This is a genomic window from Streptomyces sp. NPDC093094 (genome assembly GCF_044754345.1).
GTDB lineage: Bacteria > Actinomycetota > Actinomycetes > Streptomycetales > Streptomycetaceae > Streptomyces.
This window is the reverse complement of record NZ_JBIVOX010000004.1, coordinates 316,120-371,885: the sequence shown is the minus strand read 5'-3', so window position 1 is coordinate 371,885 and position 55,766 is coordinate 316,120. Positions and strand designations below refer to the sequence as shown.

At 72.2% G+C, this 55,766-nt stretch carries 48 protein-coding genes and 3 pseudogenes (2 of these 51 only partly in view); 33 read left to right on the top strand and 18 right to left on the bottom strand.

From position 1 onward, the window contains the following. From ACIQGV_RS10300 to ACIQGV_RS10285, 4 genes are all read left to right on the top strand, one after another. Positions 1-524, top strand: partial view of an SMI1/KNR4 family protein gene (locus tag ACIQGV_RS10300; RefSeq protein WP_402492946.1) — the 3' portion only. The gene continues 157 nt to the left of window position 1, outside the view; 524 of the gene's 681 nt are visible here — the last part of the coding sequence; its start codon lies off the left edge, out of view; its stop codon occupies positions 522-524. Between the two features lie 154 nt (positions 525-678). After that, positions 679-999: a hypothetical protein gene (locus ACIQGV_RS10295; RefSeq protein WP_402492944.1), complete on the top strand. Its 321-nt coding sequence runs from the start codon at positions 679-681 to the stop codon at positions 997-999. Between the two features lie 842 nt (positions 1,000-1,841). Further along, positions 1,842-3,050, top strand: coding sequence for an NAD(P)/FAD-dependent oxidoreductase (locus ACIQGV_RS10290; RefSeq protein ID WP_402492942.1), 1,209 nt, complete (start codon positions 1,842-1,844; stop codon positions 3,048-3,050). Positions 3,051-3,060: 10 nt separating this feature from the next. Continuing rightward, entirely contained in the window at positions 3,061-4,011 is a 951-nt protein-coding gene (locus ACIQGV_RS10285) for a sigma-70 family RNA polymerase sigma factor (protein ID WP_402492941.1), read from the top strand. A 61-nt stretch (positions 4,012-4,072) separates the two neighbouring features. On the opposite strand, the gene ACIQGV_RS10280 is transcribed toward ACIQGV_RS10285, so the two are convergent. Beyond that, positions 4,073-4,798 carry a flavodoxin family protein gene (locus tag ACIQGV_RS10280; RefSeq protein WP_402492939.1) on the bottom strand — a complete coding sequence of 242 codons (726 nt, stop codon included), beginning with the start codon at positions 4,796-4,798 and terminating at the stop codon, positions 4,073-4,075. 124 nt (positions 4,799-4,922) lie between these two features. Here ACIQGV_RS10280 and ACIQGV_RS10275 point away from each other — a divergent pair, with 124 nt between their 5' ends. Next, positions 4,923-5,924 (top strand): NAD-dependent epimerase/dehydratase family protein, encoded by a 1,002-nt coding sequence (locus tag ACIQGV_RS10275; RefSeq protein WP_402492937.1) that lies wholly within the window; start codon positions 4,923-4,925, stop codon positions 5,922-5,924. Positions 5,925-5,956: 32 nt separating this feature from the next. Here the strand turns inward: ACIQGV_RS10275 and ACIQGV_RS10270 are convergent, their stop codons facing one another. Together ACIQGV_RS10270 and ACIQGV_RS10265 are read right to left on the bottom strand one after the other, a co-directional pair. Then, positions 5,957-7,069 carry a sensor histidine kinase gene (locus ACIQGV_RS10270; protein WP_402492935.1) on the bottom strand — a complete coding sequence of 371 codons (1,113 nt, stop codon included), beginning with the start codon at positions 7,067-7,069 and terminating at the stop codon, positions 5,957-5,959. A gap of 2 nt (positions 7,070-7,071) precedes the next feature. Beyond that, positions 7,072-7,797 carry a response regulator transcription factor gene (locus ACIQGV_RS10265; RefSeq protein WP_402492933.1) on the bottom strand — a complete coding sequence of 242 codons (726 nt, stop codon included), beginning with the start codon at positions 7,795-7,797 and terminating at the stop codon, positions 7,072-7,074. Positions 7,798-7,911: 114 nt separating this feature from the next. Here ACIQGV_RS10265 and ACIQGV_RS10260 point away from each other — a divergent pair, with 114 nt between their 5' ends. The 3 genes from ACIQGV_RS10260 to ACIQGV_RS10250 are packed head-to-tail and all read left to right on the top strand — an operon-like array spanning position 7,912 to position 9,970. Further along, positions 7,912-8,616, top strand: a complete 705-nt coding sequence (locus ACIQGV_RS10260; protein WP_402492931.1) for a glycosyltransferase family 2 protein — start codon at positions 7,912-7,914, stop codon at positions 8,614-8,616. Beyond that, positions 8,613-9,233 carry a DUF2064 domain-containing protein gene (locus ACIQGV_RS10255; RefSeq protein ID WP_402492930.1) on the top strand — a complete coding sequence of 207 codons (621 nt, stop codon included), beginning with the start codon at positions 8,613-8,615 and terminating at the stop codon, positions 9,231-9,233. The genes ACIQGV_RS10260 and ACIQGV_RS10255 overlap by 4 nt, the downstream gene beginning before the upstream one ends. Further along, a complete protein-coding gene (locus tag ACIQGV_RS10250) occupies positions 9,230-9,970 on the top strand; it encodes a class I SAM-dependent methyltransferase (protein ID WP_402492929.1) in 741 nt (246 codons plus the stop codon). Before ACIQGV_RS10255 ends, ACIQGV_RS10250 begins: the two co-directional genes overlap by 4 nt. A gap of 316 nt (positions 9,971-10,286) precedes the next feature. On the opposite strand, the gene ACIQGV_RS10245 is transcribed toward ACIQGV_RS10250, so the two are convergent. Beyond that, complete coding sequence (locus ACIQGV_RS10245; RefSeq protein WP_402492927.1) at positions 10,287-11,516, bottom strand: molybdopterin-dependent oxidoreductase; 1,230 nt, start codon at positions 11,514-11,516, stop codon at positions 10,287-10,289. A gap of 125 nt (positions 11,517-11,641) precedes the next feature. On the opposite strand from ACIQGV_RS10245, the gene ACIQGV_RS10240 reads away from it, so the two are divergent. Both ACIQGV_RS10240 and ACIQGV_RS10235 read left to right on the top strand, forming a co-directional pair. After that, positions 11,642-13,012 carry a hypothetical protein gene (locus tag ACIQGV_RS10240; RefSeq protein ID WP_402493195.1) on the top strand — a complete coding sequence of 457 codons (1,371 nt, stop codon included), beginning with the start codon at positions 11,642-11,644 and terminating at the stop codon, positions 13,010-13,012. 145 nt (positions 13,013-13,157) lie between these two features. After that, the gene (locus ACIQGV_RS10235) at positions 13,158-13,718 is read left to right on the top strand and encodes a DM13 domain-containing protein (RefSeq protein ID WP_402492925.1); all 561 of its coding nucleotides are present in this window, start codon (positions 13,158-13,160) and stop codon (positions 13,716-13,718) included. 280 nt (positions 13,719-13,998) lie between these two features. On the opposite strand, the gene ACIQGV_RS10230 is transcribed toward ACIQGV_RS10235, so the two are convergent. Continuing rightward, positions 13,999-15,192, bottom strand: a complete 1,194-nt coding sequence (locus tag ACIQGV_RS10230; RefSeq protein WP_402492924.1) for a M20 family metallopeptidase — start codon at positions 15,190-15,192, stop codon at positions 13,999-14,001. Between the two features lie 98 nt (positions 15,193-15,290). Further along, complete coding sequence (locus ACIQGV_RS10225; RefSeq protein WP_402492922.1) at positions 15,291-15,887, bottom strand: TlpA family protein disulfide reductase; 597 nt, start codon at positions 15,885-15,887, stop codon at positions 15,291-15,293. A 374-nt stretch (positions 15,888-16,261) separates the two neighbouring features. Between ACIQGV_RS10225 and ACIQGV_RS10220 the strand changes: the two genes are divergently transcribed. Then, positions 16,262-17,311 (top strand): PI-PLC domain-containing protein, encoded by a 1,050-nt coding sequence (locus tag ACIQGV_RS10220; protein ID WP_402492920.1) that lies wholly within the window; start codon positions 16,262-16,264, stop codon positions 17,309-17,311. Positions 17,312-17,394: 83 nt separating this feature from the next. Here the strand turns inward: ACIQGV_RS10220 and ACIQGV_RS10215 are convergent, their stop codons facing one another. Beyond that, the gene (locus ACIQGV_RS10215; protein WP_402492918.1) at positions 17,395-18,531 is read right to left on the bottom strand and encodes a LuxR C-terminal-related transcriptional regulator; all 1,137 of its coding nucleotides are present in this window, start codon (positions 18,529-18,531) and stop codon (positions 17,395-17,397) included. A 161-nt stretch (positions 18,532-18,692) separates the two neighbouring features. Between ACIQGV_RS10215 and ACIQGV_RS10210 the strand changes: the two genes are divergently transcribed. From ACIQGV_RS10210 to ACIQGV_RS10200, 3 genes and pseudogenes are all read left to right on the top strand, one after another. Next, positions 18,693-20,174 carry an FAD/NAD(P)-binding protein gene (locus tag ACIQGV_RS10210; protein WP_402492916.1) on the top strand — a complete coding sequence of 494 codons (1,482 nt, stop codon included), beginning with the start codon at positions 18,693-18,695 and terminating at the stop codon, positions 20,172-20,174. Positions 20,175-20,645: 471 nt separating this feature from the next. Continuing rightward, positions 20,646-20,753 (top strand): annotated as a pseudogene (locus ACIQGV_RS10205) (oxidoreductase); the annotation flags it as partial. A gap of 518 nt (positions 20,754-21,271) precedes the next feature. Beyond that, positions 21,272-21,712, top strand: a complete 441-nt coding sequence (locus tag ACIQGV_RS10200; protein ID WP_402492914.1) for a VOC family protein — start codon at positions 21,272-21,274, stop codon at positions 21,710-21,712. Positions 21,713-21,903: 191 nt separating this feature from the next. Here the strand turns inward: ACIQGV_RS10200 and ACIQGV_RS10195 are convergent, their stop codons facing one another. Continuing rightward, the gene (locus ACIQGV_RS10195) at positions 21,904-22,833 is read right to left on the bottom strand and encodes an AraC family transcriptional regulator (RefSeq protein ID WP_402492913.1); all 930 of its coding nucleotides are present in this window, start codon (positions 22,831-22,833) and stop codon (positions 21,904-21,906) included. Positions 22,834-22,946: 113 nt separating this feature from the next. Here ACIQGV_RS10195 and ACIQGV_RS10190 point away from each other — a divergent pair, with 113 nt between their 5' ends. The 3 genes from ACIQGV_RS10190 (at position 22,947) to ACIQGV_RS10180 (ending at position 25,647) form a co-directional block, all read left to right on the top strand. Beyond that, positions 22,947-23,627: an NAD(P)H oxidoreductase gene (locus tag ACIQGV_RS10190; RefSeq protein ID WP_402492911.1), complete on the top strand. Its 681-nt coding sequence runs from the start codon at positions 22,947-22,949 to the stop codon at positions 23,625-23,627. Positions 23,628-23,854: 227 nt separating this feature from the next. Continuing rightward, on the top strand, positions 23,855-24,658 hold the full coding sequence (locus tag ACIQGV_RS10185) for a MerR family transcriptional regulator (RefSeq protein ID WP_402492910.1): 804 nt from the start codon (positions 23,855-23,857) through the stop codon (positions 24,656-24,658). Further along, positions 24,655-25,647 carry a BtrH N-terminal domain-containing protein gene (locus tag ACIQGV_RS10180; protein ID WP_402492908.1) on the top strand — a complete coding sequence of 331 codons (993 nt, stop codon included), beginning with the start codon at positions 24,655-24,657 and terminating at the stop codon, positions 25,645-25,647. Before ACIQGV_RS10185 ends, ACIQGV_RS10180 begins: the two co-directional genes overlap by 4 nt. Positions 25,648-25,803: 156 nt before the next feature. On the opposite strand, the gene ACIQGV_RS10175 is transcribed toward ACIQGV_RS10180, so the two are convergent. Then, positions 25,804-26,643 (bottom strand): glutamate ABC transporter substrate-binding protein, encoded by an 840-nt coding sequence (locus tag ACIQGV_RS10175; RefSeq protein ID WP_402492906.1) that lies wholly within the window; start codon positions 26,641-26,643, stop codon positions 25,804-25,806. Between the two features lie 752 nt (positions 26,644-27,395). On the opposite strand from ACIQGV_RS10175, the gene ACIQGV_RS10170 reads away from it, so the two are divergent. The 4 genes from ACIQGV_RS10170 to ACIQGV_RS10155 all read left to right on the top strand — a co-directional run bounded on the left by ACIQGV_RS10170 (position 27,396) and on the right by ACIQGV_RS10155 (position 32,135). Then, positions 27,396-29,696 carry a catalase gene (locus ACIQGV_RS10170; RefSeq protein ID WP_402492904.1) on the top strand — a complete coding sequence of 767 codons (2,301 nt, stop codon included), beginning with the start codon at positions 27,396-27,398 and terminating at the stop codon, positions 29,694-29,696. A 183-nt stretch (positions 29,697-29,879) separates the two neighbouring features. Beyond that, positions 29,880-30,308 (top strand): VOC family protein, encoded by a 429-nt coding sequence (locus tag ACIQGV_RS10165; protein ID WP_402492903.1) that lies wholly within the window; start codon positions 29,880-29,882, stop codon positions 30,306-30,308. Positions 30,309-30,581: 273 nt separating this feature from the next. Next, positions 30,582-31,538 carry an LLM class F420-dependent oxidoreductase gene (locus ACIQGV_RS10160; protein WP_402492901.1) on the top strand — a complete coding sequence of 319 codons (957 nt, stop codon included), beginning with the start codon at positions 30,582-30,584 and terminating at the stop codon, positions 31,536-31,538. 18 nt (positions 31,539-31,556) lie between these two features. After that, complete coding sequence (locus ACIQGV_RS10155; RefSeq protein ID WP_402492899.1) at positions 31,557-32,135, top strand: cysteine hydrolase family protein; 579 nt, start codon at positions 31,557-31,559, stop codon at positions 32,133-32,135. A gap of 325 nt (positions 32,136-32,460) precedes the next feature. Here ACIQGV_RS10155 and ACIQGV_RS10150 read toward each other — a convergent pair. The 3 genes and pseudogenes from ACIQGV_RS10150 to ACIQGV_RS10140 form a co-directional block, all read right to left on the bottom strand. After that, positions 32,461-32,805: pseudogene (locus ACIQGV_RS10150) on the bottom strand (molybdopterin-binding oxidoreductase); the annotation flags it as partial. A 364-nt stretch (positions 32,806-33,169) separates the two neighbouring features. Further along, positions 33,170-33,531: pseudogene (locus tag ACIQGV_RS10145) on the bottom strand (sigma factor); the annotation flags it as partial. Positions 33,532-34,449: 918 nt separating this feature from the next. Further along, entirely contained in the window at positions 34,450-35,007 is a 558-nt protein-coding gene (locus ACIQGV_RS10140) for a PP2C family protein-serine/threonine phosphatase (protein ID WP_402492897.1), read from the bottom strand. Positions 35,008-35,411: 404 nt separating this feature from the next. Here ACIQGV_RS10140 and ACIQGV_RS10135 point away from each other — a divergent pair, with 404 nt between their 5' ends. The 4 genes from ACIQGV_RS10135 (at position 35,412) to ACIQGV_RS10120 (ending at position 38,885) form a co-directional block, all read left to right on the top strand. Beyond that, entirely contained in the window at positions 35,412-35,912 is a 501-nt protein-coding gene (locus tag ACIQGV_RS10135) for a peptidylprolyl isomerase (protein WP_402492895.1), read from the top strand. A gap of 238 nt (positions 35,913-36,150) precedes the next feature. Continuing rightward, positions 36,151-36,666 carry a hypothetical protein gene (locus ACIQGV_RS10130; RefSeq protein WP_402492893.1) on the top strand — a complete coding sequence of 172 codons (516 nt, stop codon included), beginning with the start codon at positions 36,151-36,153 and terminating at the stop codon, positions 36,664-36,666. A 453-nt stretch (positions 36,667-37,119) separates the two neighbouring features. Next, complete coding sequence (locus ACIQGV_RS10125) at positions 37,120-37,794, top strand: TetR/AcrR family transcriptional regulator (protein WP_402492891.1); 675 nt, start codon at positions 37,120-37,122, stop codon at positions 37,792-37,794. 158 nt (positions 37,795-37,952) lie between these two features. Further along, positions 37,953-38,885, top strand: a complete 933-nt coding sequence (locus ACIQGV_RS10120) for an alpha/beta hydrolase family protein (RefSeq protein WP_402492889.1) — start codon at positions 37,953-37,955, stop codon at positions 38,883-38,885. A 554-nt stretch (positions 38,886-39,439) separates the two neighbouring features. Here ACIQGV_RS10120 and ACIQGV_RS10115 read toward each other — a convergent pair. Further along, positions 39,440-40,081: a response regulator gene (locus ACIQGV_RS10115; protein WP_402492888.1), complete on the bottom strand. Its 642-nt coding sequence runs from the start codon at positions 40,079-40,081 to the stop codon at positions 39,440-39,442. Continuing rightward, a complete protein-coding gene (locus tag ACIQGV_RS10110) occupies positions 40,075-41,160 on the bottom strand; it encodes a sensor histidine kinase (protein WP_402492886.1) in 1,086 nt (361 codons plus the stop codon). Before ACIQGV_RS10110 ends, ACIQGV_RS10115 begins: the two co-directional genes overlap by 7 nt. 208 nt (positions 41,161-41,368) lie before the next feature. Between ACIQGV_RS10110 and ACIQGV_RS10105 the strand changes: the two genes are divergently transcribed. After that, positions 41,369-42,646 carry a tannase/feruloyl esterase family alpha/beta hydrolase gene (locus tag ACIQGV_RS10105; RefSeq protein ID WP_402492885.1) on the top strand — a complete coding sequence of 426 codons (1,278 nt, stop codon included), beginning with the start codon at positions 41,369-41,371 and terminating at the stop codon, positions 42,644-42,646. A 145-nt stretch (positions 42,647-42,791) separates the two neighbouring features. Here ACIQGV_RS10105 and ACIQGV_RS10100 read toward each other — a convergent pair whose 3' ends face one another. After that, complete coding sequence (locus tag ACIQGV_RS10100) at positions 42,792-44,063, bottom strand: sulfite oxidase (protein ID WP_402492884.1); 1,272 nt, start codon at positions 44,061-44,063, stop codon at positions 42,792-42,794. A gap of 514 nt (positions 44,064-44,577) precedes the next feature. After that, the gene (locus tag ACIQGV_RS10095) at positions 44,578-45,531 is read right to left on the bottom strand and encodes an SCO2521 family protein (protein ID WP_402492882.1); all 954 of its coding nucleotides are present in this window, start codon (positions 45,529-45,531) and stop codon (positions 44,578-44,580) included. Between the two features lie 360 nt (positions 45,532-45,891). Here ACIQGV_RS10095 and ACIQGV_RS10090 point away from each other — a divergent pair, with 360 nt between their 5' ends. The 5 genes from ACIQGV_RS10090 to ACIQGV_RS10070 all read left to right on the top strand — a co-directional run bounded on the left by ACIQGV_RS10090 (position 45,892) and on the right by ACIQGV_RS10070 (position 51,906). Next, positions 45,892-46,500, top strand: coding sequence for a dihydrofolate reductase family protein (locus ACIQGV_RS10090; protein WP_402492880.1), 609 nt, complete (start codon positions 45,892-45,894; stop codon positions 46,498-46,500). A 900-nt stretch (positions 46,501-47,400) separates the two neighbouring features. Beyond that, positions 47,401-48,495, top strand: coding sequence for a glutamate--cysteine ligase (locus ACIQGV_RS10085; protein WP_402492878.1), 1,095 nt, complete (start codon positions 47,401-47,403; stop codon positions 48,493-48,495). Positions 48,496-48,785: 290 nt separating this feature from the next. Next, entirely contained in the window at positions 48,786-49,244 is a 459-nt protein-coding gene (locus tag ACIQGV_RS10080) for an SRPBCC family protein (RefSeq protein WP_402492876.1), read from the top strand. Positions 49,245-49,310: 66 nt separating this feature from the next. Further along, entirely contained in the window at positions 49,311-49,844 is a 534-nt protein-coding gene (locus ACIQGV_RS10075) for a GNAT family N-acetyltransferase (protein WP_402492874.1), read from the top strand. Between the two features lie 742 nt (positions 49,845-50,586). Further along, positions 50,587-51,906 (top strand): hypothetical protein, encoded by a 1,320-nt coding sequence (locus ACIQGV_RS10070; protein WP_402492872.1) that lies wholly within the window; start codon positions 50,587-50,589, stop codon positions 51,904-51,906. A 222-nt stretch (positions 51,907-52,128) separates the two neighbouring features. Here the strand turns inward: ACIQGV_RS10070 and ACIQGV_RS10065 are convergent, their stop codons facing one another. Then, complete coding sequence (locus tag ACIQGV_RS10065; RefSeq protein WP_402492870.1) at positions 52,129-53,736, bottom strand: ABC transporter permease; 1,608 nt, start codon at positions 53,734-53,736, stop codon at positions 52,129-52,131. Beyond that, entirely contained in the window at positions 53,733-54,635 is a 903-nt protein-coding gene (locus ACIQGV_RS10060; protein WP_402492868.1) for an ATP-binding cassette domain-containing protein, read from the bottom strand. The genes ACIQGV_RS10065 and ACIQGV_RS10060 overlap by 4 nt, the downstream gene beginning before the upstream one ends. A gap of 73 nt (positions 54,636-54,708) precedes the next feature. Between ACIQGV_RS10060 and ACIQGV_RS10055 the strand changes: the two genes are divergently transcribed. After that, entirely contained in the window at positions 54,709-55,197 is a 489-nt protein-coding gene (locus ACIQGV_RS10055) for a GbsR/MarR family transcriptional regulator (RefSeq protein ID WP_402492866.1), read from the top strand. A gap of 135 nt (positions 55,198-55,332) precedes the next feature. Then, positions 55,333-55,766, top strand: partial view of an alpha/beta fold hydrolase gene (locus ACIQGV_RS10050; RefSeq protein ID WP_402492865.1) — the start only. 940 nt of this gene lie beyond the right edge of the window; 434 of the gene's 1,374 nt are visible here — the first part of the coding sequence; the start codon lies at positions 55,333-55,335; its stop codon lies off the right edge, out of view.

The following is a 55,766-nucleotide window of genomic DNA, read 5'->3' as shown; positions in this document are numbered from 1 at the left end:
TGCGGCTGCCGGAGGAGTACCGGGCCTTCCTGCTCCACGTCGGCGCGGGTGGCGCCGGCCCTGCGTACGGCCTGTTCCCGGTTCGGCGCACGCAGGGTCGCTGGCGTTGGGAAGGCGACGGCGCGGACCTGGCCGACCTGTCGAGGCTTGCCACCCCGTTTCCCGGTCAGGGGCCGGACCCGAAGCTGCTCGACGACCTCCTTGCCCAGCGCCCCGAGGAAGAGGACTTCGACGACATCGAGGACTTCGACACCGCCTTCGAGGCGTGGGACGAGCGGTGGGAGGCCATGATGTTTGCCCCGGAGCGCACCGCTGGCGCCATCGCGATCTCCCATCTGGGCTGTGCCCTGAGAGAGTGGCTGATCATCAGCGGCAGCCACCGCGGCACGATCTGGTCCGACTGCCGGGTAGACGACGTCGACCTCGCACCGCTCCTCGACGACGACAATACGCCGGTGAGGTTCGCCCGCTGGTACACCGGCTGGCTGGAGGGAGCCGAGCGCACAGCCCGGTCGGCGCCGTAGACCCGTGGTGCCGTGCCGGGTCGCCCGGGGCCGCCGACGGCGTTCGCGACGACGTACGCGCCTACGGTCGGCAAGCCGCTGACGCTCCCGCACCTGTCAGTCCCACGTGAGAGGCTGCCGGTGACACCGGGACGTGGATCGGGGAGCTGGCCGGATGGGTTTCGAGGGTGAGGTCTGGCGGCTGATGCGGCAGGAGGAGCTGCTCGGCGAGATCGTGATCGACGAAGCCGACTTTCCCTGGCTGAACGGTCGCTTCGTTCCGGCGCCGGCGTTCGGAGAAGTGAAGCCGTGGTTCGACGAGTCGCTGGCCTGTCTGGAAGCGGAGGAGTACGAACGGTTCGAGGACTCTTACGACCGGATCGCAGACGCCCTGTCGCTGCTGGCTCCGTCAGGTCCGGTTGCGGAATTCCTCCTGCACATCGATGAGGGACGTGCTTGGTTCAGGTGGAGCGACGAACCGTTCGACGAAGTCTGAGACCACCGGGCCGGGGGAAATCTCCTGGCGACACCGGCGGGGAAGTGCGGCTCCTGTCGCGGGCCTTGTGATGCCGGTCAGCCGGATGGACAGAGTTGCCGCACAGGCCGGCAGGGGTGACGGTGAGCTCGACAGGGGCATGGGTGGTCGGCGTCGTCCCTGACGCGGAGGCCCGGGAACTCCTGAACCGTTACGTCCGTCTCACGGGGCCCGGCGACTCGGACAGGTCGCAAGGTTTCAGCCAGGCGCCGGCCTGGTGGTCGAACGGCGGTGAGGAAGAGCCCTTCTTCGAGCGTTCCATGGATTCCACCGGACCTCTGGTGCCCACGGCAGCCGCCCATCGATTCGCGGACTTCATCGAGGACGCCAACAGGAAGCCCCGCTCATGTCCGGCGCACAGCGAGGCACCGCACTTGCCCTCCTGCCCGACAACCGCCTGGACGGCGCCGTGCACGCCCTGGCCTTCCCCTGCTCCGCACCCGGCAAAGACAACCGCGCCGCCCTCGCAGACATGGTTCGCACGTCTACCAGGACTCATGAGCGGGAGCGTGGGCGAGGACGGACCCCGGCCGTGCCCGGGCCGTTCTTCCCTGCCTGCCGGGACAGCGGCAGCCACCACGTCGTCCGGGCCGACGGCTGCTTGCGGCGACCGGTGAGCAGACTGTCGGAGACCGCCGCAGGCACCTCACCCGCATCCCGGCCCGGTGGGCGGAGCGTCTGCGCCACGAGAGCCGTGAGACCGCATCTCACCCTGTGACCCACATCACAGATGGATCCTGTCAGCAATCGGGGCGCTGTCCCGCTCAAGCCACCAGAAGCAGGTGAACCGACAGGAGCATCACATGAAGCACCGCATCGTCGTTCTCGGCGCCGGCTATGCCGGGGCCTACGTGGCCGGGAACCTGGCCCGCAGGTTGTCCCCGGCGGACACCGAGATCACCGTGGTCAACGCGGAGCCGGATTTCGTCGAGCGGCTGCGACTGCACCAGCTCGCGGCCGGCCAGGAGATCGAGGTCCAGAAGCTCGCCGACGTCTTCGCCGGTACGGGGATCCGGCTGCGCCCGGCCCGTGCCACCGCCCTCGACCCCGAGCGCCGGGTCGTCGCCGTGGCCGACGCAGAGGGCGGCGACGAACTCGGCTACGACACGCTTGTCTACGCGCTCGGCAGCCATGCCGCCGACCACGGGGTTCCCGGCGTCGCCGAACACGCCTTCGACGTCACCGGCCGGCCGGCGGCGCTGCGCCTGCGCGAGCGCCTGGACGGCCTGGACAAGCGCGGCGAGGGCGGGAACGTGCTGGTCGTCGGCGACGGGCTGACCGGTGTCGAGACCGCCACCGAGATCGCCGAGTCCCGGCCCGGCCTCCTGGTGACCCTGATCGCCCGCGGCGAGCTGGGCGCCCGGCTGTCCGCCGGGGCCCGCGCCCATCTGCGCCGGGCCTGCGACCGGCTGGGCGTCACCGTCCGCGAGAACACATGCGTCGACGCGGTCGAGGCTGCGCGGGTGCTGTGCGCCGACGGTACCGTCCTGGCCTCCGACGCGACCGTGTGGACGGCCGGGTTCGCGGTCGGCCCCCTCGCGGCCGCCGGAGGGCTGGAGGTCACGGACGACGGCCGGATCGTCGTCGACCGCACCATGCAGTCCGTGTCGCACCCGGACGTCTACGCCGCCGGCGACGCCGCCCACGCCGTCGGCGACAACGGCCTGCCGCTGCCGATGTCCTGCGCCTCGGCCGGATACACCGGCATGCAGGCCACGGCGGCGATCGTGGGACGCCTGACCGGCCGAAAGATCGCGCACACCAAGATGGAGTACCTGGGCAACCACATCAGCCTCGGGCGCCACGACGCGATCCTGCAGCTGGTCGATCACGAAGGGCGGGCGAAGCCGAAGTACATGGGCGGGCGGAAGGCCGCGCGGATCAAGGCGGGCATCCTCTGGATGTCGCTGTGGGCCAACTCGCACCCGACCTTCGGCCTGCCCAGGCGCAAGCACCGGCTGGCCACCGCACCGGAAGCATCTCCCGAGACGGCGGGCCGTGTCGCCGCCTAAGGTGATCCGCATGGACAGCACCGCCGATCGCTTCGACACCGACCGGTTCGAGGCCGGCCGCAGCCGGCTGGCCTCGCTGGCGTACCGGCTGCTGGGCTCCGCCGTCGACGCCGAGGACACCGTGCAGGATGCGTTCCTGCACTGGCAGGCCGCCGACCGGGAGCGGATCAGGGTGCCGGAGGCGTGGCTGACCAAGGTCGTCACCAACCTGTGCCTGGACCGGCTCCGTTCGGCGCAGGCCCGCCGCGAACGCGCCGTCGGCGCCTGGCTGCCCGAACCGCTCCTCGACGGCGACCCGATGCTCGGCCCCGCCGACACCGCCGAGCAGCGCGAGTCGGTCTCCCTGGCCGTACTGACCCTCATGGAACGGCTGTCGCCCTTCGAGCGTGCCGTCTACGTCCTGCGTGAGGCGTTCTCCCACAGCCACGCCGAGATCGCCGAGATCCTCGACATCACCGAGTCCGCGAGCCAGCAGCACCTCCACCGGGCGAGGCGCCGCATCACCACCGCCCGCCGTCGCGACGGCGAGGTCGACCCGGCGTCCGCCCGCAGGATCGTCGAGGAGTTCCTCACCGCCGCCGCCTCCGGCCGCACCGAACGGCTGGTGGCACTGCTCACCGACGACGCGACCGCGATCTCCGACGGCGCCGGCCTGACCGAGAAGCTGCTGCGGTACGACACCGCGGAGCGCATCGCCGCCGTCGCACGTGCCGGTTTCAAGCCCACCCCCGCGAAACGCCGACTGGCCGGCGGCACACCCTCCATCCACTACGCGCTCGTCAACCGCGCACCCGCCATCCTCTTCGTGCTCGAAGGCCGGGTCGTCGGCGCCGTGACGTTCGACCTCACCGACACCAGGATCACCACCGTGCGCGGCATCGCCGCCCCCGGCCGCCTCGTGCACATCACCGAAACCTGGCAGCAGCGCGAACCGGACACACCGCTCGTCACCCGGTGGTGACCCGGCACCCACCAGAAAAAGGGACCACCGCCGGCAAGAACACAAGGGCCGACGCCGAGCCTCAGCGGTGCTCGGGGTTGTCGGCTCCCGGCCGGCAGCCCGCGTCCCATTCCGAGCGCTGGTTGCCGTGGGCGGGGACGCCTCCGGCGCGCTTGAGCAGGGCCGCGATGTGCATCAGGTTCCAGGTCATGAAGGAGGTGTTGCGGTTGGTGAAGTCGTTCTCCGGGCCGCCCGAGTCCGGGTCGAGATACGACGGCCCGGGGCCGGCCACGCCGATCCAGCCGGCGTCCGCCTGGGGCGGAATGGTGTAGCCGAGGTGCTGGAGGCTGTAGAGGAGGTTCATGGCGCAGTGCTTGACGCCGTCCTCGTTGCCGGTGATCAGGCAGCCGCCGACACGGCCGTAGTAGGCGTACTGGCCCTGGGGGTTGAGCAGCGCGGAGCAGGCGTAGAGGCGCTCGACGACCTTCTTCGTCACCGAGCTGTTGTCGCCCAGCCAGATCGGGCCGGCCAGCACCAGGATGTCGGCGGCCATCACCCGTTCGTAGAGGGACGGCCACTCGTCGGTGGCGAAGCCGTGCTCGGTCATGTCGGGGTAGACGCCGGTGGCGATGTCGTGGTCGGCCGCCCTGATCTCGTCCGTCGTCACCCCCTGCGCCTCCATGATCGCGCGGCTCTTGTCGATCAGTCCCTGGGTGTGGCTGAGCTGCGGGGACGGCTTGAGGGTGCAGTTGACGTAGAGGGCGGTGAGGTCGTCGAAGCGGTAGGAGGGGGAAGGAGATGCGTTCATGACCGGCAGCGTCCCGCGCAGAGGGCGACATGTCCCGTTCCGACGCGCCCGTGGCGTCTTACGGAGTGATGACGTGCGCGGCGGGTCACGCGCTCCGGCGGGCGGCCGGACCTAGCGTGAACGTATGCGAGTACTGGTCACCGGCGGTGCCGGGTTCATCGGGTCCCATGTCGTCGAAGCGCTGCTGGAGCGGGGACACGAGCCGGTCGTGTACGACGTCCGGGAGGATCCGGGCGCCGACGTGCGCGACCCCGCCGCCGTGGCCCGGGCCCTCGCCGGGGCGGACGCGGTGTGCCATCAGGCGGCGATGGTCGGGCTCGGCGTCGGCGTCGCCGACGCGGCGGAGTACGTCTCCCGCAACGACCTGGGCACGGCGGTCCTGCTCGCCGCCATGGCGGACGCGGGGGTACGGCGGCTCGTGCTGGCCGGGTCGATGGTGGTGTACGGGGAGGGGCGGTACGTCTGCCCGCGGCACGGGGCCGTACGGCCCGGCCCCCGTGCCGTCGGCGACCTCGAAGCGGGCAGGTTCGAGCCCGCGTGCCCGGCGTGCGGGGCGGACCTGGCCCCCGGCCTGGTGGGCGAGGACGCCCCGGCCGATCCCCGGAACGTGTACGCCACGACCAAGCTCGCGCAGGAGCATCTGGCCGCGGCCTGGGCCCGCTGCACGGGTGGGTCGGCGGTGTCTCTGCGCTACCACAACGTGTACGGGCCCGGCATGCCCCGCGACACCCCGTATGCGGGCGTGGCCTCCTTCTTCCGCTCGGCACTCGCCCGGGGCGAGGCGCCGCGTGTCTTCGAGGACGGGCGGCAGCGGAGGGACTTCGTACATGTACGGGATGTGGCCGCCGCCAACCTGGCCGCGCTGGAGGCCGACGTGCCGGACAGCGCGCTGACGGCGTACAACACGGGCAGCGGCGAGCCGCACACCGTCGGCGAGATGGCGCGGGCGCTGGCCGCCGCGTACGGCGGGCCGGAGCCCGTCGTCACCGGCGAGTTCCGGCTCGGGGACGTCCGTCACATCACCGCCGACTCCTCCCGGCTGCGGCAGGAGCTGGGCTGCAAGCCGGAGGTCGGGTTCGAGGAGGGCATGGCGGAGTTCGCGCGGGCCGGGATGCGGGGCGCGTAGGGCCGCCGGTGGACCGGTGGTGCTGCCCGCTTTCAGGAAGCGGCAGCGGGCAGCACCACCTCGAAGCGGCAGCCCCCGGGGATGTTGCGCACGGTGGCCCGGCCCTGGTGCGCCTCCACGATCCCGCGCACGATGGCGAGACCCAGTCCCGCGCCGGCGGGGGGCGTGCGGGCGTGGGTGCCGCGCCAGCCGGTGTCGAAGACCCGGGGCAGGTCCTCCTCAGGGATGCCGCCGCAGCCGTCGGTCACCGACACCACCACTCCCTCCGGCGAACGCTCGGCGGCGATGGCCACCGTACCGTCGGCGGGGGTGCGGCGGATCGCGTTGACCAGCAGGTTGCCCAGGACGCGGCTCATCTCCCTGCCGTCCACCTCCACAGGCAGCGGCTCCACCCGGTCGCCGACCAGCCGCACACCGTGCTCGCGGGCGAGCGGGTCCGCGCCCGCGAGGGCGTCGCCGACCAGGTCGTAGAGGGAGATACGGGAAGGGCTCAGCGGCAGTGTGCCGGCGTGGATGCGGGAGAGTTCGAACAGGTCGCCGACCATGCCGTTCAGGCGCTCCACCTCGGTGCGGATCTGGCGGAGATAGCGCTGGGGGTCGGCGGCGACACCGTCCTCCAGGGCCTCCGACATCGCGCGGAGACCGGCCAGCGGGGTGCGCAGGTCGTGCGAGATCCAGGCGACGAGTTCACGCCGGGAGGTCTCCAGGGCCCGCTCGCGTTCCCGGGACGCGGCGAGTCTGGCGCTGGTGGCGGCCAGCTCGCGGCTCAGGGCCTCCAGTTCGGCGGTGGCCGGGCCGCCGGGGGCGGCGTAGTCCCCGCCGTCGCCGAAGGAGCGTGCGGCGACGGCGAGTTCGCGGCTGCGGGCGACGACCCAGCGGCCCAGCAGGAGCGCGGTCGCCAGGGAGACCACGGCCGCCATGGCGACGACCGTCGTCACCACCGTCAGGTCGTGCGGGGAGAGGAACATCGCCCAGGCGACGGCGAGGGTGCCGGCGAGCATGGCGACGACCCCGGTCGCCGCGACCACGGCGAGCGAGGCGGTCAGCGAGCGGCGCCGGATCATCCGCAGCACGCCCGCCCCGGCGAGACCGGTGACGGCGGCGCCGGCGAAGGCGTACAGGGCGATGAGAAGGGTGTCCCGCACGGTCACTCACCTCCCGGTTCGAAGCGGTAGCCCACGCCCCAGACGGTCTGGATCAGGCGCGGCCGGGCCGGGTCGTCCTCCACCTTGCCACGCAGCCGCCGGACGTGGACGGTGACGGTGGACAGGTCGCCGAAGTCCCAGCCCCACACCTCGCGCATCAGATCCTCCCGGCTGAACGCCCGCCCGGGATGGGCAAGGAAGAAGGAGAGCAGGTCGAACTCCCTCATGGTCAGGGAGAGTTCGATGCCGTGACGGGTGGCTCTGCGGGCCGCGGGGTCGAGGGCGAGGCCGGCGGCCCGCAGCGCAGGCGTGCCGGTGTCGGGGCGGGAGCGGCGCAGCACGGACTCCACCCGCAGGACGAGTTCCCTGGGGCTGAAGGGCTTGGTGACGTAGTCGTCGGCGCCGACCTCCAGGCCGAGGATGCGGTCGTCCTCGTCGCCGCGGGCGGTGAGCATGATGACCGGCACGGGTCCCCGTTCGCGCAGTCGGCGGCAGACCTCCAGTCCGTCCATGCCGGGCAGCATGAGGTCCAGGACCACCAGGTCGGGCCGGTGTTCACCGGCCCGGGCCAGGGCGGCGGGCCCGTCGTCGGCCCGGTCCACGAGGTGGCCGGCGCGGTCGAGGTATCCGGCGACCACCTCGGAGACGGTCGGGTCGTCGTCGACGACCAGGACCCGCGCGCGAGGGGGCCCGGTTCGTGCCCTGGCGGGCTCGTACGGCTGCTGCATGCCTCCAGCCTGGCACCATGCCGACCGGCACACCGCACCCGGCCGCGCCCGGCCGCCCGACGTCCGCGTTTCGTAAGGAGCGGAAGCCCGATATGCACCCTTCGCGTTCGTAGGGTGAAAGCCGTGACCCACTCACCACACCCAGCCGTCGACGTCGTCCTTCCCTGTCTGAACGAGGCCGAGGCCCTGCCCTGGGTCCTCGCGCGGATCCCGGCCGGCTGGCGGGCGCTCGTCGTGGACAACGGCTCCACCGACCGGTCCGCGCAGATCGCGCACGATCTCGGCGCGCAGGTCGTGCACGAGCCCCGCAGGGGATTCGGCGCCGCCTGCCACGCGGGCCTGACGGCCGCCACCGCGGAGGTCGTCTGCTTCTGCGACTGCGACGCCTCCCTGGACCCGTCGCTGCTCGTGCCCTTCGTCGACGAGATCCGCTCGGGCGGCGCCGACCTGGTCCTCGGGCGGCGCCGCCCCCGTGCCAGGGGGGTCTGGCCCGCCCACGCCCGCGCCGGGAACCTGGTGCTCGCCCGCCTGCTGCACCGCCGCACCGGCCTGCGTCTGCACGACCTCGGGCCGCTGCGCGCCGTCCGCCGCGAGGCGCTGCTCGGGCTCGGCCTCACCGACCGGCGCAGCGGCTACCCGCTGCAGATGGTGGTGCGGGCCGCCGACGCGGGCTGGCGGATCGCCGAGCACGACGTGCCGTATCTCCCGCGCTCCGGCGCCTCGAAGGTGACCGGCACCTGGCGGGGCACCTGGCAGGCGGTGCGGGACATGAGCCGCGTCCTCCAGGAGTCTCCGCTCCATGAGGGGAGCACGCGGTGACCACACTGATCGTCATCGCCAAGGAACCGCTGCCGGGCCGGGTCAAGACCCGGCTCACCCCGCCGTTCACGCCTCAGGAGGCGGCGGAACTCGCGGAGGCGGCCCTCGCCGACAGTCTGCGCGCCGTGGCCGCCGCTCCGGCCTCGCGCAGGGTCCTCGTCCTCGACGGCTCCCCCGGCCCCTGGCTGCCACCCGGGTTCGACGTCGTACCCCAGTGCGCGGGCGGGCTGGACGAGCGGCTGGCGGCCGCCTTCGGGGACTGCGCCGGCCCCGCCCTGCTCATCGGGATGGACACCCCCCAGGTGACGCCCGAGCTGCTCACCGTGGACTTCTCCGACTGCGACGCCTGCTTCGGCCCGGCCGAGGACGGTGGTTTCTGGGCCCTGGGCCTGGTCCGGCCCGACCCCGCGCTGCTGCGGGGCGTGCCCATGTCGACACCGGTCACCGGAGCCGTGCAGCGGGAACGGCTCGTCGCCGCCGGGATGCGGGTGCGCGACCTGCCCCGGCTGCGGGACGTCGACACGGCCGCCGACGCCCACGCGGTCGCCGCGCTCGCCCCGTTCGGCCGGTTCGCCGCGTGCCTCGGCCGGTGCGGCGCGGCGGCGGGCGGGCGATGAGCACCACCGTGCCGCCGTGGGCGGCCGCCGATGCCTACGCCGCCGCCCTGCACACCGGACACGGGCCGCTGTTCCTGCGCCGCGCCGACGGCTGGCTGCTGCCGCTGGAGGTGGAACGGTGGTGCGCGCGTGCGGACACGGTCGATCTGGAGGTGCTGGACCGGTGCGCGGGCGCCGTACTGGACGTCGGCTGCGGACCGGGGCGTCTGGTCGCCGAGCTCGCCGCCCGGGGCCGGACCGCCCTCGGCATCGACGTGAGCGAGGCCGCCGTCGAACACACGGTGCTGCTCGGGGGCCAGGCGCTGCGGCGCTCGGTCTTCGACCCGCTGCCCGGCGAGGGCCGCTGGGACACCGTCCTGCTGATGGACGGCAACATCGGCATCGGGGGCGACCCGGCCGCGCTGCTGGAGCGGGCGGCGGTGCTGCTGCGGCCCGGCGGACTGCTGCTCGTCGAGACCGCCGTGGTCGACGTCGACGAGCGCGTCCATGTCCGCATCACCGACGCCCGCGACAGCGCAGGCGCCCCCTTCCCCTGGGCACGGCTCGGCACCCCGGCCCTCCTGCGGTACGCGCGGGGCTGGGGGCGGGCCGGTCAGTGGACGGCCGGCGGACGCCGCTTCGTCGCCCTGCGCAGCCGCAGCGCCAGGAGCAGCGCCGAGCCCGCGAAGAGGACCGCGGTGATCAGCAGCCAGCGGGCGAGGAAGCCCTCCGGGGACAGTCCCGTGCCCAGGCGGTAGCGCCGGTCCACCATCCCGCCGATCAGCGGGAACCACACGAGCAGCAGCAGGCCCGACAGAGCCGCCGGGACGCGGACGTACATCGTCCGGTCCCGGCGGCCGACCGCGCCGAGTCCGCCCGTGACCGCCCGGTCGGCGGCCGCGTACAGGGGCAGCAGCACCAGGTCGTGCAGCAGCGCGGCCCCGACCAGCCACAGACAGACGCCGAGCCAGTCGTCGGCCAGCAGGCGTACTCCCGCGTAGGCGGCGAGGGCGAACGACGCGGCGAGCACAAGCAGCTGGAAGGGGCTGCCGAGCGGGATCCGGGGCGGGCGCATCACAGGTCTCCGAAGGTCAGCCGGGCCACCCACTTGGTGTTCAGCACACCCGGTGCGGCGGGCACGATCACCCGGGCCGGGTGGCCGTGGTCGGGGGACAGGTCCTCACCGTTGACGTACAGGGCGAGCAGCGAGCGCGGGTCGGCGACCTGGTTGGCCCGCAGGGCCGCGCGGCGGAAGGCACCGTGCAGCTGGAGGGACTCCACGAACACGTCCGGCGGGTCGTCGTCGTAACCGACGAGCGCGGCGAGGTCCCGCAGACGTACGCCCCGCCACCACTGGTCGGAGGTGGACCAGCCCTCGACGCAGGCGATGGGCAGCGCCGAGCTGTGCAGGGGGAGTTCGGCGAGCTGGGCGCGGCTGAGGCGGACGGTGCCGGTGCGTCCGGTGACGACCAGCCGCCAGGCGTCCTCGCCCGTGTCCGCCGGGTCGATGCCGGCGTACGCGGCGGTCTTGTTGATCTGGAAGCCGTTCGGACCGCTGCCGGGGTCGGCCCAGCCGTGCGGCGTGAGCAGCGCGGTGCGGCGCAGGCCGTCGAAGTTCTGCCCCACCGTCGTGGCGAACAGCAGCAGCGAGCCGCCCCCGACGAACCACAGCGCGCCTCGCCGGGAGACGGTCGGCTCGGCGGGGAGCGGTGCCACCAGATCGTCCCGTTCCTCGCGCAGTCCGCGCAGGTTGCGCAGCGCCGTCGGTGTCTTCAGCAGCGCGTGGGCCACGAAGGCAGCGAAGAACACCCACGCGCCGTAGAAGTGCAGCGGATAGAAGGAGCCCGGGAAGACGTAGTCGAGCTGGACGTTCAGGACCCCGGTCACGAACTCGAACAGCCCTCCGCCGACCAGCAGCACCAGCGACACCCGCTCCAGCGCGTGCGCGAGAGAACGGACCGGAGGCAGCGCGAACAGCCTCGGCACCACCGACCAGAGCTTGGCCAGCAGGACGGGGATCAAAGTGATGCCGAGCGTGACGTGGACGCCCTGGGTGAGCCGGTACAGCCAGGGCGGGTCCGTCGGCCAGTCGAACAGGTAGAAGCCGAGAATTCCCTTGTCCGGGGTCTTGTCGTTCACCGGCGACAGGTCCGGGTTGTAGGCGGCGTAGGAGACCAGGCCGGTCACGAACAGCACGGTGACACCGGCGAGCAGGACGACGCCCAGCACGGAGGTGAACCAGGGACCGCGCAGCGGGCTGCGCCAGAAACGGGGGGAGGTCGGGAGCCGCGGATCATCTCGCATGGACCGACCGTAGGCCGCAACCCTCCCCGGAACGGCTCTCCGACCTGTGACGAAACGCTGACGTCCGGCCCGGACGGCGCTGCGGGGACGCCCGCCCGGCCTAGCGTTCCCGTGTGACCCACACAGTGCCCTCCGCCGAGCCGCGCACCCCGAGCCCGGACGGCCCCTCGCACGGCACCCGCCGTGACCTGTACGCCGCCGGGGCCGCCGTCGCCCTGGTGACGGCCGCCGTGCTGATCGGCCGCCACATCCAGGACACCTCCCACACGCTCCGCGTCGGCTGGCCCCCGCTGCTGGCGTCCTGGGAGCCGCACCTGGGCCCCGGCACCCCGGCGGCCCTGCTCGTCGCGGCCGCGGTCGTGGCGTACGGCCCGGCTCTCGCGGCCCGTCTCCCCTGGCGGGCCCTGCTCCCGGTGGCCTGGGCCACCGCACTGGCCTGGACCTTCTCCCTCGCCCTGGTCGACGGCTGGCGGCGCGGCATCGCCGTGCGCCTCACCACCCGCCACGAATACCTCCAGGTCATCGGCCGCTTCGACGACCTCCCGGCCGGTCTGCGGGACTTCACCCACCACATCCTGCTCCACTCCCCCGACAACTGGCCCGCCCACGTCGCCGGCCACCCCCCGGCGGCCACACTCACCTTCGTCCTGCTCGACCGGATCGGCCTGCGGGGCGGTGGCTGGGCCGGCGTCTGGTGCATCACCGTGGGGGCGACGGCCTGCGTGGCGGTCCTGGTGACCGTCCGCGCCCTGGCCGACGAGCACCTGGCCCGGCGCGCGGCCCCCTTCCTGGTGCTTGCCCCGGCCGCGGTGTGGATGGGCACCTCGGCGGACGCGTACTTCGCGGCGGTGGCGGCCTGGGCGGTGGCCCTGCTCGCGCTGGCCGTCACCAGGGGGTCCCCGGCCTCCGCCGGGACGGCGGGGCTGCTGTTCGGCCTGACCTGCTACCTCTCCTACGGCCTCACCCTCGTCGCGCTGATCGCTGCGGCGGTGCTGTGGCTCGGGCGGCGCGGTGTACGGGAGCGGCCGGTGCTGCTGGTGGCACTGCTCGCCGGAGCGGCCGTCGTGCCGGCGGTGTTCACCTTCGCCGGGTTCGACTGGTGGGAGGCGTACCGGCTGCTGGTCACCCGGTACCGGCAGGGCGCGGGCGGTGTACGCCCGTACGGCTACTGGGTGTGGGCCAACCTCGCCTGCACGGTGCTCGTCACGGGACTGGCGACGGTGGCGGGGCTGCGCCGCGCGGGAACGGTCCTGCTGCGGCGTGCGTCCCCGGCGCGCGGCACTTCCCGCCTCGCGCTCCTCGTCGCCGCCGCGCTGCTCGCCCTGCTCGTCGCCGATCTGTCCGGCATGAGCAAGGCGGAGACGGAACGCATCTGGCTTCCCTTCGCGATCTGGCTCCTGCCGTCCTGCGCCCTCCTCGCCCGTCCCCGCGCCTGGCTCGCCGCCCAGGCAGTGCTCGCGCTTCTCCTCAATCATCTGCTGCACACCGGGTGGTGAGCCCTGGCCCGGGAAAGGGAAGCTCTGAGCACCGCTCAGGGGGCTGCGGGCGTAAGGATTTCGTCATCCGCTGAAGGATGCGGGACGGTCCCCCGCTCCCGTTGAATGGGGCGGGACGGACAGGCTCCCGGAAGGCGAGGCGAGGATGAGGCGCGTGCGGAAGGCACTGACCAGGCCGCTGGTCATCACGGGACTGGTGGTCGCGGTCGCCGGTGCCGGCTTCGGACTGTACTGGTTCCAGCCGTGGAAACTGTGGCAGGACAAGACGGTCCAGGAAGCGCTGCCCCAGGTCGGAGAAACCTCCGCTCCCCCTGCGGCGGCACCCTCCCTGGCATCCACCGCGCCGGAGGGACCGCAGACACTGGCGAGCGGTGAGCTGATCAGCCACGAACACGCGACAACGGGCACGGTGAAGCTCGTACGGCTGGCCGACGGCTCCCACCTCGTCCGGCTGGAGAACCTCGACACCAGCAACGGCCCCGATCTGCGTGTGTGGCTCACCGACGCACCGGTGAAAGCAGGCAGGGCCGGCTGGCGCGTCTTCGACGACGGCCGACATGTCAGCCTCGGCAAGCTCAAAGGCAACAAGGGCAGCCAGAACTACGTCCTGCCCGAGGACATCGACCCCGTCCGGTACACCAGTGTCAGCATCTGGTGCGACCGTTTCGACGTCTCCTTCGGCGCCGCCGAGCTAGCCCGCGCCTGACTCCGGCCCAGGGCCGGCACCTGCGGCCGGCCTCACCATGTCCCGCAGGCCCCGGGCCCGTCCGCGGCGCAGTTGCCGACTGCTCTGCCGTCGCTGCCGCCGACTGTTTCGAGACCGGCCTCTGACAGGCCGGCACCCCAGGCGTGATCGGGCCGTCAGCAGAACGCCGCGCGCAAGCGGCACCGGAGTCGTCGCGGGGCGTCGCCCAGCCGGTGAGTCGTTTCCCGCCCCGCACTGGTGAGGTGGGACGGCCGACTGCCACAGGCACAGTTGCTGTGGTTCAGGCGAGGGCGGCGAGCCGGCTGGACAGGAATCCCGCCATCGACCGCACGCCGACCCCGATGGCGGTTTCGTCAGCAGCGAAGTCCGGGCTGTGCGGTATCCCGTTGAGCCCCGCTTCCGGGTCGGCGACGCCGAGGATGAACATCGCTCCGGGCAGACGCTGCAGGAACAGTGCGAAGTCCTCGCCGTTGAAGGGAAAGGCCGCATGCTGCACCATGACGGCGTGGGCGCCGAGAACGCCACGCAGGTGTGCGGCCGCCGCCTCGCTGAGCTCGGGAGAGCACACCATGGCGGGGAAAGGCGGCCCTTGGAAGGTGATCCGGGCGTCGGGCAGGGCGTCCACCGCGCTCCGCAGCTCGTCCCTGATCTCGGCGTACCGGCTGTCGGGCCAGGCCCGCAACCAGGCCCGTACCTCCGCGCGTTCGTCGGTCCAGGTCAGTTGGGATCGTGCGAAGACGAAGCGTTCCAACGGGCCGTCCGGCGTCCGCAGGTCTTCGAGCAGCTGCTGGAACTCTCCGGGTGACTGCGGATGGCGGATCGTCGAGAATCCGTCGATCAGGTCGGTCAGCCGCTTCCCGGCGTCTCCGGCCGCGGATCCCGACAGTTCGATCCGGAACCGGTCCTGCCCCGGGAGCCCCGTGCCCGGCATGACCGCGAGCGTGCCGACCGGCAGCGGACCGCAGTGCAGCGCGTAGATCTCCTGCGGTGCGGTCCGCTCGAGGACGCCGTCCTCAAGCATGGCGCGGGCCCCGGCGAGGGTCTCCTCGGCGGGCTGGAACAGCAGTACCACCTTGCCGTTCAGCCGCTCCCGCAGTTGCGCGAGGACTTCGGCGATTCCCACCCCGATCGCCGTGTGCAGATCGTGGCCGCACAGATGGGCCGCTCCGGGAACCTGTGACGCGAATTCGCCTGCGTACTGCTCGTCTTCGTCGACGGCGTCCATGTCGGCCCGGTAGGCGACGGTCGGCCCCGGGCCTGCACCGCTGAGCACGGCCACCACGCCGTGACCGCCCACGCCGGTCGTGACGGCCAGACCTGCGGCGCGAAGCCGCTCGGCGACGAGAGCCGCGGTACGCCGCTCGCCACCGGCGAGTTCGGGACAGCGGTGGAGCGCGCGGCGCAGCCCGACCAACTCGCCGTCGATCCGGGCCGCGACCTCGTCGATCGCTGACTGGTCCAGCTCGGAGGACATACGCCGGAGGCTACAGGAGCCTGTGTTCGACATGACCGTGACGGCGGAACAGGAGCTCGTCCGTCGCGCCGTCAAGCGGAAATGAAGGGCTGGACCGGTCAGCCTTCTTTGAGCACGGGGTCGATCATCATGTGCAACTTTTCTCTGTCGACCCCACCGAACACCCTGGCCGCCGTCTTCCCTTCCCGGTCCAGGACAACAGTGACCGGGAGCCCTTGAAGACTCACCGTCCCCTTGGGGAAGCCCGACATGAGTGTCTTCCCGATCGGGTCGTACAGACTCGGATAGGAAATACGGGCTTCGTCCTCGAATGCCTTGGCCTGAGTCTTCTCGCCGTCACGGGTGTTGATGCCGAAGAATTCGACACCCTTCGGCTTCGTCTCCTTGGCAACCTGGTTCAGGTACGGGGCTTCGGCCCGGCACGGCGGGCACCAGGAACCCCAGACATTGATGACAACGACCTTGCCCTTGAAACGGGTGACATCGAGGTGCCCGCCGTCGACGGTCTCGCCCTTGATCGAGCCGACGGGATTCCGTTCTCCTGCGGCAACCCTTGCGATGCCGTCCGCGCCCGTCACAAAGCCCGCCTGACCGTCACTTCCGGAAGTGCCGAGGCCGCAGCCGGGCAGAAGGAGCGAGGCGAGGGCGACGAACGTGGTCCGTGCAGCCGTACGGGCAATGGGACTTGAAGTCATGGGGTGAGTTTTCCACGACCCCTGTGACGAGAAGGAGTCACCCCTGGGCGTCCAGGAGTGGCCGACGTCCCACGCCGTCCGAGGACGGGGCGACATCACCATGGCCTCGCACCGGGCCCGGAACGCCGACGGCCGGAGCGAGGCCATCGGTGGTGGCGCCCAGCGCGGCGAAGCCGCCGTCACGGCCACGGTGGGCGAAGGGCATCGTGCAGCGCCTTCACCGGCTCGTCGGTGCGCGGGCCCGCGGCCCGGCGGACAGGAGGGACGGCGGGCAGGGGGGGGACGGCGGGCAGGGGGGACGGCGAAGCCATATGAATCCGGTCATACGCGCCCTCGGGAGAGCTTATTCGCGGGCCGCGCGCTAGCCTCCGCCCATGATGGACATGACCATGTCACAAAGAGCGCGTCGGCGCTCGCTCGCGCTCCTCCTGCTGCTCGCCCTGCTGGGCATCGCGAGCACCGCGGCCGCCGCGCCTTCGGCCCCGTCCACGCCCTCGGCGTCCGTCCGGGCCGGGTCCTCCCCCTCCGCGGCGGCCACCGCCCGCTGGGGGGACCGGCGTGTCGACGAGGTCTCCTTCCTCACCACCCACAACGCCTTCACCAACTACGAAGACGCCCGCTGGAGTTCGGTGAACCAGTCGGAGTCCGTACGCGCCCAGCTCGACAACGGCGTCCGAGGTCTGAGCCTGGACACACACTGGTACGAACGCAGTACCTGGCTGTGCGTCATCAGCTTCGGCAGCGACTGCTACCCCAGCGACGTGTATCTGTGCCACGGCGGCTGCAAGACGTTCGCCGGCGCCACGTACGCCCTGCCCCGGCAGTCGTTCCACTCGACGATGCAGACGGTCGTGGACTTCCTCGGCACCCACCCGCAGGAAGTCGTGACCGTCTTCCTCGAGGACTACGTCAGCGCCGACCAGTTGCGCCAGTCCCTCGGCCGGGTCAGGGGCCTGCAGGAGATGCTGTTCCGCCCCGACGACTGGGGCGTCAGGCAGAACGGCTGGCCGAAGGTGGCCGACCTCGTCACCTCCGGCAAGCGGCTGCTGGTCTTCTCCGACCGGCCCGACCGCGAGCATCTGGGTGTCATGTACGACAGGTCCTGGACGGTGAGCAACTTCTGGAGCCTCGGAGACCTGGGCAACGACCTGACCTGCGTCAGCCGCTGGCCCGACGTTCCCCTGGACCGCCAGGAGCCGGGATTCCGACGCCTGTTCCTGATGAGCCACCACCGCAACGTACCCACCGTCCTGACCGCGGCCCAGGACAACGGCACCAAGCTGAGAAACCGCATCGCCGACCAGTGCCGGACCGCCACCGGTGGCCGCGAACCGAACTACGTCTCCGTCGACTTCCACCGCCTGTCCGACGGGAGCGGCCACACACCCGCCTCGATCGTCACGCAGCTCGACGCGAGCCGCTGAGACGCGGCCCGGACGAGTGGACATGCCCCCGCCCAGCCCGTGCGCGAAGAACGCCTCCCGGCCTTCGGGCCGCCTTACGGATGTCAGAGGCGGGGGATCCGCGCCCGGGCGGCGGGGCGGCCGGAGCGCCGCAGGGGCGTGGGGGCCGGCAGGGCGGGCCAGTAGTGGTCGGTGAAGAGGCGGGCGACCAGTTCGCCTCGGCTGGAGACACCGGCTTTGGCGAAGACGGTCTTGAGGTGGTCGCGGACCGTGTGCGGTGAGATGACCAGCGTGGCGGCGATCTCGGCCGTGGTCATGCCGCGGGCGAGGAGCTGGGTGATCTGCAACTCGCGCGGCGTGAGGGCGTAGGCGTCGGCGATGAGGACCGCCAGGTCGGCGGGTGTCGCGGGCTCGATGACGAGGGCCACCGGGCCGGGCTTGCCGGCGGGGCCGGTGAGGCAGGAGGCGTGGCAGACCAGCCAGCGGCCTTCGGTGGTCCGTATGCGTACCCGGGCGCTGCCGTGGTCGCGGCCGTCGGCGATGGCTCGGGCCTGGAAGGCCACGCCGATCACCCAGATGGGCAGCTTCACTCCCAGAGGCGAAGGGAACGACGGGCCCTCGGGCAGCAGCGCCAGGTGATGCCGTGCCTCGTCGTTCATCGACGTGGCCTCGCCGGACTCGTCGAAGAAGACCAGCCCGGGCGCGGGTGCCTCGGTGCGCGGCGTGGACTCGGGCGGCCGGGCGAGGCCGCGCAGCCGCCCGGCCAGCGGGCGGGAGAGCTCGGCGAGCAGCGCGACCTCGTCCGGGCGGAACGCGTCGGTGGTACGGAACAGGCTCACCAGACCCCATGGCCGGCCGTCGATCCGCAGTACGGCGCGCAGTTCGTCGAACACGCCCTGGCCGAGCAGGAGCCGCCGGAAGCGGGTGCTGCGGGCGGGCAGGTCACCGGTGGCCGCGCGCAGCCCGGCGGCCGGTACGGTCGCCCGGGCCAGCTCGCGGAACGGCAGGACGTTCTCCTCCAGGAGCTCGCTCTCCCAGTACGCGGCGCAGTCCTCCTCGGAACCGATGTCCTCCACCAGCATCGGCGCCGTGATCAGGCCCGTCTCCGGGTCGGCCGCCGTCCACACCGCCGAGTGGAACGGCACCACCTGCCGCAGCCTCGCCGAGGCACGACTGAACAACTCCACCGCGTCGGCGGCCCGTTCGGCGGCGGACAGCACCGGGCGGCGTGGGTCGGTCATGGGTGTCCTCTCTCTCGTGATCAGCGTGTCCGTTCGTCCGTGCGGCGGCAACCCCTCGTTCGAGGGGGTTGTTCCGGGCCGAATGCCCGTGCGCGGGGGATGGGGCACTCCCGCGCTGTCGCCGAAGGTCGGTGACACACGACACGACGGAGAGGGAGCGCATGGACATCGCGATCATCGGTGGTGGTGCGGCGGCGGTCGGCCTGCTCGACGCACTGGCCGCCACGACCGGCAAGACCGCCGCGGGCGAGAGGGGCACCGTCACCGTCTTCGAGCCGTCGCCCCGGTTGTGGCGGGGACGGGCGTACGGTCCGGACCTGGACTCGGTGCTGGTGAACGCGCCGCCCGCCATCATGTCGATCCGCAGCGGCGACTTCGGCCACTACGCGGCCTGGCTGGGTGAGCGGGGTGCCGACCACACCGACGGGCTCCTCGGCCGGCCGCTGGTCCCGCGCGCACTGTACGGCGAGTATCTCGTGCACTCGGCCGAGAAGGCCGTGGCGGCCCTCGGCGAACAAGGCTGGCGGGTACGTGTCGTGGCGGGACGCGTCACGGCGGTCGTGCGTTCCGGGGCCCGTCTCGTACTGCGCACGTGCGACGTGCACGACGTCACGCGCCAGGACACTCACGAGTACGAGACCACCCACGTCGTGCTGTGCGTGGGGGGAGGAGCGCCCCCCGACCTGTACGCGCTCACCGGCCGTCCCGGCTTCACGGTCGACCCGTACCCGCTGGCCGACACGCTCGGGCGCGTTCCGGCCGAGGGTGACGTCGCGGTCGTCGGCAGTGGCCTGACGGCCGTGGACGTCGTCGTTTCGCTCGCCGCGCGCGGGCACGCGGGGAAGATCGCGCTCCTCTCGCGCAGCGGAGTGCTGCCGCATGTCTGGCAGCGCCCGGACGCCCGGCGCCCGCAGCAGGTCACCGTCGAACGCGTGGCGCGGCTGCACCGGGAACGAGGGACCGTCGCTCTCGACGACCTCGTCGACCTGCTGCGCGCGGAACTCATGCACGCGGGCGAGGACTTCGACGCGTTCGCGGCCGAACTGCTCTCCACCGAGGCCGACGACCCGGTCCAGAGGCTCCGGCGGCAGCTGGCCGCCGTCGCCGATCCCCGGATCGGCCGCCGTGTGCTGCAGGAGACGGCGCACACCGTCGGTCCGTACGCGTGGCGGCTGCTGGCCGAGCCCGACCGTGTGAGGCTGCGGCGTCACCTCCGCACGGCTGTCAGCGTGGCCTCGCCCATGATCCCGGGCAACGCGGCCGTGCTGATGCGCCTTCTGGAGTCCGGCCAGCTCTCTGTCGTTGCGGGCGTTCGCGCGATCGAACCGGTGGAGGGGCGGTTCCGGATACGGAGTGACGACGGCGATCGCACCGCGGAGATCGTCGTCAACGCGGTGAACCCGCCGCCGCAAGCGGTCCCCGGGGCGGCCCGCGACCTGGTCCGGTCCCTGACGGCCGCGGGTCTGGCCGCACCCCACCCGTCCGGCGGCCTGGTCCCCTCCGACCCGCGCGTGCACGTGGTCGGAGACCTGTCCGGCGGCGGCCCGTTCATCACCTCGAGCATCCCGGGCCTGGCCGCCCAGGCCGCCCGCACCGCCCAGGCACTCCTCGCACCGTCGCCGCAGACAGCACCCCTGCCGTAGTGGGGAACGGCGACGGACCGCAGACGACCGACACGTCAGTCGGCGTGTTTGTCGCGGGCGGGCCCGGTGTGCGATTCGGGGGTGCGCGAAGCGGCAGTCGCGGCGGGGGAGGGAAGGAGGGCGTGCAGGCGCCGTGGACGGGGTGCCGTCCACGGCGTCGCCCGGCCGCGGACAGGCGAGGAGCCCGTGGGACTTCGGCCGCCGGAGGAGTGGAGGCGGCTGAAGGTGCCGGCCTGCTTCTTGGACTCCACCGGGTCCTCGATCCCGGTCCTCGCGGGGACGACGTTCTGCGGGCCGGCCAGCCTGCGCCTGGAGGTCAGCACCGCCCTGCCCGCCCCGGTCCGGACGACGGACCCGACTTCACCGTCCTCCGGGAGCGGGTACGCGCAGCTCCGAAGAGGACTCCGCGCAAGGAGGTCGATCATCCGGCGCAGCAGGGCCGGGCGGGCGCCGTGCGAGGGCCGCGCCGCGCCCATGGACGACGGCGGCGTCCGCGCCTACGCCGTCGACCCCGACGCGGCCGCACGTCTGTGGGAACTGTCCGTCGCGGCGACCGGCGCCACCCCGGTCACGCGATGAAACCGTGCTCCGCACGCGCCCGGGGACGCCGAGGACAGCGGATCCGACGGCCGCCCGCGGTCCGGGAGAAAAAGGCCGTCGACGGGGACCACGGCTCCGGTGATGCGGCTGCCGACGGGACTCGTGAGGAGGACGGCGATGCCCGCCATGTCCGCGGGGCGTCCAACGAGCAGTTCCGGGAGAACGCGGAGGCCCAGGTGTCCGTGTCTGCGGACCGGCCGGAACGACAGCCCGGGAGCGGGAAGTGCCACCGTCTCGCCGCATCCACCGGAGCCTGTTCGGAGAGGCGCGGTGCTCGCTGTGAATCGTCGAGGAAGGATGGAGGGGCGGGGACGGCGTGCTGCGGCTGATCGTCTTCGTGGACACGGGCGCCCGGCTCGCGGGTCTGCCGCAGCGGCGCCGAGGCGCGGTCCGGATTCTTCGGAGCCGGCCTGCGGATGCAGAGAACGTGCCACCGGCTCCGTCCCAGGGACATCGGCGGCCGCCACCGGCCGCACGAGGAAGAAGGAGAAACCAGCATGGCGATTCAGCGGATGGACAACGTCGGCATCGTCGTCGAGGACATGGATGCCGCCATCGCGTTCTTCGTGGAGCTCGGCATGGAGCTGGAGGGCAGGGCGGAGGTCGAGGGCCGCTTCGCCGACCGGTGCACCGGACTCGACGGCGTCCGCTGCGACATCGCGATGGTCCGGACCCCGGACGGTCACAGCCGGCTCGAGCTGGCGAAGTACCGCAGCCCCGAGGCGATCAGCGCCGGGCCGCGCAACCGGCCGCACAACATCCTGGGCACGCACCGCGTCATGTTCGCCGTCGACGACCTCGAGGACACCGTTGCCCGCCTGCGCCCTCATGGCGCCGAACTCGTCGGCGAGATCGCCCGGTTCGAGGACAGTTATCTGCTCTGCTACCTCCGGGGCCCGGAGGGCATCATCGTCGGACTGGCCCAGCAACTGCGCTGAGGAGGAACCGTACCGTGCAGCCGCACGAGATCACCGGGGTCCTGAACCGCCCGACCAGCCGGAAACCACCGACCCGTGACGTGATCCGCCTGGCCTGCGTCGCCAAGGACGCGACCCCGCGATGACGTCTGACCGGAGCCCGCGATGACGCGGTGCAGCGACGCCGCGTCCTTGCCGCCGCACGCCGTGGGTCACGCCGCCGCAGCGCGGAACGTGCTGGGGCTCAGGCCCTTGTGGCGCTTGAAGGCGGCGCTGAAGCCGAAGGCGTCGGCGTAGCCGACGGTCTTCGCGATCCGGGCGATGCTGAGGTCGGTGTCGGCCAGGAGTGCCTCGGCGTCGTCCATGCGGCACTCGGTGACGTAGGCGAGGGGCGGACAGCCCATCAGCTCGGTGAAGCGTCTGGCGAACAGCGCCCGGGAGACGCCGGCCTGCGCGGCCAGCGACGCGACCGTCCAGGTGTCGGCGGGCCGCTCGTGGAAGGCATGCAGGGCGGGTGCGAGGACCGGGTCGGCGAGGCCGCGGTACCAGCTCGGAGCGTCGGCGCCCGCCTGCTCGAACCAGGCGCGCAGCGTGCACACCAGAGCCCAGTCGAGGAGCCGGTCCATCAGCGCCTGCGAGCCGGAGGAGAGCCGGGCGGCGTCGGCGGCGACGCTCTCCAGCCAGGCGCAGACTTCGGCGTCCTCGCTGACGACCAGGACGGGCGGCAGCGCGCGCAGGAGCCGTTCGTGGCGATGGCCCGAGGCCCGGTAGGCACCCACGACGAGTGCCGTGGCTCCGTCCGGGTCGGTGCCCCAGCGGATGCCGCCGAGTTCCTGGGCCGAGCACGGGGTCTGCGCGGTGAAGCAGTGGATCTCGTACTCCGCGTGGGGACGGTGGACGGCGCCGGGCTCGTCCGCGAGATGGAACGGCGCGGGGCCGCGCACGACGGCCGTGTCCCCCGCCGTGATCACCCGCTCGGTGCCGTCGGGCAGCAGCAGGGTGCCTCCCCCACGCAGCACGGTGACCATGGTGAGCGGTGCGCCGTCGGTGAAGCGGATGGTCCAGGGCGCGCTCAGGACGGCATGGCTGACGACCGAGCCCTCGGCCCGGATGCCGCTCAGCAGCGAACTCAGGGGATCCATGAGGGAATCGTAGACGATCTCCTATGCCTCGGAGACTTTCTCCCATGGATCATCTACACGGCCGCGGTTGTACTGGACTCACCCCATCACATCGAACCCAGTCGGGAGACACCGTGTCGCAGCACAGCAGTGACGCCGGAACGGCCCTCGTGGTCGTCGCACACCACCGCAGCGATTCCCTCACCGCACACACCGCCCGCCGTGCGGCCGCCCGGCTGGAGGCCGCCGGATACCGCATCGATCTGCTCGACCTGCACGCCGAGGGGTTCGACCCGCGGATGAACGTGGAGGACCAGCCGGACTGGGGCGACCGGGAGAAGACGTACTCGGAGGAGACGCGCGCTCATATGCGGCGCATCCTCGACGCCGATGTCGTCGTCGCCGTCTTCCCCGTGTACTGGCAGAGCGTGCCCGCCGTCCTCAAGGGGTGGATCGACCGCGTGTGGAACTACGGGTTCGCCTACGGCCGCAGCAAGCCCCGCCTGGCCGGCAAGCGCATGCTGTGGCTCGGCCTCGCCGGCGCCACCTCCGACGATCCCCTCGTGCAGGGGATGCAGGCTGCCCTTGAGGCCGGCCTGAGTGAGGGCATCGCCTCCTACTGCGGCTTCTCGCACTCCTCCGTGGGCCTGCTCCTCGACGCGGAGGAGCGACCGCAGCACGTCGACGCCGAGGGCAATCTGCTCGTCGGCGACGCGGTCGCCGGCGCCGAACGGGAGGCCCAGTACGCCGACTTCGACCGCCGGACACTGAAGTTCGTGGAGGAGTTCCTCGCGGACGAACCGCTCGCGGCCTGAGGACGCCCGGACTCCGCACCCTCCGAGGGGAGCCCCGGGCCGGCGCGGCGGCCGCTGCACGGCGGCGGAGACGCCCGGGCCGCTGCCCGCCGAGTTCCGGCAGGTCTTCGCCGACTGCCCCGCTGCCGGCCGTGCGGCCGCGGGTCCCGGCGGCGCCGTGATCGGTCACCGGCATGCCCGCCACCGGTCCTGGACCCTCCCCCGGCGGGAGGGTCCACCATGGTGGCGTGCGCGACGAACTACTCACCATCGGGCGCTTCGCCCGCCTGTGCCGGCTCAGTGTCAAGCAGCTCCGGCACTACGACGAGACGGGCCTGCTGGCCCCGGTCCGCGTGGACCCCTCCTCCGGATACCGCTACTACGCGCCGGAGCAGGCACGCGACGCCCTGACCATCGCCCTGCTCCGCGAGATGGACCTTCCCCTGGCCGTGATCGCAAGCACCCTTGCCGCGGGGCCGGAGGACCGGGCGCGGATCCTGCGCACCGAGCGGGACCGGCTGGCGGAGCGCATCAGCCGGGACCGGGCGCGGCTCGAGGTGCTGCAGCGACTGGCGGAGGGCGGTCTGCCCGGCTACGAGGTCACCGTGGTCAGGGAACCGGAACGACGGCTCACCGTGGTCCGGGCCCACTGCACACCGGCAGGGATCGAAGAGCACGTCGCGGACTGCGTCGCCCGGCTCCTGCCCGTGCTCGGCCGGGCGGGAGTCGCGTGGGAGCCACCACTGTGGGGCCTGTACCCGCTCGACGTCGAGGAACGGATGGAGATCGCCGTCGGTGCCCAGACGCACGAGAAGACGGAGGCCGGGCCGGAGTGCGTCGTGCTGCCCGGCGGGCCGGTGGCCGAGACCGTGCACGTCGGGCCCTACAGCCAGCTGCCGGTGGCCTACAACGCCCTGTTCGCCGCGGTCCACGAACGCGGGCTGCGCCCGCGGGCACCGGTGCGCGAGGCGTACCTGGTCGGACCGGAGCAGGCGCCGCAGGAAGAACTGACGACCCGGTTGGTCGTCCCCGTCCAGGAGGCCACGGCATGACGACCACGCTGATCGACGTCGACACGTACGGCATGCAGCACTGCGAGACGACGGCGCTCGGTGTGCTGCTGCGGCACCAGGGGCTCGACCTGTCGGAACCCATGCTCTTCGGCCTCGGGCGCGGCCTGTCGTTCGTCTACTGGGACGGCAAGAACCTGGACTTCCCCTTTCTCGGGGGACGGGTGAGGCCCTTCGAGCTCACCAGGAACCTGGCCGACGGTCTGGAGCTGGAGATGGACGTCCGGGAGACCGCCTCCCCGCGCCGGGCCTGGGAGAACGTGTCGGCCCAGATCACCGCAGGCCGGCCCGTGGGACTCCAGCTCGACAGTTTCCACCTGGACTACTTCACCTCGAAGGTCCACTTCGGCGGCCATGTCGTGGCCCTGTACGGCTACGACGAGCACACGGCGTACCTGGTGGACACCGCCCAGCAGGGCGGGGCGGTGTCCACCAGTCTGTCGAGCCTCGCCCGGGCCCGGGCCGCCCGCGGGCCCATGACGGCCCGGAACCGCTCCTTCACCGTCACCACGCCACGTCGTCCGCCCGACCCGAGGACCCGGATCGTCCCCGCGGTGACCGCCTGCGCCGACGCCTTCCTCCGTCCGCCGATCGCCAACCTCGGCCACCGGGGCATCGAGAAGGCCGGCAAGCTGGTGCCCGGTTGGCTCGCCCGGGCCCGGGAGCCGCGGCGGGACCTGACACAGGCCGCCCGGCTGATGGAGCGGGCCGGAACCGGCGGCGCCCTGTTCCGCAACCTGTACCGCGACTTCCTCGCAGAGTGCACCGCCCTGGTCGACAGCGCTCACCTGCGCACCGGTCACCGGTTGTACGCCGAGGCGGCGGTCCTGTGGACGCAGACGGCGGAACTGATCGCACGGGCGGGGCAGTCGGACGAAGGGACGTACCTCGTCCGGGCCGGCGCGGTCCTGGGCGACCTGGCCCGCATCGAACGCGAGGCCATGGAAGCACTGAGCCGCCTGACGGAGTGACACGCCGGGCGGACACGGCGGCGGCAGCGTTCGTCCCCGTCGCCGCCGGGACCCTCCGCGACGTTCACCCGGACCTCGCGGTTCGCTTCCGCTCGCGAGGTGAACAGGCTCGACGGCCCTCGGGATCCGCCGGGGGATGCCTGCGGCAAGAGCACCTCACTCCTTGACCACACCGATTCTGGGTGCGGGCTCGTAGCGGTAGATCAGGCCGAAGTTGGCCTTGACGGCCTTGCCCCAGGAACCGTCGCGGACCATCTTCTGGAGGGCCTTGTTCACCAGCTCCAAGGTGGCGGTGTCGCCCTTCTTCACGCCGATGCCGTAGTTCTCGTTGCTCATCCTCAGGCCGACCAGTTCGAACTGGTCCTCGTACTGCTTCTGTGCGGCGAAACCGGCCAGGATCGAGTCGTCCGTGGTCACCGCGTCCACAGCCCCGTTCTGCAGACCGGCGAGGCACTCCGAATAGGAGGAGTACTCCTTCAGTCGAGTGTTCGGCGCAATGTTCTTCTTGACGTTCTGCGCCGAGGTCGACCCGGCGACGGAGCACAGCTTTCCGCCGTCGAGGTCGCTGCCCTCGTCGATGTCGGATCCGGCCTTGACCAGCAGGTCCTGGTGAGCCAGCAGATAAGGGCCGGCGAAGTCGACCTTCTCCTTGCGCTCCTCGGTGATCGAATAGGTCGCGACGATGAAATTCACATCGCCTCTGGAGAGCGCGTTCTCACGGTCGGCGCTCTTGGTCTCGACGAATTCGATCAGTTCGGGATCGTAACCGAGCTCATTGGCCACGTACGTCGCGACGTCGACGTCGAAGCCGGAGAATTCACCGCTGGGCTCCTTCATGCCCAGTCCCGGCTGGTCGTACTTGATGCCGATCCTGATCGTCTCACCGCTGTGGGACTTCGAACCGGATTCCTGGCCGTCGTCACCCATGCACGCCGTCGCCGTCACGGACAGGACCAGGGCCACCGCTGCCGCGGCGGGGATTCTGTGAAGCTTCATCGTGGACATCCTTCGTGTGATCAGGTGATGTCGTGGCGTGGAATCACGTACGACGTCGTGGGCACGACGGCCCTGAGAGATGTGCCGGAGCGGTGGCACGACGCTCCGGCACGGTCGCCGTGCGTGCTGCCGAGGCGCTGTCCGGGCGCAGCCCCGTCGACGGAGCCGTCCGTCCGTGACCGAGGACCATCGGCTCGTCGCGGCTCGCGGGGAGCCTCAGCCGTGCCCGCTCCGGGGAGGGTGGACGACCACAGGGCCCGGTGCCGCCGTTGCCGTTCCGCCTCGCGCAGCCCGTCGCCGCACCCCGGCCGCCGGTACCCCGGTCATCGCCGTATGTGACTCCTCCGTCCTCCTCGGTTGCGGAGGACAGTAAGGAGCCGCGATGACCAGCGTCATCACATCTGAGCTGAACTTGAGCATCACGATTGTGCAGGCACGGACGTACTCGGCAGTAGGTGCGCCCACTCGCCGGAATCGCCGTCCGTGTCCGGTTCCGGTGGCGGGTCGCCGGCCCGGCGGGGCGCACCGGCGGACGGCCGCTGACCAGGGCGGTCGAAGGGGGCGGGGCCCGCGTCCGCCGCCGGCCGGGCAGGCCCGAGGTCTTCGTCCGGGCGAGTTCCGGAACGCGCGAACGCGGCCACCGGTCATGCCGCGACGACGCGGACCGGACCGGCCGGCCCAGGTTTCGGCCCCCCACGCCCGGGGTCACACGTGAGGGGCCCAAGAGCCCGCCCGCTGCGCCTGGAGATGCGATGACCGAGAAGAACCCGGCGAAGGCCGCCACCGACAAGATCGCCGACGCCATGCACCCCGCTCCGGCAGAAGGCCCCGAAGGAGGTGTTCCGGGCAAGCCCGCCCCGGCCTCTCCGCGGATCGCCGAACCCGTCGAGCCGGTCGAGCCGGTCGAGCCGGTCGAGCCGGTCGAGCCGCTCCCGCCGAAGGCGGACCGGAGCGCCCCGGAGACGGTCGGCCCCACCGGCCGGCCCACCGGCGCGGACCGGGCCGAAACGGCACAGAGCGGCGCTCACCTGACCACCGCGCAAGGCGTCCGGCAGCGCGACACGGACCACTCGCTCAAGGCGGGCCCCCGCGGCCCGGTGCTGCTGCAGGACCACCACCTGCGCGAGAAGCTCATGCACTTCGACCACGAGCGGATCCCCGAGCGCGTGGTCCATGCCCGCGGCGCGGCCGCACACGGTGTCTTCAGGTCCTACGGCACAGCGCAGAAGATCACGAAGGCGGCGTTCCTCGCCCCGGACGTCGAGACACCGGTGTTCGTGCGGTTCTCCACGGTCCTCGGCTCACGCGGCTCGGCCGACACGGTGCGCGACACCCGCGGCTTCGCGACGAAGTTCTACACCGAGGAAGGTGTCTACGATCTCGTGGGCAACAACATCCCGGTGTTCTTCATCCAGGACGCCGTCAAGTTCCCCGACATCATCCACGCCGGCAAGCCCCACCCCGACCGGGAGATCCCCCAGGCGCAATCCGCGCACGACACGTTCTGGGACTTCGTCTCCCTGCACACCGAGGCCACCCACCACACCTTGTGGAACATGTCCGACCGGGGCATCCCCCGCTCCTACCGGATGATGGAGGGCTTCGGCGTCCACACCTTCCGCCTGGTCGACGCGCAGGGTGTCAGCACCCTGGTGAAGTTCCACTGGAAGCCCCGGCTGGGCGTGCACTCCCTGATGTGGGAGGAGGCGCAGATCCTGGCCGGGACAGACCCCGATTTCCACCGCCGGGACCTCTACGACGCCATCGAGTCGGGGGCCTTCCCCGAGTGGGAGCTGGGCATCCAGACCTTCCCCGACACCGAGGACCAGACGTTCGAGGGGATCGACCTGCTCGATCCCACGAAGCTCGTGCCGGAAGAGCTGGCCCCGGTGAAGACGGTCGGACTGCTGACGCTGAACGCGAATCCGTCGAACTTCTTCGCCGAGGTGGAGCAGGTCGCCTTCCACACCGGTCACCTGGTGCCCGGCATCGACGCGACCGACGACCCGCTGCTGGCCGGCCGGAACTTCTCCTACCTCGACACACAGATCACCAGGCTCGGCGGTCCCAACTTCGCGCAGCTTCCGATCAACCGCACGCACGCCCCCGTCGACGACATGCAGCGCGACGGCATGCACCAGACGGCCGTGCACAGCGGCACGGCCCCCTACAAGCCCAACAGCCTCGACGGCGGATGCCCCTTCTTCGCCGGCACCGACGCCGGAGCGTTCATCGAGGTCCCTGTCGAGGTCCCGGCAGGACCGAAGGTCCGTGAGGCGCCCGCCTCCTTCAGCGACCACTACTCGCAGGCCCGCCTGTTCTGGCTCAGCATGAGCCCGGTCGAGCGCGAGCACATCATCGCCGCATACACCTTCGAACTGGGCAAGTGCCACGAGCAGGCGGTCAAGGAACGCACGCTGGCCGTGCTCGCCGGCATCGACTCCGAGCTGTGCGCCCAGGTCGCAGCCGGTCTGGGGCTGCCGGCGCCCACCACCACCGAGCCTCTCGCGGACGTCCGCCCGAGCCCCGCCCTGTCCCAGATCGGCCGCTCCTGGCCGGTCGACGGACGCGTCGTCGGCATCGTGACGGACCCCGACGGCGACCTGGCCGCCGTACGCGAGGCCCGCCAGGCCGTCCTGGACGCCGGCATGGTGCCTCTGATCGTCGCCCCGGCCGGGGGCGTACTCGGCGCCGACGGCGACCCGCTGACCGTCCGGCGCACCTTCGCCACCGCGCGCTCGGTCGAATTCGACGCGCTGGTGTTCGCCGGTGTGCCGGGAGCGGGCGCCGACGCCCACGGTGCCCGCGACGCGAAGGCGGGAACCCCCGCGCCGGCCGTCGGCGACCCGCGCGTCCTCGCTCTGCTCACCGAGGCGTACCGGCACGGCAAGGCCCTCGCCGGCTGGGGTGGCGCCGAGGCTTTGTTCGAAGCCGCCGGTGCCGACGCCGGCGAACCGGGTGTCCTCGTCATGGACGGCCCTCAAGGGCTGCCTCGGCTGCTGGAACTGCTCGGGGCCCATCGCGTCTGGGATCGTTTCCCCGCCCCGGCCTGACAGCACGCGGCGCCCCGCACCGGTCGACGCCGAAGAAAGCCAGGCGTCGGGGCGCTCACCACGGTGACGAGTGCCCGGGTCGGTGTGCGCCGAGAGAACCTCGCGGCCCGTCCCCGGCGATACCCGCGCGGCAGGAGGAGTGAGGAGACGACCGGCAGAGTCCCCCCTTGGTACGGTGCACCGATGTCAGCGATCAAGAAGTTCCAGGTGACCTTCGACTGCGCGGAACCTGAACGTCTCGCGCGTTTCTGGTGCGAGGTGCTGGGGTACGTCGTGCCGTCACCACCGGAGGGGTTTGCCACATGGGACGACTTCCGGCGCGCACAGCCACCTGAGCAGCGGGATGCATGGTTCGCCTGCACCGATCCTTCGGGTGTGGGGCCGCGGCTGTACTTCCAGCGCGTCCCCGAGGGGAAGGCGGCCAAGAACCGGCTGCATCTTGATGTACGGGTCGCCCCCGGGCTCGTGGGTGCGGAGCGCCTCGCCGCACTCGAGGCCGAGTGCGCACGACTGGTCCCGCTGGGCGCGGTACACGTGCGGACGCTGTACGACGGCAATGACGCGTGCATCCCGATGCTGGACATCGAGGGCAACGAGTTCTGCCTCGACTGAGCACCCTCCGATCCTGAACCGGTGCGCCCGGATCGAGCGCTGCGGGAACCGCGCCTGCCTTTGACCGGCCTCGCAGCGGCTGCGCCGCCCCGATGCCGGCCTCACGACGCCCTCTCCTGCCGCCAGGACACACGCGTCTCGTTAGTCCCGGGCCCATGGGGTACTCGGCGGGTCGTTCGCCGGACCGTCGTCGCGAGCCGGGCCGGACCGCACCCGCCGTCCTCGGCCCGGCCGCAGACGCCGCCCGGCCTTCCGCTCCGTCCGGGAGAGACGATGCCTGACTTCGGATACTTCCTGTCCAGCGAAGAACACAGCCCGGCCGAACTCGTCGAGCAGGCCCGCATGGCCGAGCAGGCCGGTTTCGACTCCCTGTGGATCTCGGACCACTACCATCCGTGGAACGACCGTCAGGGCCACAGTCCGTTCGTGTGGACCGTCGTCGGCGCTCTGTCCCAGGCCGTCTCGCTTCCCGTCGAGACCGCGGTGACCTGCCCGATCGTGCGCACCCATCCCGCGGTGATCGCCCAGGCGGCCGCCACCAGCGCCGCCCAGCTGGGGGGCCGGTTCCGGCTCGGGGTGGGCACCGGCGAGGCGCTCAACGAGCACATCCTGGGCACGCCATGGCCCGAGGCTTCCGTCCGTCTGGAAATGCTGGAGGAGGCGCTCCAGATCATCCGGCAGCTGTTCACCGGCGAGCAGACGAGTCACCGTGGCAAGCACTACACGGTGGAGAACGCCCGTCTGTACACCCTGCCCGACGAGCCGGTGCCCATCGATGTCTCCGCCTTCGGCCCACAGGCCGCCGAAGTCGCGGCCCGCATCGGCGACGGCCTGATCACGATGATGCCCGACACCGATCTGGTCGAACGCTTCCGCGGCGCCGGTGGCGGGACGAAACCGGTGTACGGCGGGCTCAAGGTGTGCTGGGGCACGGACCGGTCCGAGGCCGTCCGCACCGCACACCACCTGTGGGCGAACGAGCAGCTGCCGGGGGAACTCCCGCAGATCCTGCCCACTCCGCGCCACTTCGAGCAGGCGTCCGAGCTGGTCACCGAGGACCAGGTGGCGGCGGCCGTGCCGTGCGGCGACGACCCCGACGTCCATGTCGAGGCCCTGACCGCATACATCGACGCGGGCTTCGACGCTGTGTACGTCAGCCAGATCGGCAAGGACCAGAAGGGCTTCTTCGACTTCTACCGCGCAAAGGTGCTGCCGCGGCTGCGTGCCTGACCCATCAGAAAGATCCCCATGTGCAACACCGGAGAAGCACCCCGGCTCGCGCTGGTGGTGATCGACATGGTCAACACCTACGACCATGAGGACGCCGGACTGCTCATACCGTCGGTCCGGCGCGTCGTGCCGGTGCTGGCGGAACTGATCGGGCGAGCCCGCGAGGCGGACGCCCCGGTGATCTACGCGAACGACAGTTTCGGGACCTGGCGCTCCCACCACGGAGAGCTGGTGGACACGGCGCTGGCCGGCCCTCATGGCGACCTGGTCGAGCCGATCAGACCCGACCGCGGTTCCCTCTTCGTCGTCAAGGTCCGTCACTCCGTCTTCTACGAGACGCCGCTCGCCTACCTCCTGGGACAACTGGGAGTAGGGCATGTGGTGCTGAGCGGTCAGGTCACCGAGCAGTGCGTCCTGTACTCCGCCCTCGACGCGCACATCCGCCATCTCGGGGTCACGGTGCCCAAGGACGCCGTGGCCGCCATCCACCCCCGTCTCGAAGCCGCCGCACTGGAGATGATGGAGCGCAACATGGGTGCCCGGGTCACCACCGCGAAGCAGATCGACTTCGCCCGGCCGGCCGGCGACCGGTGTTGAGGGCGGTTCTGCGGGTCGGCGCCCGAGGGCGTCCTGAGGCTGCTTCGCGGCTTCGTGCGGGGCGCCGTCCGGGTGGCGCGCCGCGTGGGACGGGCCGTCAGGCGGGCGGCATCAGGACGGTGTCGATGACGTACACATTGGCGTTGGCTGTCCTGCGCGGAGTCGCCGCCGTCGTCGGAGCAGGCGCTCAGGGCGAGCGGGAGCACGGCCGCTGCCGCCAGGGTCACGGCGGTACGGCGGATACGGGTGTTCATGATGTCTCTCCTGTCGGCTGGTGCAGCCGGGGCCGCCTCGGCGGGGGACGGAAACGGTGGTTCGGGGGTCGCTCGACGGTCACGACCACGGAGTGGCGGCCGCTCGCGCCGTCGGGGACGGTGCGGGTGCGCTTCTCGGTCTGCGTCCGGCCGGTGCGGTCCGTGGCGCGCACGGTGAGCGTGTGGGTGCCCTTCGTCGCCGCCCGGGGCAGGGACCACTGCCGCCAGGTGTCGCGGGAGCCCTCGGCCGCGAGCCGGGCCTCCTGCCAGGGGCCGTCGTCCACGCGGACCTCGGCCCTGTCGATGCCGCGGTGCTGGGCCCAGGCGACTCCGGCGACCATGACGGTGCCGGCGCGAGGAGTGCCGGCACGGCGAGAATTCCGGGCTGGAGCACCAGCTTGTCGTCGTCGGCGAACGTGCGGATCGCCCAGTCCTTCACCGCGGCGGGAGTGCGGTCGATCGACGCGCCGCCGACCACGACGACAGGGCCGGCCTGCGGACGCACCGCACCCGCCACTGCCTCGGCGACCGCCGGCGCCGCGCATCCGGACAGCGCGCCGCTCAGCGCGCCCAGCGCCGGCCGGGCCGGACCGGACCGGCCACGTGCTTCGCTCTTCTCGGACTCGCTCACGTGGGGAATCCGTCTCCGGCACACCGGGCGGATTGGTCGTTCACCTGATCAGATGAATTCTCATTCGCGACCGATCCGCGCCCGCTGCCGCCACGGATCTTTCTGTGTCAGCGGATCCCGATCCGTGCCGAGGACCTCCACCGCAGGCAGTCGTACTCGGGCATCCGGTCGAGCAGTGCGGCCTTGTGGTCCCGGGCGGCCGCGGCGTCCGCCGAGCGCACCCGGTCCACCGCTCTGCGATGGGTCAGCGTGAGGATCCAGTTGACGGCGGTCCCCCGGTCGGGCCGGTACGGGGCGCGGTCCGCCACACCTCCACCAGCACCTCCTGCGCCGCCTCCTCCGACTGCGCCTGGTCGCGCAGCACCGCCCGTACGACTCCCAGCACCGGGTTCACCACCGCGTCGTAGACCCGGGCGAAGGCGTCCTCGTCGCCCAGCGCCACACGGCCGACCAGCTCCTCCAGATCGGGCTCGGCCCGGGGATGCCTGCCGATATGCACTGCTTCCTTCACCAAGGCCCTCCGCGGTCAGGACGTGTCCGGCTGTGATCCGTTCCTGCCCATGCCGTGGATCGGTTGCAGTGGCCGGGAACTTTCCGGCCGCGGGACAGCGCTCGGGGCACGTTCCCCTCGCCACGGGTGCCGTCCGTCCGCGGACTCCGGCCGAGCGATCCGCCTGGCGGGCGGCGTGCCCGGAGACCTCGCCGCGCCGGTGCTCGTGTCCGCGGCCGTTTCGCTCACGGCCACCGCCGAGCGCGGTGCCGGCCCCGCCCTGCGTACCCCGAAAGGGGAACCGCCGTGCCGGCCCCTGACGCACCCGGCGTTCCCGATGAGGGACCGTTCGCCCGGGGCCGGGCCCGGCCTCTGCCTCACTGCGTGTCCGAGCGCCTCGTGCGCTGCCGCGGCGGCATCACCGGTTCAGCCCTCGGCGCCGGTGGGGGTGTGCGCGGCTCCGGCAGGCTCGGATTCCGGGGAGCCCCGTCGGCGCGGCTGCTGCTCGTTGCAGGCGGGGGGCCGGCGACAACCGCCTACGTGGTGAGGACGGAGTCGTCCTCGGGCCGGGACGCGCACTGCCGGGCGGGGAACGGCTGACGCGAGCACGGTCAGTCCTCGCCCCGCACGACGTTCCAGTCGGTTTCCTGCCGCAGCTGTCCGCGGTCTCCGTCGAGGATCGCGCGCACGCAGGTGCGTACACCGTGCCCACGCAGACGATGCGCCCTCGCCCAGCCCGTCTCGGGCCGGAGGACGACGGTCCTGTCACTGGCTTCCGCAACCACAGCGGCTCATCTTCTTTCTGAACCCGGCCTTGTCGAGATCCGGCTCGTACGCCTGCGCTGCCGCGCTTGTCTGCCCTACCAAGTGACCGTCCGGCGCGGCGCGAAACGCCGGACCGGCCCGCGCGCCCCCGCCTTCGGCTCAGGGCAGGGCCGCTCACGTCGCCGGTACAGACGGGCCAGGGGTGGGGTGCCATTCGGCCATCACGATGGTGGCGTCGTCGGACAGCTCATGCTCCTGGTGGCGCAGGGCTTCGGGGGCGGGCTCGTCGGCCGCGGTGGCACGGATGACGGTGTCGGTGAGGCACTGTTCGCCGAAGAGGTCGCCTTCGGGTGAGCGGGCCTCGGTGACACCGTCGCTGTACGGCAGGATGCGGTCGCCGGGCTGGAGGCGGGCGCGGTGGGTGGTGGGCGGGGTACGGCTGTGGAAGTTCCAGTCCAGGGGCAGGTCGGGTTCGCGCTGGAGGGCGTGCAGGACCTGTCCGTCGCGCAGGAGCAGCGGCGGGGGGTGGGCGCAGTTGATCCAGGTGAGGGTGCCGTCGGTGACGTCGAGGTCGGCGATGACCGCGGTCATGAGCCGGTCGGTGAACCACTCGTCCAGGATCCGGTCGATCGCGGGGACGATGTCGGCGAGCCGGCCGCCGGTGCGCCGGGTGGCGCGGCAGGCCGCGATGCCCGCTGCGCTTGCTCCGCCGGAGGCGAGGTCGTGGCCCATCGAGTGCTGGGCAGCGCGCAGGAACAGCGCGACGCAGAAGGCTGCGTCCAGGTCCGTGGTCCACAGTCCTGTTCGAGCAGTGGCCGGTTCTTCCGCCTGGCTCCCGAACCACAGGCTCAGATCGAGGTTGTCGCATGTCGCCGGGGTACGTCCTCGCAGGGCGGCGGGCCCCGCCGCCCGAGTTCGGCGTCGAGCGCCGAAGCGACTTCGCCCCGTCCGTCCTCCTCCCCGTCGAACCGTTCCTCCGCGCCGACGCTCACCAGGTGCACACCCATGCGGGGAAGCTGCGGCGCACGTCCGACAGCGATCGGTGAGCCGGCCGGACTTTCTTGCGTGAGTTCACTCACGGCGCCCGGCCCCACCCCCGCGCACAGCGCTCCCTCCCGAATGTCAGGATGAGCCCTATGAGCAACAACAACGTCTTCTTCGACATCACCATCGACGGCAAGGCCGCCGGCCGCATCACCTTCACGCTCTTCGACGACGTCGTCCCCGAGACCTCCAGGAACTTCCGCGAGCTCGCCACCGGGCAGCACGGCTTCGGCTACGAGGGGTCCGGCTTCCACCGCGTCATCCCCGACTTCATGCTCCAGGGCGGCGACTTCACCGCCGGGGACGGCACCGGCGGCAAGAGCATCTACGGCAAGGAGTTCCCCGACGAGAACTTCGAGCTCAAGCACGACCGCCCGTTCCTGCTCTCGATGGCGAACGCCGGCAGGAACACCAACGGCTCGCAGTTCTTCATCACCACCGTCGTCACCTCGTGGCTGGACGGCAAGCACGTCGTCTTCGGCGAGGTCGTCGACGGCCAGGACCTGGTCATGAAGATCAGCGGCCTCGGCACCCGGTCCGGCTCCACCCGCTCCAAGGTCACCATCGCCAAGTCCGGCGTGATCGAGCAGTAAGAACTCCCGGCAGGCCCCGCCGCGCCGCGCCGCGCCGCGCCGCCGGCCGATGCCCGACCGGAGGGGGCATCAGCCGGCGGCGCAGAAGGCCGGCGCAGCGAGGATGAGGGGGTGTCGGCACGGAGTTCGGGAGCGTGCCGCGCAGGGTGAACGTCTGCGGGAGCCGGCCCGTACTTCCTTGTCGAGCCCATGCCTGCCTCGTGGTTCACGGGCCGACGCGACCCGACCCGGAGACGACGTGACACACCGGCAGTCCCGAGGACGCACCGGCGTCTTCACCTCCCCCGCCCACCGGATGCGTGTCGGCGCGGGGGCCGCGGGCCTCGCGCTCGCTTTCCTCGCCACCGCCTGCGGCTCCGGCCGGCCCGACACCTCGGACAAGGGCACTCCGGCGATCTCGTCCGCTCCCGTGGCCGGCGTCGTGGCGCCCGCGAAGGTCGAGGTGATCGCCGAGCTGACCGGCTGCAAGGTGAAGATCCGCACCGACGCGGACGAGCTGCGCGAGGGCGTGTGCCACACCGAGGCGGGCGACTACCTCATCACGACCTTCCCCGAGGAGAAGTACCAGAGGATCTGGCTGGACACCCTCAGCATGTACCAGGGCACCTATCTGGTCGGCTCCCGCTGGGTGGTCAGCGCACAGCCGGCCATGCTCAAGGCGTTCCGCCCCGAGCTGGGCGGCGAGATCGTGCACCTGTCCGGGACGGGCCCCAGCGCCGGGCCGTCGCAGGCTCTCCCCCGGCCGCCGTCCTGACCGGCTTCCAGCGGTCCGGCCACGTGCCCGGGCCCGTCCTGCACGTACTTGACCGGGAACTGCTCCGCACGCGGCTCCGACGCCGAGCCGACCGACCGGAAGAAGACGGAGGAGGTCGCCTTCCCCGACGAGCAGGCCGCGTGCGTCACGCGCCCGGACCTCCGGAAGGGGACGGCATGACCGGGGCGGCCGGCCCCCGCCGTCACCCCGGGGCCGGCCGCCCCGGGGTGACGGACCGCGCCTGCGGGCTCGGGGGCGAGGCTGTGCCGCGCCGCGGCCTCGGCGGCGCGATGCCGGAACGTACGCCCGCTCAGTGTTCCGGTTGCGGCAGCACTCCGGCCACCACGCCCGTCCCCTGCGGCGCCGTCCGGTGCGGGCGCATTGACATCGCGTCAGGCCGGACCCACTATGACCGGGTGGTCACATGACCACCCGGTCACCGGCAGGAGTGTCATGCCCACACCCACCTGGACCCGCCTGTCCCCGGCCCGCCGGGAAAGGGTCCTGACCGCGGCCATGGACGAGTTCGGCACCCACGGCTACTCGACCGGCAGCCTGAACGTCATCGCCCGCCAGGCGGGTGTCGCCAAGGGATCGCTCTTCCAGTACTTCGCAGGAAAACTCGATCTGTTCACGTACGTCGCCGAACAGACCTCCCATCGGGTCCGTGAGCACATGAGCCCGTGGCTCGACGGCTACGACGGCACCCGCGGCTTCGCCGGCCATCTCGTCGACGCGGTGGAGGCATGGCTGGTCTACTTCGCCGAACACCCGCTGGAACGTGGCGTCATGGCCGCCACCAACATGGAGATGGACCCGACGGTCCGGGCCGCGGTGCGCACACCCGTCAACGAACTGTACGTCTCCAGCCTGCGTCCCCTGCTGCAGAAGGCGGTCGCTGTCGGCGGCCTGGACGAGGACGCCGACCTGGAGGTGCTCCTGTCGCTGTTGCTGGCACTCCTGCCGCACCTGGCCCTGCTCACCCACACCCCGGGACTCGCCGGTCCCCTACCGCTCGTGAACGTCCCTGCGCACGTGCGCCGCGACAACCTCCGGCGGCTCGTCGTGCCGCTGCTCGGCGACTTCGCTGCGGACCGCCACGACACTGCCGGGGAAACAACCGGCTGACACAGCTCCCCGCTCCGTCCGGGCACGCCGCCCCGCACCGCCCTCACGTCCCGCGACGCCGGGGGCCGGCCCTCGGTGCCGCCCCTCCCGGCGACCGCTGCCGGTGCCCTCCGCACCAGCCCGACGCCCGCTCACGCCTCTTCGGAAAGGGTGACCACATGTTCCACCCAGCCTTACGGATCATCGCGGCAGTGGCGTTCACCATGGCCGCCACCGCGCCCCTGTCCCCTGCCGCATCCGCGCGGCCGGCCGTCTCGGCGCCGGCAGCGGATCTGTCCGCGCCCGGTTCCTACGCGGTGGCCTACACCGATGTGACCGTGACGGCGTCCGGCCGTTCCTACGGCGCCCGTGTCTGGTACCCCGGCGCCTCGGCCGGCGCGAACGCGCCCGTCGCGGCCGGCGCCCACCCCGGGCTGGCGTTCGGCCACGGCTTCTTCCAGAACATCTCCCAGTACGAGAGCCTGCTCCGGCACTACGCTTCCTGGGGCCTCATCACCGTCACCCCCACATCGCAAGGCGGGCTGTTCCCCAGCCACTCGGCCTTCGCGGACGATCTCAACGCCGCGCTCACCTGGCTCACCGCACAGAACACCACGAGCGGCTCCCGCTTCGCCGGTGCGGTCGCCACCGCGAGCCTGGGCGTCTCCGGGCACTCCATGGGCGGCGGCGCGGCGGTGCTCGCCGCGGGCCGCAACCCCGCGGTCAAGAGCGTCTCCACACTGGCGGCGGCGGAGACCAACCCCTCCGCCGTCGCCGCCTCGAACACGCTCAGGGCCCCCGCCCAGTTCGTCGGCGGAAGCGCCGACAGCGTCGCCGGAGTCGCCCAGCACCAGCAGAAGATGTACGACGCCAAGCCGGCTCCCGCCCAACTCCGCGTCATCACAGGCGGGTTCCACTGCGGCTTCGAGGACAGCTCCGGCTTCGGCTGCGACAGCGGCGGCATTCCCCGCGCCGCTCAGCAGGACATCACCCGAAGCATCACCACCGCCTGGCTGCTGTACTCCCTCACCGGCGAGACATCTCTGTACGAACAGGTGTGGGGATCCACGGCCCGGAACCTGCCCGGTGTGGTGTACAGCGGCAAGCCCTGACCTCATCGGCACGGGAGCGGCAGACGTGGCCGCTCCCGTGCACGCCGGTGCGAACGGCATCGAACGCGGCCCGCCCCGGTCCGAAGGCCGGCGCGCATCCCGGCTTCTGCGGCCCGGGCGGATCCGCGACGGCGCAGCACCTGCCGGACCGTGTCCATGACTCCTGGGCCGAGTCGGACGATCCTGCCCGGCCGGGTCGCCGAAGGCGCCTCGTGGACGAGCGCTGAACGTCCGCCGTCCGCGCGCAGGGGGGTGGAGGGCGCTGTCGGCGGACTTCACTCCCAGAGGAACGTCCCGGTGCGGAGGTCGTAGGCGCCGACCCTGCCGGTGCCGCCCAGGCAGACCGCGTCCGGTCCTACGGCGGTGCCGTCGCAGTTCTGGACGTATCTCGTCCGAACCTCCCGTGTCCGCACCGTACGTGGAGCCCTCGGGTCGTCGTCCCACCCTGGCACGTGACGGACCCGGCGACTCCGATTCCCCCTGGACGCCCGCGGACGGCGCCGGCGTCGTCGCGCCGTGAAGAGGCCCAAGGCGATGCGGTCCGGGGATGCGGCTCAGATCAGTCCGTTCTCGCGGGCGTACAACGCGGCCTGGGTCCGGTCGCGCAGACCCAGCCGGCTCAGCACGCGGGAGATGTGGTTCTTGACGGTGCCCTCGCTCAGGTGGAGCCGGGCGGCGATCTCCTTGTTCGTGGCGCCCGCGGAGACGAGCCGGAGCACGTCCGTCTCCCGGGGCGTCAGCAGCTCGGGAGCGGGCACGCCGGCGGCCAGCGCCGCGACGACCCCCTGGTCGAACTGGGCGACACCCGCGTGCGCCAGACGGACCGCACGGGCGAGGTCCGCCGACGGCAGGTTCTTCAGCAGATAACCGGCCGCTCCCGCCTTCAGCGCCCGGCCCGCGTACTCGTCGTCGTCGAAGGTCGTCAGCATCACGATCCGGCACCCGGGCAGCCGGCGGCGGAGCAGCGCCGTGGCGGCCACCCCGTCCATGCCGGGCATCCGGATGTCCATCAGCACCACGTCGGGGCGGCACCGCTCGGCCTCCTCCACGGCCTCGGCCCCGTCGCGCGCGCTGCCCACCACCTCGATGCCGGGCTGGACGCCGAGCAGCGCGGCGACGCCCTCGCGGACGAGGTCCTGGTCGTCGACCACGAGCACACGTACATCCGGCGCCTCCGGCGCGGGTCCGGTCACCACGGCACCTCCACCCTGAGGACGGTGCCTCGGTCCGAACTGCGCAGGTCCACCGTCCCGCCGGCCAGCCGGACCCGCTCACGCAGTCCGGTCAGGCCGAAGCCCTCCGCGGCCCCGCCCAGTCCGCCGCCGTCGTCCGTGACGCACAGACGTGCCCCCTGGTCGTCGTAGCGGACCGTCAGACCGATCTCGGCCGCGCCGGAGTGCCGGCAGGCGTTGGTGAGCCCTTCCTGCGCCGCCCGGTACAGCACCAGCAGCGGCCGCCGCTCGGTGCCCGACACGTCCAGGGAGATCCGGCGGCCTCCGCCCTCCAGATGCTGGACGAGATCGGCCAGCGTCCGGGAGAGACCGGCCGGTTCGGACTCCGCCTCGGGGCCGAGGGCACGCACGGAGGCCCGCACCTCCTCCAGTGCCCGGTTCGCTGACCAGCGGGCGTGCGACACGGCCTGTGCGGAGCCTGCCGGATCGAGCGCGGCGAAGACCTCCGCCTTTTCCAGCTGGATGCCGATCGCGGTCAGATGGTGTCCGAGACTGTCGTGGATCTCGCGGGCCAGCCGGTTGCGCTCACCGGCCGCCGACAACCGTGCCACCTGCGCAAGGGTGCTCTCCAGCCGGTCGCGGGCCTGCTGCTCCCGCACGGCCACCGCCGCCGTCACCAGCGCCAGCACGACCCCCAGGGCGAACATCAGCAGGTCCGAGACGTACTCGGCGCGCATCTCCCAGTCCGGCACCCACAGCGTGAACGCGCCCACCAGCAGGGCGACACAGCCCGCGCCCAGCGCGATCCCGGCCGCCGGCCCGAACGCGAAGTACCCCAGGAACGGGATCAGCACGAACAGCACGCGTGAGAGCCCGGAGTCGTCGACGGCCGCCACCGCACAGAGCAGAACGGCCCTGAGGGCGAACACGGCGCCCTCCGGGATCCGCCACCCCCGCCCGTCGAGGACCGCCAGCGCGCCCAGCAGCACGGTGAACGCGGCCGTGCGCGCATCAGGACCCGGACCGATCGCGGCGTGGTGGAGCCCCCCGGCCAGCACCACCCCGTACAGCAGCGCGGACATCCAGGGCACGGGACGCGGCATCGGGCCTCCTCGGAATCTCCTGCGCATGCACGGTCCCAGCAGCGTACGCGGGAGCGGCGACGTCTCCGCCCGGCGGCCGACGGGTGCGCGAAGTGTGGCCGAAGGTCATGTGCCCTCCGGTGCCGCCCGTCCGTGCCTTCTCGTACTTCTCCACGATGACCTGCCGTTCCTAGGTTCTTCGGCGTCACCCCGTACGAGATGAGGACCCATGCATCTGCGTCTCCTGGCCGTCGCACCCCTGCTGACGGCGTCCGTCCTGGCCGCTCCGGCGGCCGCCCGAACCGGCCCTGCCGACGTACCGGTCCCCGGCGCCGAGCACACCGTCACCGCCCGCCTCACCGATCTGACCACCACGGGCACGCGGCTCACCGGGCACACCGACCCCGCCGACTGGGCGGGTCTGGAAGCCCCCGGGACCACGACCCCGTCCGGGGTCCCCGGCATCCAGGTCGACGGTTACTTCCCCGACACCTCCACGACCAACACCAACCACGGCTGGAACCACGACAGCCAGTTCGTCATACGGCTGCCCGACCACTGGAACGGCGGCCTCGTCGTGGCCGGGCCGCCGGGACTGCGCGAGCAGTACGCCAACGACCGCATCATCGGCGACCACGTCCTGGCGAAGGGCTACGCCTACGCGGCCACCGACAAGGGGAACACCGGCCGCGAGATCTACAAGGACGGGCGCCGCCCCGGCGACGCCGTCATGGAGTGGCACCGCAGAGTCACCCAACTCACCACAGCCGCCAAGCGGGTGGCCGCCCGGCACTACGGTCGCGCTCCGCGTTCCACCTACGCCGCCGGTCTCTCCGCAGGTGGTTACCTCGTCCGCTGGCAGCTCGAACACCGTCCCGGTCTCTACACCGGCGGCCTGGACTGGAACGCCCTCACCTTCACCGCCGACGGAGGTCTGCTCGCCACCCTCCCTCCGGCCCTGCGCGCCTACCCCCGCTTCGAGGAGGGCGACAGCTCCGCCCACGCCGCCATGCTCGCCGCCGGCTATCCCGAAGGGTCCGAGCGCCAGTGGGAGTGGCACCACGGCAACCAGTGGGACCTCCTCCAGCGGGTGATCCGCGAGGAGTTCGACCCCGGCTACGACGGACCCGTCCAGGCAGGCACCCCGCTCTGCCCCGAAGGCACCGGGGCGGGCTGCGACACCGACTACGACTTCGCCTCCCGGCCCCGCGCAGTGCACAGGGCCGTGAAACGCATCGCACTCACCGGAGACATCCGGCGTCCGCTCATCAGTGTCCAGGGCAGCCTCGACGCCCTCACCCCGCCGACCGCCTTCGGTGACGTCTACGCCCGTATGGTCGCCGACGCAGGCCGCGCCCGCCTGCACCGTTACCTCGTGGTCCCTGGTGGTGCGCACACCGACGGCCTCGTCGTACTCGACCGGGACCGTCTGCGCCCGATGCTCGGCGACTTCACCGCGGCCCTGAGCGACCTCGAAGCCTGGACACAGCCCCGCTCCGCCACCTGACGTCCCCGTCCGCCGTGAACGAGCCGACGCCTCGAAGCAGACCGGTTCGCCGTCACGACGCCGGTCAGGCGCTCGGATCTGCGGCAGGACCGGTGCCGCCCGGCCGGGCGGCACCGCGGCGCACGAGGAGGCCGGCGCACCGGTGTCACAGCACGGTCACCGGGTGCCGCACCTGCGCGTCGAAAAGATAGCCCTGCGTGTTGAGGACAGCGGTGTCCGGCTGTGTGCGGCCCGCCGTGTCCGCGGCGCGGGCGAGCAAGTGTGCCGGGCCCGGTGTGTGCGGCGTCCAGGGGAGGGACCAACGGGTCCAGGTGCCGGAGCGCGGCCGGTCGTGAAGCCGGGCCCGCCTCCAGTTCGCCCCGCCGTCGGTGCTGACGTCGACCCGCGCGACGGCACCCGCGCCCGACCAGGACCTGCCGTGCAGCACCTGCCTCTCCCCCGCGCGGAACGTCGCGCCGCTCGCCAGCTCGAAGGCGCTCTTGACCGTCTGCCGGGTCAGCGGCGCGCTGCCCTCCGCCGGGTGGGCGGGGCCGAACAGCCGGTAGAAGGTGGTGTTCCACGGCGAGTACAGAGGCTGCGCCGACACCTCGATGTCGCCGACCCATTTGATCGAGGCGATCCCCACCCACGAGGGCACGAGCACCCGCACCGGGTGGCCGTGGTCGTACGGAAGCGGCTCGCCGTTCATCTCGTACGCGAGCAGTACGTCGTCCAGTGCCTTCGCCAGGGGCAGCGGGCGGCGCACCCGGCCGAGGCTCTCGCCGCCGCTGATGTACTCGGCGTCGAGGCCGCGGGGCTGCACGTCCACGGCGTACGGGGACAGCCCGGCCCTGCGCAGTACGTCGGCCAGGCGCACCCCGCGCCAGCGCGCGACGCCGACCGCGCCCAGCGTCCACGCGGTGCCGGTGACCGTCTGGCCCTGCTGCGTCGTGTAGTGGCTGCGGCCGTTTCCGGCGCACTCGACGAACGCGGTGCGCGTGACGGCGGGCAGGGCGCGCAGATCGTCGTACCCGAACTCCACCGGCTTGTCCTCGGCGGGCGTGCCGCGCAGCCCGTCACCCCACAGCCGCAGCCGCCAGTCGGCGGCGTCCAGGACGGGCGTCGCGGTGTGGTTGCGGACGAAGAACAAGGCGTTGGGGGTGTGGTGGCCGGTTCCGCGCAGCGCCTCCCAGCGGGTCTCGGCGTTGGTGCCGCGTGGGACGAACCACTCGGGCGGCAACGGCTTGACGATCGGCGAGTCGGCGGCGTGGGCCGGATCCCTCGCGGGGAGCGCGGTGGCGGCGGCGGTCGCGGCCAGCAGGGTCAGCAGCCGGCGTCGTGTGACCCCGTCCGATCTGGCCTCCCCTGCGAGCCACTGGCGCAGCCTGCGGCGATCGTAGGCGGTCTCGTGGTGGGCGGCGGAGCCGGCAGCAGACATGGCAGTCCCGTCGTACGAGGAGGGGGAAGAGGGTCCGGGCAGGGCGCGGCAGCCGACGCACGGCAGGTCCGCGGACACCGACAGCGTCGCACGGCGCGGCCGTCGGGGAAGGGAACCGCGGGAGAGCCGGTCAGCCGGTCAGCCGGGGAGCCGACACAGCGCGGCGGCCACGCGGACGAGGTCCACGGCGCGGCGACGGGTCAGAGGCTCCGGCGGAGTCATGACCGGATCGAAGCATGGAGTTCGGGGTGTGTCAACGAACCTGCTGAGCAACGGAGTCGGGGAGCTCGTGGCGGGTGGCACGAAGGTCCGGCACGACGATGTGCATGTCTCTGCCCGGATGACGTGTCGTTGCGGCCCTGTCCACGCTCGGTCCGTTCAGAGACCGACGGGGTCCCGGCCCGGCGAAGGCGGCCGGGCCGGCCCGCGCGGCGGTGTCCGGAGATCAGGAGATCAGGAGATCAGGAGATCGCCGTGCGATATCGCGATGCGGCGGGAAACCCCGGAACGCCGATCACTGTGCCGGGCCGGCAGTCGTGTCCGGCCGCTGCTGCAGCAACCGCGCCGTCCGGACGGCCAGTTGGTCGCGAATCCGCTGAACGAGGTTCTGCCACTGGCGGCTGAATCCCGGAGAGTGCTCCAGCACGTCCCACAGCGGGCTCAGCACGGGGTCCACATGGGAGCGCGGCATCCACAGATGCAGCAGGTGCTCGACGGCCGGCAGAGCCGGGCCGCCCTTGTCCACCAGGTGCACGACCGTCGTGAGCAGCCAGTCGTGCAGGGCGAGATCCTCGCACAGGCCCGCCGCCGCGGCGGCGGGGACGGCCTGCGGCAGGCGAAGCTCCACGGTGCGCAGCCCGCCCTCGCCCAGGGTGAAGCGTTCCAGGGACGGTTTCTCGTCGGCGGGGCCTCGTCGAGCGACCCAGCGAAGGTCCGTGCGCCGGGACTTCAGCGGCACCTTGCGGTCGAGGAGCGGATGGTGCATCACCTGCGTGAGCGGACTTTCGGCGATCGTCCCGAGATCCAGCTCACCGCGCCCGGGGCCGCGCAGAACACCTTCCGCGGTGACCTGCTCGGGCAGCTTCCCGACGGGTTCGACCTCGCCCGGCCGGGCGAGGTGGTGACCCCAGGGGCGGCGGGTCTCGGGGCCGGTGGCCGGGGCGCCGAAGTAGGCGCCGGCCTGCAGAACACGGCCCTCCGTGAGTGCGGCGCGGGCGACGACGGTGCCGACGGCCCGGACGGCCGCGCCGTTGGAGGTGGGGAGCCGGCAGTCCACTCCGGTCAGGACCTCCGGGGAGCGGGCGTACATGACGGGCCGTTCGGAGACCAGGACGGGTTCGTCGGCGCGCAGCCTGAGCAGTCGGGCGGCGGCCCGGCCGTCCAGCGCCCGGGACGACGGCAGCAGGCAGGTGCGCACCTCACCACAGGCGAGGACCGGCTGCGCGGGCCGCCCGGGAGCCGTCGTCATCTCGGTTCTCCTCGCGGACAGGGCCGTCGACCGGCTCGTCAGTGAGGTGAGAGACCTTTGTCGAGGTACACAGCCGAAGCCGGAGCAGGGATGAAAGGAATCACCTTCCCTGCCCGGCAAGGGCCCCGCTGTGTGACTCCGGACTGTGTGACTCCGGCCGAAGCCGCCTTCATGCAGATGGAGACGACACTCTGGCCGAAGGCGGCGTAGCGGCGGGCGACGAACCGACCGGTCGGCGACTTCGACGAAATCCGCTCGGCCGGACACGCCGTTCGGCGAACCGTCCGCGTGCCGCCCACCGATGACTTCCGGTGGGTGGCACGGTCGTATCCGGTACCTGCACCGGATACGGAGGACACCATGCCGCGGAAGATCGTCGCCAGTCTGTTCATCTCGCTCGACGGCGTCGTCGAGGCGCCCGATCAGTGGCATTTCCCTTACTTCAACGACGAGATGGGAGCCGCCGTCAGCGCGGACATGAACACCACGGAGATCCTGCTCTTCGGCCGCAGGACGTACGACAGCTTCGCCGGCGCCTGGCCCGAGCGGGAGGCCGCCGGGGGCCAGGACACGGGCTTCGCCAAGCAGCTCGGCGACCTGCGCAAGATCGTGTTCTCACGCCGTCCGCTCGACCTGCGGTGGCGGAACTCCGAGCAGGCCGGGGGCGACGTCGCCGAGACCGCCGCCGCGCTGAAGAACGAGCCGGGCGGCGACATCGCGCTCAGCGGCTCGGTCTCCGTCGTCCGGCAGCTGCTGGCCGCGGGCCTCCTCGACGAACTGCGCCTCCTCGTCCACCCCGTCGCCGTACGCAAGGGCATGCGCCTGTTCGACGAGGGCGAGCCCTCGATCCCGCTGAAGCTGCTGAGGTCGGAGACGTTCACCACCGGCGTGCTGCACCTCGTGTACGGGCCCGACACCGCGCCGCCGACCGGCGGTTACGAGGACGCCGTCGCCACCCTCGGGGAATGAGGGCCACCGCGGAGGAGGCAGGACCGGCTGCGCGGAGCGGTCGGGCAGCGTGGTGAGGTCCGGGACGCCGGGCGAGCCCCGGCCGGGGAGGAGCTCAGCGGGTGCCCTTCCGTGTCCTCGTGACCGAGGGCCTTGCGCCCCGTGATCCGAAGACCTCCGGGCACCTGCGTGATCTCGCCCCTCACGAGCGTCGGCGGCCGGCCGGAGAGGGCGTCGGCCGTGGGCAGGGCGACCCGGCGTTCCTCGCCTGGGTGTGCAGCCACGCCGGCCTGGAACGGCGCGCGAGGCCGCCCCGGCCGCAGCCCTGCCCGTCGAGGTGCGCCCGTTCGCGGCCCCGCACCGGGTCCTGGACCGGCCGAGGGATGACATCGCCCTGGTCCGCCTCCTCGGGGACACCGATCTCTCCGGTGAAGCCGTCCGGAACGCCTTCACCACGGCCGTACAGCACCGGCCGTGCACAGGGGTGCCGTCCGGCCCTGCCGGACGGATCATCACCGCCGCCCGCGACCGGGTACCGGCCGGATGCGCCGCGAGTCCGCCCGGACAGCCCGGCACGCCGAGGCCGCCTGGCTGTCCGCCCCCGGCCCGTTCGCGGAGGAGGGCCCGTGCGCGACGACCGGCTCCGTCCGGTCTTCACCTGCCGCCGTCCCGCGTTCGCCCCGCGGCCCCGGGCCGCCGCGGCCTGGACGCCACCCGGGCCGCCCGTGCCTTCCCGCTCCCGGGCGAAGCCGGCCGTGTCCGCGGGCCGGATCGTGCCCGGCCTGCGTTTTGCCGTGCGCCGGGAAGGGGACTCGGAGCGGCGACGGGCTGGGCCTCTCGCGCAGTCAGCAGATCACGTCCCGCCGTGACCGGCTCTCGTGGTCAGGGCAGCACGGTGGCGAACCGAGTGAAGGGCGGCCCATGGCGACGATCGGCGTCGAAGAGGAATACCTGCTGCTGGATCCGGTCACGGGCCTGCCGGTGCCTTTCGCGGAGAAGGTCAGGACGGCCGCCGACCTGGGGCGGCTGACCGGCGGGCAGGAAGTGCAGGACGAGCTGCTCCAGGCGCAGGTCGAGGTCGCCACCCCGGTGTGCCACAGCCTGGACGAGGCAGGAGGGCACCTGCTGCGGCTGCGGCACGCCATGGCCTCGGCGGCCGAGACACACGGCTGCCGCATCGCGGCCACCGCGACACCCCCGCTGCACGACACGCAGCGCGCCCCGGCCGTCACCGATCACGCCCGCTATCGGGCCATGGCCGTGCAGGCGCCCCAGCTGGTCGCGGAGCAACTCGTGAACGGCATGCACGTCCATGTCGCCGTGCCCGGCCGCGAGGCGGGCGTGCAGGTGCTCAACCGGCTGCGGCTGTGGCTGCCCGCTCTGACGGCCATGTCGGCCAACTCTCCGCTGTGGGACGGCCACGACACGGGCTTCGCCAGCTGGCGCACCGTCGTCTTCGGCCGCTGGACGGTCGCCGGGCTGCCTCCGGCCTTCCGGGACGTCGAGGACTACGAGCGGCGTGTGGAACACCTGCTGGAGTGCGGGCTGATATCCGACCGTGGGCAGCTCTACTGGCAGGCGCGGCTCTCGGAGCGGTATCCCACCGTCGAAGTGCGCTGCCCCGACGTGCAGCTGTTCGCCGACGACGCGGTCATGCTCGCCGGTGTCGTCCGGGCGCTGGTGGAGACGGCTCTCGCCGAGGCGACCGCCGGTGCGGCCGTCGTCGGCTGTGCGCCGGAGCTGTTGCAGGCGTCCTTGTGGCACGCGGCCCGCCACGGGCTGAGCGGCACCCTCATCGACCCGGGCGGCACCGTGCGCAGGGCGGGCGACGTGCTCTATGAGCTTCTGCGGCACACCGCCGCGTCGCTGGAGGAGTCCGGCGACACGCGGGAGGTCACCGCCCTGGTCCATCGTCTCCTGCGCCGGGGCACCGGCGCCGACCTCCAGCGTGCCGCCTTCGCCGAGGGCGGTCCGCACGCCGCCGTCGATCTCGTCGTCCGGGAGAGCAGCCCCTGAGCGGAGCGCGCCGAGGGCGGGAGGGCCGCATCACCGCCGGGCCGCACTCCCGCGTGCCGTGATCCGCGTCCGGCCTCCACCGGCGCACGCAGTTCCACCGGGACGCGGCGGCACCCGGGCCCCGGCCGAGGGCGGACTCCTTTCGCCGCCTGCCGCGCGAAACCCCCGGCGGTCGCGTAAGGTCACCATGCCGCTACGGCAGGACGGGCGGCACGGCGCGTTCCTCGCGCGGGCGCGGGCGAGAACGCGGACGGCGGCTCGGCCGATCACCCGACCGATCAGGAGTGCCCATGTCAGGACAGTTCGAAGCGATCGTCGAGGTCGACCGGCCCGTCGAGGAGGTCTTCGCCTACCTCGCCGACGGACGCAACGATCCGCAGTTCAGCCCCCGGGTCCTCAGGATCGAGCGGGTCCCCGACGCCCCGACCGCCGTGGGCACCGTCTTCCGGAGCACCGTCAAGGACGCCGGGATGAAGACCGGCCGGGAGTTCCGGATCACCGCTCTCGACGCCCCTTCGACGATCCGGTGGGCCGAGGTCTCCAAGAACATCGTGACGGCACGCGAAGGCGGCTACGAACTCTCCTCGCTCCCGGGCGGGGGCACCCGTGTCCGGATCTTCAACGTCCTGGAGGGCCACGGCCTGGGCAAGCTCCTCGTGGGCCTGGCCCTGGCCGCGGCCCGCAAGGACGCCGACGCGTTCGGCCGCCGGATCAAGGCCGCGGCCGAGGCGGCCATCCCGCAGCGCTGACCGGGGCCGGGGCGGGTGCGGGCGCCGGATTATGGATGGTGCCCCTGTCTTCGGCAGGATGGGCGTATGACCGAGATCCGCACCCCCCGCCTCCTCCTGCGTGCCTGGCACGACGACGACCTCGCGCCGATGGCGGACATCAACACGGACCCACGGGTCATGCGCTGGATCGACGACGGCTCGGCGCACGACCTGGACCGCACGGCCGAGGACATCGAGCGGTGGGAGGAGGAGTGGGACGAGGAGGGCTTCGGACTCTTCGCCGTCGAGCTGCTGGCCTCGGGTGAACTGATCGGCTTCGCGGGACTGTCCCTGCCCGAGTTCCTCCCGGAGGTGATGCCCGCCGTGGCGGTCAGCTGGCGGATCGGCTCACAGTTCTGGGGCCAGGGATACGCCTCCGAAGCCGCCCACGCCACACTGGAGTTCGCTCTCCAGGACCGCGGCCTGGACCGCGTCATCAGCATCAACCGGATGGGGGACAACGCCTCCGAGAACGTCATCCGCAAGCTCGGCATGACGCCCGAGCGGGAGACGACGCACCCGGTGTACGGCTACCCGTTGCACGTTCACGCCATCGACCTCACCGAGTTCCAGGCATGAACCGGCCGCCTGCCGGTGAGTCGGCTCCAGGGGCGACGGGCTTCAGGCGGCGCGCCAGGAGCTGCCTGGCGGTTGCCGCGAACGGAGGCCCATGACACGCACCGCCCACCATCTTCGTTCTTCGCGCAGCCGGAGTGTGTACGACCACGCGTCAGGAAGCCCCTGGCGTTCCGTGGTTCTCCACGACCTCAGGTACAGCGCACGCAGCTTCGCCGATGCGGCACGGGAGTCCAGAAGGCCCCGGCCGCGTACGGTCCGCCGTGCGGTGCATGTCCGCTCGTTCGCCCGATACCAGCGGGACCGCTCCGTCGCCCGGTGGTCCGCGGTGGAGGAACGCCGGGCGCGGCAGCGGCTGCGGGCTCGGGCAGGAACCCTCCTGGGGCTCGTGCGTTCCTCCGCCGACGAACTCGCACGCGATGCCGCGGACGCGGTGGACATTTCTCCGGCTCGTCATCGGCGCGGCTCGCTCTGGCTCGCATAGCAGCCACGGAAGAACCGCCGCACCCGGGACCCGGCCGCCGCCTCGCGCCTGTCGGCCCTGTTCGGAAAGCGTTCGGAAAGGGGCCCGGGAGCGTATTGCCGGTGCGCCGCGCCCCGACTCCAGCCGTGAGAACAGCACCTTGACGACCGGCAGGCCCTCGGGCGCCCGCATCATCTCGGCCGGACCTGCGACACCGCGGAACTCCATTGCGGGAAAGTTCGCCGAGCCGTCTCCGCCCGACCGGGATCCCGGCGCGATTGGGTGACGACCGGCCGGGCGGGAGGAGCCGCGGCCGACGCAGAGTCCGAGCGGCCGGCGCAACCCCGGACACCCGGACGCAAGGAAGATCACACTCCGGTTCGGGCACTGACTCCCCGAAGAGCACGCGGGTATGGTCCCGGTCGTGCCTGTCATAACAGGGGGCAGTCTCGGTATGCCGACCGTTATAACAGGCGACCCTCAACGGCGAGCGGAGAAGACGTCCATGAACGAAGACAGCAGAAGATTCGTCGGCGACGGCCTCGGCCGGAGACTTTTCCTGGCGTCGGCGGCCGGGGCCGCTTCCGCCCTCGCACTGCCGAACGCAGTCCCACACGCGGGCAGACCACGCCCAGGATCCTCACGTACTCCGACCACAGACCGCCGGGTGAGACGCGAACCCGATTCCTCAAGGACGTCGTCTTCCCGGCGATCGAGCGAGAATCGAACGGCCGCCTGAAGATCGAGGCGCATTGGGACGGCGAGATCGCCGGCTCCTTCGACGCCCTGCGTGCGGTCGGTGAACCCGGGGGCACGGACATGGCCACCGTCGTGCCGGAATACACGGCCGACCGACTGCCGCTGCACCAGATCTTCAAGAGCTTCCCCCTGGGCCCGACCGGACGCAGCCAGATCGAGTTCTTCCGCCGCGTCCACGCCGAGGTACCGGCTTTTCCGGCGGAACCGGAGAAGAACAACGCCGTCCATGTGTACTTCGGGACCGGGTACCCTGCCGCGTTCTTCAGCGCCCCGCCCCTGCCCGGCCTGGACGGCCTGCGGGGCGGCACATGGCGGTCCTCCAGCTTCTGGCACAGGGACTTCCTGGTCAATGCCGGCGCCACCCCCGCGTCCGTTCCCTGGGGGCAGCCGGTCCTCGACGCCCTGGCGGCGGGGACGCTGGACGGCGTCATGGTGAACGTCGACGACGGGTACCTGCTGAACGTCCAGGACGCCGCCCCCGACGTCCTGATCGCGAAGGAGCTGTGGCTGGGACACGTCTACCCCGTCGCGATGAACAAGGACGTCTGGAACGGGCTCCCGCAGAACGACAGGCAGGCCATCAGGCGGGCCGTCGAAACCTCCTACCGGGCCCTGGGTGCGGTGATGGAGAGCAGCTTCGACACCCAGGTCGAGGAACTGCGGCGGTCCGGCGCGAACGTGCACGTCCTCGGCCCCGACGAGCTGGAGCGCTGGCGAACCGTCACCGAGTACCGCGAGGTGCAGGCTTCCTGGGTGAAGGCCCAGGAGGCCAAGGGGGTCACGGGTGTCGGGGCCGCCCTTGCGGGTGTCACAAAGATCATGAACTGCTTCGTGCGCCCCTGATCGTTCCGCGGTGGACGGCCGGACCGGGTGACAGGCCCCGCCGGCCGAAGCGCCTGCGAAGGGACGGCGCATTCCGTCCCGCCCGGTCGCGGCCGACAGCTGCCGGCCGCGACCGGACCGGAGCGGCCGACGACGGCCGAGGCGTCGCACCCTTCGCCTGGCAGCGCTCCGGCTTCGTGGTCCGGAGCCGGAGGAACCGGCCTCGGAGGCCGGTCGGCGAGGTCAGCCGCTCATCAGGTCCCGTCGTCGCAGGCCGGCCAGCCCCGTGGCCACCAGCGCGGCGGTGATCGCGGTCAGCGCGGCGACCGGCCCCCACTCCATCGAGCCGCCCGGCAGCTTCGGCAGATGCCCGAAGGGGGAGAGATCCATGACCGGCTGAGGCACGTCGAGGGCCGGGCCGATCCAGCCGAGCAGCAGGACCGCCCCAGCCACGGCCCACGCGGCCGTCGCCGCGCGGGGCGTGAGGCCGTACAGCAGGACGGCGAGGCCGCCGACGAGCCAGACCGCGGGGAGCTGGACCAGGCAGGCGCCGATCACACCCGCCGCTTCCCGGCCGTGCCCCAGGGCGAGGCCCGTGCCGGCCGCCGGCAGGACGACCGCGCTGCCGCCGAAGGCGATCAGCAGGTGTCCGGCCGCCCAGCGGATCCGGCCGACGGAGGCGGCCAGGACCGGTTCCGCCCGGCCGGAGGTCTCCTCGCCGTGCAGGCGCAGCACGGAGGCGACGACGTACAGCGAGGCGACCAGGCCGAAGAAGCCGGCCGTCGCCGCCAGGAACGTGTCCGTCAGGCCCGCCCGGCCGCCCATGCGCTCGAAGATCTCGCGCGCTCGGTCGTTGCCGCCGACCAGGTCCGCCGCGCCGTCCGCCATCGCGCCGTAGACGGTCCCGGCGACCAGGAAGGCGGCGCTCCAGCCCGCCAGGGCGCCCCGCTGGAGCCGCAGGGCGAGCGCGCCCGCGGTGCCGAGGCGGCCGGTGGCCGGGCCCGGCCGGGTGGGCAGGAAGCTCATGCCGATGTCGCGGCGCCCGGCGAGCCCGTAGGCGGCCAGGCTCTGGAGCAGGACCGCTCCGGCGAACAGCAGCAGCACCCACCACCGTTCCCCGGCGTACGGCCGCAGGTTCTCCAGCCAGCCGAGAGGGGAGAGCCAGGTGAGCACCGACGAGCCGTCGGCGGTCGCCGAGTCGCCCGCCGCGCGCAGCACGAACGCGGCTCCCAGTACCGCCGAGGTGAGCCCGCGCGCGAGCCGTGCGCTCTCGGTGACCTGGGCGAGGATCGCGGCCGTCGTCGCGAAGACCGTCCCGAGCCCGGCGACACCGAGCCCGAACGCCAGTGCCCCGGTGGCGCCCTGCGCCGAGAGCCCCACCGCGACCAGCAGCCCGAGCAGGGCGTTCGCCGCGGCCGCCGTCAGCAGCGCGGCCGTCAGGGGTGCGCGCCGGCCGACCGGCGCGGACGAGATCAGTTCCTGGCGGCCGCTCTCCTCCTCGTCCCGGGTGTGCCGTACGACGATCAGCAGGCTCATCACAGCGGCCAGCAGCCCGGCGTACAGGCCCGCACGCCAGGCGGTCAGGGCGCCGTAGGAGTCGCCGAGGACGGGCCCGGTCATCGCGCGCAGGGCGGCGTTGGTGTCCATCTGGCGCATGAGCCCGGCGCGTTCGGCGGCCGTGCCGTAGAGGCCCTTGAGCGTGTTCGGCATGGACAGCACCATCAGGGCGTTCACGCCGATCCAGACCGGGACCGTCGCCCGGTCGCGGCGGAGCGCCAGACGCAGCAGGGTGCCGGTCCCGGCCGACGGACGCGAACCGCCGGCCCGCGAAGGGAGAGTGAGGACGGTCATCGCGCGGCTCCGCTCGGGTCGTCCTGGTAGTGCCGCAGGAACAGCTCCTCCAGCGTCGGTGGTGTCGACGTCAGCGAGCGCACCCCTGATGCACCGAGCGAGCGCAGTACGGCGTCCAGCTTGTCGGTGTCGACCTGGAGCCGGACCCGGTGCCCCCGGACGTCGAGGCCGTGCACACCGGGCAGCCGCGCGAGCCCGTCGGGCGGTCCCGCCAGCTCGGCGGTGACGCTGGTGCGGGTCAGATGCCGCAGCTGTGCCAGCGAGCCGGTCTCGACGGTCCGGCCCTTGCGGATGATGCTGACCCGGTCGCACAGCTCCTCCACCTCGCTGAGGATGTGGGACGAGAGCAGGACCGTACGGCCGCGTTCGCGGGCTTCGGTCACACAGTGCCGGAAGACCTCCTCCATCAGCGGGTCCAGGCCGGAGGTCGGCTCGTCCAGGACGAGCAGGTCGGCGTCGGAGGCGAAGGCGGCGACCAGGGCGACCTTCTGCCGGTTGCCCTTGGAGTAGGTGCGGCCCTTCTTGGCCGGGTCGAGCTCGAACCGCTCGATCAGCTCGGCCCGTCTCCGGGGGTCGAGCCCGCCGCGCAGCCGGCCGAACAGGTCGATGACCTCGCCGCCGGAGAGGTTGCGCCACAGGGTGACGTCGCCGGGGACGTAGGCGAGGTGCCGGTGGAGTGCGACGGCGTCGGCCCACGGGTCCCGGCCCAGCACCTGGGCCGCTCCGGAGTCGGCCCGCAGCAGCCCGAGCAGCACGCGGACGGCGGTGGACTTCCCGGCACCGTTCGGCCCGAGGAAGCCGTGCACCTCACCGGCCTCCACCTCCAGGTCCAGGCCGTCGAGCGCGTGGGTGCCGCCGAAGGACTTGTGCAGTCCGGAGACGGTGATTGCCTTCGTCATGGCGCCGAACGTACGCTTCTTTCAGAAATTTGTGAAGTTAAAGAATCTCATGAAGTCTGCATAGGATGGCGGCATGAGCGAGCCCAGGGACCCGGAAGCGGTGTCGAGATTCGTCGAGTCCTTCGCGGCGCAGCTGGTCGAGGCAGGCATGGCCCGGATGCCCGCCCGGGTGTTCGGCGCGCTGCTCGCCTCCGACCAGGGCGTGCTGACCTCCGCCGAACTGGGCGAACAGCTGAAGATCAGTCCCGCCGCCGTGTCCGGTGCGGTGCGCTACCTCTCCCAGGTCCACATGGTCTCCCGCGAGCGCGAGCCGGGTTCACGGCGCGAGCGCTACCGGGTGCACGCCGACCAGTGGTACGAGGCCCTCACCAACCGGGAGGCCGTCCTCAGACGCTGGGAGGACGCCCTCCGCGACGGCACCGAGTCCCTCGGCCCCGACACCCCGGCCGGCCGCCGGCTGGCGGAGACCCTCGCCTTCTTCGAGTTCATCGAGGGCGAACTGGCGGCCATGACGGAACGCTGGCGAGCACACAAGGCGAAAGTCTTCGACCGCCCCGAATAGCCCCTGAAGAAGCCGCCGGCAGCCCTGCAGGACAGGCACCCCCGCGGAAGCGAGCCGGACTTGGGCGAACCGGCACCTCGGGGACGTCTCTGCACCTATCCTCCCTACAGCCGAACGGCCAGCTGGGGGATCCATATGCGGTTCGTCTTCGTCCATGGGACCGGAGTGCGGCAGGAGCGCTTCGACGAGCTGTTCCGGTGGGTCCGCCACGGGCTGTCCGAACGTTTCCCGGATGCGGACGTCGAACCGTGTTACTGGGGCGACGCCTTCGGAGCGACACTCGGCGCGGGCGGGGCCTCCGTCCCGGGAACGGCGACCGTGCGTGGCGGCGTCGACCCCGAGGAGGCGGATGCCGCCGAGTGGCTGCTGCTTCTCACCGACCCGTTCTGCGAACTGCGGGTCCTCGCCGCCCTGGGCACCGAGGACGACGGCCTCGGGATGCCAGGCGTGCAGTCGCCCGGCGACCGGGTCGCCGACCGTCTCCGAAAGCTTCCCCGGTACCTCTCCTCCGGCTCCCCCGGCTCCCCCGGCTCCCCCGGTTCTCCCGGCTCCCCCAGCGCCTCCGACTC

Excerpts from the sequence above, each read along its gene's own strand:
- ACIQGV_RS10175 (WP_402492906.1), bottom strand. The coding sequence starts at position 26,643 with ATGAAGCTTCACAGAATCCCCGCCGCGGCAGCGGTGGCCCTGGTCCTG.
- ACIQGV_RS10075 (WP_402492874.1), top strand. The coding sequence starts at position 49,311 with ATGACCGAGATCCGCACCCCCCGCCTCCTCCTGCGTGCCTGGCACGAC.
- ACIQGV_RS10180 (WP_402492908.1), top strand. The coding sequence starts at position 24,655 with ATGACGACCACGCTGATCGACGTCGACACGTACGGCATGCAGCACTGC.
- ACIQGV_RS10160 (WP_402492901.1), top strand. The coding sequence starts at position 30,582 with ATGCCTGACTTCGGATACTTCCTGTCCAGCGAAGAACACAGCCCGGCC.
- ACIQGV_RS10060 (WP_402492868.1), bottom strand. The coding sequence starts at position 54,635 with ATGACGAAGGCAATCACCGTCTCCGGACTGCACAAGTCCTTCGGCGGC.
- ACIQGV_RS10275 (WP_402492937.1), top strand. The coding sequence starts at position 4,923 with ATGCGAGTACTGGTCACCGGCGGTGCCGGGTTCATCGGGTCCCATGTC.
- ACIQGV_RS10195 (WP_402492913.1), bottom strand. The coding sequence starts at position 22,833 with ATGGATCCCCTGAGTTCGCTGCTGAGCGGCATCCGGGCCGAGGGCTCG.
- ACIQGV_RS10165 (WP_402492903.1), top strand. The coding sequence starts at position 29,880 with ATGTCAGCGATCAAGAAGTTCCAGGTGACCTTCGACTGCGCGGAACCT.
- ACIQGV_RS10105 (WP_402492885.1), top strand. The coding sequence starts at position 41,369 with ATGCATCTGCGTCTCCTGGCCGTCGCACCCCTGCTGACGGCGTCCGTC.
- ACIQGV_RS10055 (WP_402492866.1), top strand. The coding sequence starts at position 54,709 with ATGAGCGAGCCCAGGGACCCGGAAGCGGTGTCGAGATTCGTCGAGTCC.
- ACIQGV_RS10220 (WP_402492920.1), top strand. The coding sequence starts at position 16,262 with ATGATGGACATGACCATGTCACAAAGAGCGCGTCGGCGCTCGCTCGCG.
- ACIQGV_RS10280 (WP_402492939.1), bottom strand. The coding sequence starts at position 4,798 with ATGAACGCATCTCCTTCCCCCTCCTACCGCTTCGACGACCTCACCGCC.
- ACIQGV_RS10230 (WP_402492924.1), bottom strand. The coding sequence starts at position 15,192 with ATGTCCTCCGAGCTGGACCAGTCAGCGATCGACGAGGTCGCGGCCCGG.
- ACIQGV_RS10065 (WP_402492870.1), bottom strand. The coding sequence starts at position 53,736 with ATGACCGTCCTCACTCTCCCTTCGCGGGCCGGCGGTTCGCGTCCGTCG.
- ACIQGV_RS10245 (WP_402492927.1), bottom strand. The coding sequence starts at position 11,516 with ATGCGAGATGATCCGCGGCTCCCGACCTCCCCCCGTTTCTGGCGCAGC.
- ACIQGV_RS10095 (WP_402492882.1), bottom strand. The coding sequence starts at position 45,531 with ATGACGACGGCTCCCGGGCGGCCCGCGCAGCCGGTCCTCGCCTGTGGT.
- ACIQGV_RS10120 (WP_402492889.1), top strand. The coding sequence starts at position 37,953 with ATGTTCCACCCAGCCTTACGGATCATCGCGGCAGTGGCGTTCACCATG.
- ACIQGV_RS10090 (WP_402492880.1), top strand. The coding sequence starts at position 45,892 with ATGCCGCGGAAGATCGTCGCCAGTCTGTTCATCTCGCTCGACGGCGTC.
- ACIQGV_RS10085 (WP_402492878.1), top strand. The coding sequence starts at position 47,401 with ATGGCGACGATCGGCGTCGAAGAGGAATACCTGCTGCTGGATCCGGTC.
- ACIQGV_RS10295 (WP_402492944.1), top strand. The coding sequence starts at position 679 with ATGGGTTTCGAGGGTGAGGTCTGGCGGCTGATGCGGCAGGAGGAGCTG.
- ACIQGV_RS10110 (WP_402492886.1), bottom strand. The coding sequence starts at position 41,160 with ATGCCGCGTCCCGTGCCCTGGATGTCCGCGCTGCTGTACGGGGTGGTG.
- ACIQGV_RS10140 (WP_402492897.1), bottom strand. The coding sequence starts at position 35,007 with ATGGGCCACGACCTCGCCTCCGGCGGAGCAAGCGCAGCGGGCATCGCG.
- ACIQGV_RS10285 (WP_402492941.1), top strand. The coding sequence starts at position 3,061 with ATGGACAGCACCGCCGATCGCTTCGACACCGACCGGTTCGAGGCCGGC.
- ACIQGV_RS10080 (WP_402492876.1), top strand. The coding sequence starts at position 48,786 with ATGTCAGGACAGTTCGAAGCGATCGTCGAGGTCGACCGGCCCGTCGAG.
- ACIQGV_RS10100 (WP_402492884.1), bottom strand. The coding sequence starts at position 44,063 with ATGTCTGCTGCCGGCTCCGCCGCCCACCACGAGACCGCCTACGATCGC.
- ACIQGV_RS10170 (WP_402492904.1), top strand. The coding sequence starts at position 27,396 with ATGACCGAGAAGAACCCGGCGAAGGCCGCCACCGACAAGATCGCCGAC.
- ACIQGV_RS10250 (WP_402492929.1), top strand. The coding sequence starts at position 9,230 with ATGAGCACCACCGTGCCGCCGTGGGCGGCCGCCGATGCCTACGCCGCC.
- ACIQGV_RS10200 (WP_402492914.1), top strand. The coding sequence starts at position 21,272 with ATGGCGATTCAGCGGATGGACAACGTCGGCATCGTCGTCGAGGACATG.
- ACIQGV_RS10135 (WP_402492895.1), top strand. The coding sequence starts at position 35,412 with ATGAGCAACAACAACGTCTTCTTCGACATCACCATCGACGGCAAGGCC.
- ACIQGV_RS10235 (WP_402492925.1), top strand. The coding sequence starts at position 13,158 with ATGAGGCGCGTGCGGAAGGCACTGACCAGGCCGCTGGTCATCACGGGA.
- ACIQGV_RS10155 (WP_402492899.1), top strand. The coding sequence starts at position 31,557 with ATGTGCAACACCGGAGAAGCACCCCGGCTCGCGCTGGTGGTGATCGAC.
- ACIQGV_RS10210 (WP_402492916.1), top strand. The coding sequence starts at position 18,693 with ATGGACATCGCGATCATCGGTGGTGGTGCGGCGGCGGTCGGCCTGCTC.
- ACIQGV_RS10125 (WP_402492891.1), top strand. The coding sequence starts at position 37,120 with ATGCCCACACCCACCTGGACCCGCCTGTCCCCGGCCCGCCGGGAAAGG.
- ACIQGV_RS10290 (WP_402492942.1), top strand. The coding sequence starts at position 1,842 with ATGAAGCACCGCATCGTCGTTCTCGGCGCCGGCTATGCCGGGGCCTAC.
- ACIQGV_RS10225 (WP_402492922.1), bottom strand. The coding sequence starts at position 15,887 with ATGACTTCAAGTCCCATTGCCCGTACGGCTGCACGGACCACGTTCGTC.
- ACIQGV_RS10265 (WP_402492933.1), bottom strand. The coding sequence starts at position 7,797 with ATGCAGCAGCCGTACGAGCCCGCCAGGGCACGAACCGGGCCCCCTCGC.
- ACIQGV_RS10215 (WP_402492918.1), bottom strand. The coding sequence starts at position 18,531 with ATGACCGACCCACGCCGCCCGGTGCTGTCCGCCGCCGAACGGGCCGCC.